At 61.1% G+C, this 56,670-nt stretch carries 55 protein-coding genes and 1 tRNA gene (1 of these 56 only partly in view); 37 read left to right on the forward strand and 19 right to left on the reverse strand.

The window, feature by feature from the left end; all coding sequences use genetic code 11:
- Positions 1-568, forward strand: a 568-nt coding sequence (locus MOV63_RS05145; RefSeq protein WP_247032148.1) for a DbpA RNA binding domain-containing protein, incomplete at its 5' end; no start/stop codon positions are given.
- Positions 569-661: 93 nt separating this feature from the next.
- Here MOV63_RS05145 and MOV63_RS05150 read toward each other — a convergent pair.
- Positions 662-1,393 (reverse strand): dienelactone hydrolase family protein, encoded by a 732-nt coding sequence (locus MOV63_RS05150; RefSeq protein WP_247032150.1) that lies wholly within the window; start codon positions 1,391-1,393, stop codon positions 662-664.
- Positions 1,394-1,594: 201 nt separating this feature from the next.
- Here MOV63_RS05150 and MOV63_RS05155 point away from each other — a divergent pair, with 201 nt between their 5' ends.
- A complete protein-coding gene (locus MOV63_RS05155) occupies positions 1,595-2,440 on the forward strand; it encodes an MBL fold metallo-hydrolase (RefSeq protein WP_247032152.1) in 846 nt (281 codons plus the stop codon).
- Positions 2,441-2,461: 21 nt separating this feature from the next.
- Here the strand turns inward: MOV63_RS05155 and MOV63_RS05160 are convergent, their stop codons facing one another.
- Positions 2,462-2,974, reverse strand: a complete 513-nt coding sequence (locus tag MOV63_RS05160) for a pyridoxamine 5'-phosphate oxidase family protein (RefSeq protein ID WP_247032154.1) — start codon at positions 2,972-2,974, stop codon at positions 2,462-2,464.
- A 191-nt stretch (positions 2,975-3,165) separates the two neighbouring features.
- Here MOV63_RS05160 and MOV63_RS05165 point away from each other — a divergent pair, with 191 nt between their 5' ends.
- Positions 3,166-3,912 (forward strand): YebC/PmpR family DNA-binding transcriptional regulator, encoded by a 747-nt coding sequence (locus MOV63_RS05165; RefSeq protein WP_038544911.1) that lies wholly within the window; start codon positions 3,166-3,168, stop codon positions 3,910-3,912.
- Between the two features lie 68 nt (positions 3,913-3,980).
- On the opposite strand, the gene MOV63_RS05170 is transcribed toward MOV63_RS05165, so the two are convergent.
- The 3 genes from MOV63_RS05170 to MOV63_RS05180 form a co-directional block, all read right to left on the reverse strand.
- Positions 3,981-5,573: an inorganic phosphate transporter gene (locus MOV63_RS05170; protein WP_405029301.1), complete on the reverse strand. Its 1,593-nt coding sequence runs from the start codon at positions 5,571-5,573 to the stop codon at positions 3,981-3,983.
- An 86-nt stretch (positions 5,574-5,659) separates the two neighbouring features.
- Positions 5,660-6,667, reverse strand: a complete 1,008-nt coding sequence (locus MOV63_RS05175; protein WP_247032158.1) for an LLM class flavin-dependent oxidoreductase — start codon at positions 6,665-6,667, stop codon at positions 5,660-5,662.
- A gap of 130 nt (positions 6,668-6,797) precedes the next feature.
- Complete coding sequence (locus MOV63_RS05180; protein ID WP_247032160.1) at positions 6,798-8,210, reverse strand: methyl-accepting chemotaxis protein; 1,413 nt, start codon at positions 8,208-8,210, stop codon at positions 6,798-6,800.
- A 191-nt stretch (positions 8,211-8,401) separates the two neighbouring features.
- On the opposite strand from MOV63_RS05180, the gene ruvC reads away from it, so the two are divergent.
- The 11 genes from ruvC (at position 8,402) to MOV63_RS05235 (ending at position 14,079) form a co-directional block, all read left to right on the forward strand.
- Positions 8,402-8,911 carry a crossover junction endodeoxyribonuclease RuvC gene (ruvC, locus tag MOV63_RS05185; RefSeq protein ID WP_038593890.1) on the forward strand — a complete coding sequence of 170 codons (510 nt, stop codon included), beginning with the start codon at positions 8,402-8,404 and terminating at the stop codon, positions 8,909-8,911.
- Between the two features lie 55 nt (positions 8,912-8,966).
- On the forward strand, positions 8,967-9,227 hold the full coding sequence (locus tag MOV63_RS05190) for an AbrB/MazE/SpoVT family DNA-binding domain-containing protein (protein WP_247032162.1): 261 nt from the start codon (positions 8,967-8,969) through the stop codon (positions 9,225-9,227).
- Positions 9,208-9,624, forward strand: coding sequence for a type II toxin-antitoxin system VapC family toxin (locus tag MOV63_RS05195; RefSeq protein ID WP_247032164.1), 417 nt, complete (start codon positions 9,208-9,210; stop codon positions 9,622-9,624). The genes MOV63_RS05190 and MOV63_RS05195 overlap by 20 nt, the downstream gene beginning before the upstream one ends.
- 12 nt (positions 9,625-9,636) lie before the next feature.
- Positions 9,637-10,254 carry a Holliday junction branch migration protein RuvA gene (gene ruvA / locus MOV63_RS05200; RefSeq protein WP_038544898.1) on the forward strand — a complete coding sequence of 206 codons (618 nt, stop codon included), beginning with the start codon at positions 9,637-9,639 and terminating at the stop codon, positions 10,252-10,254.
- Positions 10,255-10,311: 57 nt separating this feature from the next.
- A complete protein-coding gene (locus MOV63_RS05205; protein WP_247032166.1) occupies positions 10,312-10,647 on the forward strand; it encodes an AbrB/MazE/SpoVT family DNA-binding domain-containing protein in 336 nt (111 codons plus the stop codon).
- The gene (locus tag MOV63_RS05210; RefSeq protein WP_157885162.1) at positions 10,610-10,969 is read left to right on the forward strand and encodes a PIN domain-containing protein; all 360 of its coding nucleotides are present in this window, start codon (positions 10,610-10,612) and stop codon (positions 10,967-10,969) included. Before MOV63_RS05205 ends, MOV63_RS05210 begins: the two co-directional genes overlap by 38 nt.
- Positions 10,966-12,006 carry a Holliday junction branch migration DNA helicase RuvB gene (gene ruvB / locus MOV63_RS05215; RefSeq protein ID WP_247032168.1) on the forward strand — a complete coding sequence of 347 codons (1,041 nt, stop codon included), beginning with the start codon at positions 10,966-10,968 and terminating at the stop codon, positions 12,004-12,006. Before MOV63_RS05210 ends, ruvB begins: the two co-directional genes overlap by 4 nt.
- Positions 12,007-12,903, forward strand: coding sequence for a metallophosphoesterase (locus MOV63_RS05220; protein ID WP_247032170.1), 897 nt, complete (start codon positions 12,007-12,009; stop codon positions 12,901-12,903). It abuts the gene before it with no gap.
- A 4-nt stretch (positions 12,904-12,907) separates the two neighbouring features.
- Complete coding sequence (locus tag MOV63_RS05225) at positions 12,908-13,420, forward strand: NUDIX hydrolase (RefSeq protein WP_247032172.1); 513 nt, start codon at positions 12,908-12,910, stop codon at positions 13,418-13,420.
- 145 nt (positions 13,421-13,565) lie between these two features.
- Entirely contained in the window at positions 13,566-13,721 is a 156-nt protein-coding gene (locus MOV63_RS05230) for a hypothetical protein (protein WP_247032174.1), read from the forward strand.
- On the forward strand, positions 13,714-14,079 hold the full coding sequence (locus MOV63_RS05235) for a hypothetical protein (protein WP_247032176.1): 366 nt from the start codon (positions 13,714-13,716) through the stop codon (positions 14,077-14,079). Before MOV63_RS05230 ends, MOV63_RS05235 begins: the two co-directional genes overlap by 8 nt.
- Here MOV63_RS05235 and MOV63_RS05240 read toward each other — a convergent pair.
- From MOV63_RS05240 to MOV63_RS05250, 3 genes are read right to left on the reverse strand one after another with little or no spacing between them, the layout of a single operon-like run.
- A complete protein-coding gene (locus MOV63_RS05240; RefSeq protein WP_247032178.1) occupies positions 14,063-14,950 on the reverse strand; it encodes an NAD(P)-dependent oxidoreductase in 888 nt (295 codons plus the stop codon). The genes MOV63_RS05235 and MOV63_RS05240 overlap by 17 nt on opposite strands.
- Complete coding sequence (locus MOV63_RS05245) at positions 14,947-15,759, reverse strand: glycosyltransferase (RefSeq protein WP_247032180.1); 813 nt, start codon at positions 15,757-15,759, stop codon at positions 14,947-14,949. The genes MOV63_RS05240 and MOV63_RS05245 overlap by 4 nt, the downstream gene beginning before the upstream one ends.
- Before the next feature lie 13 nt (positions 15,760-15,772).
- A complete protein-coding gene (locus MOV63_RS05250) occupies positions 15,773-16,993 on the reverse strand; it encodes an NAD-dependent epimerase/dehydratase family protein (protein WP_247032182.1) in 1,221 nt (406 codons plus the stop codon).
- 122 nt (positions 16,994-17,115) lie between these two features.
- Between MOV63_RS05250 and ybgC the strand changes: the two genes are divergently transcribed.
- Positions 17,116-17,583 carry a tol-pal system-associated acyl-CoA thioesterase gene (gene ybgC / locus MOV63_RS05255; protein WP_038544874.1) on the forward strand — a complete coding sequence of 156 codons (468 nt, stop codon included), beginning with the start codon at positions 17,116-17,118 and terminating at the stop codon, positions 17,581-17,583.
- Between the two features lie 7 nt (positions 17,584-17,590).
- On the opposite strand, the gene MOV63_RS05260 is transcribed toward ybgC, so the two are convergent.
- Positions 17,591-18,298, reverse strand: coding sequence for a lysozyme inhibitor LprI family protein (locus tag MOV63_RS05260; protein ID WP_247032184.1), 708 nt, complete (start codon positions 18,296-18,298; stop codon positions 17,591-17,593).
- A gap of 323 nt (positions 18,299-18,621) precedes the next feature.
- Between MOV63_RS05260 and tolQ the strand changes: the two genes are divergently transcribed.
- The 9 genes from tolQ to glmM all read left to right on the forward strand — a co-directional run bounded on the left by tolQ (position 18,622) and on the right by glmM (position 29,401).
- Positions 18,622-19,341, forward strand: a complete 720-nt coding sequence (gene tolQ, locus MOV63_RS05265) for a protein TolQ (protein WP_038544871.1) — start codon at positions 18,622-18,624, stop codon at positions 19,339-19,341.
- Between the two features lie 32 nt (positions 19,342-19,373).
- Positions 19,374-19,829, forward strand: coding sequence for a protein TolR (gene tolR / locus MOV63_RS05270; RefSeq protein ID WP_038544868.1), 456 nt, complete (start codon positions 19,374-19,376; stop codon positions 19,827-19,829).
- Positions 19,830-19,839: 10 nt separating this feature from the next.
- Entirely contained in the window at positions 19,840-21,072 is a 1,233-nt protein-coding gene (locus MOV63_RS05275; protein ID WP_247032186.1) for a hypothetical protein, read from the forward strand.
- Between the two features lie 82 nt (positions 21,073-21,154).
- The gene (gene tolB, locus MOV63_RS05280; protein ID WP_038589291.1) at positions 21,155-22,468 is read left to right on the forward strand and encodes a Tol-Pal system beta propeller repeat protein TolB; all 1,314 of its coding nucleotides are present in this window, start codon (positions 21,155-21,157) and stop codon (positions 22,466-22,468) included.
- Between the two features lie 172 nt (positions 22,469-22,640).
- Positions 22,641-23,174: a peptidoglycan-associated lipoprotein Pal gene (gene pal / locus MOV63_RS05285; protein WP_038544859.1), complete on the forward strand. Its 534-nt coding sequence runs from the start codon at positions 22,641-22,643 to the stop codon at positions 23,172-23,174.
- 176 nt (positions 23,175-23,350) lie between these two features.
- Entirely contained in the window at positions 23,351-24,406 is a 1,056-nt protein-coding gene (gene ybgF / locus MOV63_RS05290) for a tol-pal system protein YbgF (protein ID WP_247032195.1), read from the forward strand.
- Between the two features lie 7 nt (positions 24,407-24,413).
- Positions 24,414-25,775 (forward strand): tRNA lysidine(34) synthetase TilS, encoded by a 1,362-nt coding sequence (gene tilS, locus MOV63_RS05295; RefSeq protein WP_247032203.1) that lies wholly within the window; start codon positions 24,414-24,416, stop codon positions 25,773-25,775.
- Between the two features lie 105 nt (positions 25,776-25,880).
- Positions 25,881-27,815: an ATP-dependent zinc metalloprotease FtsH gene (gene ftsH, locus MOV63_RS05300; RefSeq protein WP_038544850.1), complete on the forward strand. Its 1,935-nt coding sequence runs from the start codon at positions 25,881-25,883 to the stop codon at positions 27,813-27,815.
- A 233-nt stretch (positions 27,816-28,048) separates the two neighbouring features.
- Positions 28,049-29,401: a phosphoglucosamine mutase gene (gene glmM, locus MOV63_RS05305; protein ID WP_247032211.1), complete on the forward strand. Its 1,353-nt coding sequence runs from the start codon at positions 28,049-28,051 to the stop codon at positions 29,399-29,401.
- 104 nt (positions 29,402-29,505) lie between these two features.
- On the opposite strand, the gene MOV63_RS05310 is transcribed toward glmM, so the two are convergent.
- Complete coding sequence (locus tag MOV63_RS05310) at positions 29,506-31,473, reverse strand: methyl-accepting chemotaxis protein (RefSeq protein WP_247032213.1); 1,968 nt, start codon at positions 31,471-31,473, stop codon at positions 29,506-29,508.
- A gap of 561 nt (positions 31,474-32,034) precedes the next feature.
- Between MOV63_RS05310 and MOV63_RS05315 the strand changes: the two genes are divergently transcribed.
- The 3 genes from MOV63_RS05315 (at position 32,035) to serA (ending at position 35,923) form a co-directional block, all read left to right on the forward strand.
- A complete protein-coding gene (locus MOV63_RS05315) occupies positions 32,035-32,883 on the forward strand; it encodes an outer membrane protein (RefSeq protein WP_247032215.1) in 849 nt (282 codons plus the stop codon).
- 183 nt (positions 32,884-33,066) lie between these two features.
- Positions 33,067-34,245 carry a phosphoserine transaminase gene (locus MOV63_RS05320; RefSeq protein WP_038544839.1) on the forward strand — a complete coding sequence of 393 codons (1,179 nt, stop codon included), beginning with the start codon at positions 33,067-33,069 and terminating at the stop codon, positions 34,243-34,245.
- Positions 34,246-34,327: 82 nt separating this feature from the next.
- On the forward strand, positions 34,328-35,923 hold the full coding sequence (gene serA / locus MOV63_RS05325; protein ID WP_247032217.1) for a phosphoglycerate dehydrogenase: 1,596 nt from the start codon (positions 34,328-34,330) through the stop codon (positions 35,921-35,923).
- 92 nt (positions 35,924-36,015) lie between these two features.
- Here serA and MOV63_RS05330 read toward each other — a convergent pair whose 3' ends face one another.
- Positions 36,016-36,912 (reverse strand): alanine--tRNA ligase-related protein, encoded by an 897-nt coding sequence (locus MOV63_RS05330; RefSeq protein WP_247032219.1) that lies wholly within the window; start codon positions 36,910-36,912, stop codon positions 36,016-36,018.
- Positions 36,913-37,166: 254 nt separating this feature from the next.
- On the opposite strand from MOV63_RS05330, the gene MOV63_RS05335 reads away from it, so the two are divergent.
- Positions 37,167-38,216 (forward strand): Tim44 domain-containing protein, encoded by a 1,050-nt coding sequence (locus MOV63_RS05335; RefSeq protein WP_247032221.1) that lies wholly within the window; start codon positions 37,167-37,169, stop codon positions 38,214-38,216.
- On the opposite strand, the gene MOV63_RS05340 is transcribed toward MOV63_RS05335, so the two are convergent.
- A complete protein-coding gene (locus MOV63_RS05340) occupies positions 38,213-38,632 on the reverse strand; it encodes a DUF1810 domain-containing protein (protein WP_247032223.1) in 420 nt (139 codons plus the stop codon). The genes MOV63_RS05335 and MOV63_RS05340 overlap by 4 nt on opposite strands.
- 119 nt (positions 38,633-38,751) lie before the next feature.
- On the opposite strand from MOV63_RS05340, the gene MOV63_RS05345 reads away from it, so the two are divergent.
- The 6 genes from MOV63_RS05345 (at position 38,752) to MOV63_RS05370 (ending at position 46,959) form a co-directional block, all read left to right on the forward strand.
- A complete protein-coding gene (locus MOV63_RS05345) occupies positions 38,752-39,873 on the forward strand; it encodes a mechanosensitive ion channel family protein (protein ID WP_247032225.1) in 1,122 nt (373 codons plus the stop codon).
- A 67-nt stretch (positions 39,874-39,940) separates the two neighbouring features.
- Positions 39,941-40,219, forward strand: a complete 279-nt coding sequence (locus MOV63_RS05350) for a hypothetical protein (protein WP_247032227.1) — start codon at positions 39,941-39,943, stop codon at positions 40,217-40,219.
- 144 nt (positions 40,220-40,363) lie between these two features.
- Complete coding sequence (gene mnmA / locus MOV63_RS05355) at positions 40,364-41,560, forward strand: tRNA 2-thiouridine(34) synthase MnmA (RefSeq protein WP_247032229.1); 1,197 nt, start codon at positions 40,364-40,366, stop codon at positions 41,558-41,560.
- A gap of 135 nt (positions 41,561-41,695) precedes the next feature.
- Positions 41,696-41,772, forward strand: a tRNA-Met gene (locus MOV63_RS05360).
- A 511-nt stretch (positions 41,773-42,283) separates the two neighbouring features.
- Positions 42,284-46,324 (forward strand): Pls/PosA family non-ribosomal peptide synthetase, encoded by a 4,041-nt coding sequence (locus MOV63_RS05365; RefSeq protein WP_247032231.1) that lies wholly within the window; start codon positions 42,284-42,286, stop codon positions 46,322-46,324.
- Positions 46,325-46,359: 35 nt separating this feature from the next.
- Entirely contained in the window at positions 46,360-46,959 is a 600-nt protein-coding gene (locus MOV63_RS05370; RefSeq protein WP_247032443.1) for a 4'-phosphopantetheinyl transferase superfamily protein, read from the forward strand.
- A gap of 183 nt (positions 46,960-47,142) precedes the next feature.
- On the opposite strand, the gene MOV63_RS05375 is transcribed toward MOV63_RS05370, so the two are convergent.
- From MOV63_RS05375 to MOV63_RS05405, 7 genes are all read right to left on the reverse strand, one after another.
- A complete protein-coding gene (locus tag MOV63_RS05375) occupies positions 47,143-47,355 on the reverse strand; it encodes a hypothetical protein (RefSeq protein WP_038544821.1) in 213 nt (70 codons plus the stop codon).
- 294 nt (positions 47,356-47,649) lie between these two features.
- Positions 47,650-48,396, reverse strand: a complete 747-nt coding sequence (locus tag MOV63_RS05380) for a ribonuclease activity regulator RraA (protein WP_247032233.1) — start codon at positions 48,394-48,396, stop codon at positions 47,650-47,652.
- A 22-nt stretch (positions 48,397-48,418) separates the two neighbouring features.
- Positions 48,419-49,582, reverse strand: coding sequence for a mandelate racemase/muconate lactonizing enzyme family protein (locus MOV63_RS05385; RefSeq protein ID WP_247032235.1), 1,164 nt, complete (start codon positions 49,580-49,582; stop codon positions 48,419-48,421).
- A 32-nt stretch (positions 49,583-49,614) separates the two neighbouring features.
- Positions 49,615-50,712 (reverse strand): ABC transporter ATP-binding protein, encoded by a 1,098-nt coding sequence (locus tag MOV63_RS05390; protein WP_038549571.1) that lies wholly within the window; start codon positions 50,710-50,712, stop codon positions 49,615-49,617.
- Positions 50,713-50,722: 10 nt separating this feature from the next.
- On the reverse strand, positions 50,723-51,613 hold the full coding sequence (locus MOV63_RS05395) for a carbohydrate ABC transporter permease (RefSeq protein ID WP_038544815.1): 891 nt from the start codon (positions 51,611-51,613) through the stop codon (positions 50,723-50,725).
- Positions 51,610-52,569: a carbohydrate ABC transporter permease gene (locus tag MOV63_RS05400; RefSeq protein WP_247032237.1), complete on the reverse strand. Its 960-nt coding sequence runs from the start codon at positions 52,567-52,569 to the stop codon at positions 51,610-51,612. The genes MOV63_RS05395 and MOV63_RS05400 overlap by 4 nt, the downstream gene beginning before the upstream one ends.
- Positions 52,570-52,642: 73 nt before the next feature.
- Positions 52,643-54,121: a sugar ABC transporter substrate-binding protein gene (locus MOV63_RS05405; RefSeq protein WP_247032239.1), complete on the reverse strand. Its 1,479-nt coding sequence runs from the start codon at positions 54,119-54,121 to the stop codon at positions 52,643-52,645.
- Between the two features lie 207 nt (positions 54,122-54,328).
- Here MOV63_RS05405 and MOV63_RS05410 point away from each other — a divergent pair, with 207 nt between their 5' ends.
- The 3 genes from MOV63_RS05410 to MOV63_RS05420 all read left to right on the forward strand — a co-directional run.
- Positions 54,329-55,039 carry a GntR family transcriptional regulator gene (locus tag MOV63_RS05410; RefSeq protein ID WP_247032247.1) on the forward strand — a complete coding sequence of 237 codons (711 nt, stop codon included), beginning with the start codon at positions 54,329-54,331 and terminating at the stop codon, positions 55,037-55,039.
- 54 nt (positions 55,040-55,093) lie between these two features.
- Positions 55,094-56,260 carry a mandelate racemase/muconate lactonizing enzyme family protein gene (locus MOV63_RS05415; protein ID WP_247032249.1) on the forward strand — a complete coding sequence of 389 codons (1,167 nt, stop codon included), beginning with the start codon at positions 55,094-55,096 and terminating at the stop codon, positions 56,258-56,260.
- Between the two features lie 68 nt (positions 56,261-56,328).
- Positions 56,329-56,670: the 5' end (the start) of a mandelate racemase/muconate lactonizing enzyme family protein gene (locus tag MOV63_RS05420; RefSeq protein WP_247032251.1), read on the forward strand. It continues 1,020 nt past the right edge of the window; 342 of the gene's 1,362 nt are visible here — the first part of the coding sequence; the start codon lies at positions 56,329-56,331; its stop codon lies beyond the right edge, outside the window.

Below are 56,670 nucleotides of genomic sequence, written 5' to 3' on the forward strand. Positions count from 1 at the left end.
GATGACCCCGCGCCCGTCGCGCGACGAGTTCGGCCCGGCCGTGTGGTTCTCCCTGTCGGTCGGCCGCAAGCAGAATGCCGAGCCGCGCTGGCTGATCCCGATGCTCTGCCGCAACGGCAACGTCACCAAGCGGGAAATCGGCGCAATCAAGATGCAGCAGGACGAAACCTTCGTCGAGATCGCTGCCGACCACGCCGACGCCTTCATGCAGGCTGTCGGGAAGGACAAGGCGCTGGAGCGCGGCATCCGCGTTACCCGGCTGACCAGCGCGCCGGACCTCAGCCGTCCCGCGCCGGCCAAGCCTTACGTCAAGAAGTCCTACGACGATCGTCCGAAGGAGCCTCGTGGCGACGACTGGGCGAAGGGCAAGCCGAGGAAGAACACCTCCAACGCAGCCGGTCCGGGCGGCCCCAGGGCCGCCGAACCGCGTGGCGACGCCAAGCCCTTCAACAAGGAAGCCAAGCCGTTCCGCAAGGACGCCCAGCCCTTCAAGAAAGACGACAAGCCTTTCAAGAAGAAGGACAAGCCGAAATTGGCCAACAGCAGCAATTTCGAGCGCCGGAAGTAGGCAAGGCACAGCGCTGCCAACCGGAATTGCGAGATTTCAATGAGATCAGGGGCGGCCCGAAGCCGCCCCTTTGTCGTTTCGGAGGGAGGCGTTTCAGAGGGACTCTTCGAACAGCGTCAGCAGGCGCTTGAAGTGGCGCTCGGAACCGTCCTTGTCGTAGATGCTGTGGTCCGGCACCGTCCAGCCATGCGCCATGCCGACATAGTTCTCGACGATATGGTCGACGCCGCCGGTGCGAAATGCTTCGGCGAGCCGAGCCGACTGCTCCGGCGGAAAGCTGTTGTCGACGCCGGCGACGCCGACATAAACGCGCGCCTTGATCCGGTCCGCCAGCCTGTGCGGGCTGTCTTCGGCGTCGCTTGCGAGATTGCCGCCATGGAAGCTGGCGGCTGCCTTGATGCGTTCCGGATAGTAGGCCGCGGCGGTGATCGCCCGGCCGCCGCCCATGCAATAACCCACGGCGCCGATCGCGCCGGTGGCGCCTTCGGAGGTCAACGCTTCGATGAAGGCTTCTCCGTCCTCGGCGGTGAGCGGCTGTGGCGTGGCGCGCATCAGGCCCATCAGCTGCGTCCTGGTTGCTTCTTCGCTGAAGGCCGTCTTCGCATCGAACGGGCCGTAGGCGCCCGAGCGATAGAATAGGTCCGGAACGAGCACGGTATAACCGGCATCGGCGATGCGCTGGCCCATCTGGTAGAGCGCTTCGCGCGGGCCGAAGGCATCCATGTAGAGGATGACGCCCTTGTCGGTTGCAGCACCGTCTGCAGGCTTGATGACGGCGGCTTTGGCCGCGCCGTCCTTCGTCTTGATCTCAATGTCGTGCTTCATGAAAATACCCTCTTGCTCTTCCGATCGGATGCTGGCGAGTTTATGTCGGGGCGCTGCGGCGGCTTTTCAATAATCAACTCCATGACCTCCACCAATGACAGAATTGTGAGGCCGGCCCTGGCGATTGCGGCTGGACCGGCCTTTCGCATTGCCGCATGTTTTCGCCGGGAATGAGCATGAACGCAGTTCTTTGGGATCAGCATGATGCTACGGGCTCTCGCACTCGGTATTTCCAGCCTGCTTCTGTCAGCCTTCGCCGCGCTGGCACAGGATGGCCTGCCCGTCAGCCAGTGCCAGGCGATCGCCCAGAAGCTGCCCGGTGTCACATTTGCGAGCTTCAACCCATCCGGCTTGCAGTTCGCCCAGGCGAAAAAGAATTTGGCGCTGGCCGACAGGGAAGAGGTGAAGATCACCTTTGTCGGCCATTCCACCTATTTCATCGAAACCCCTGAAGGGGTCGGCATCGCCACCGACTATAGCGGCGCCTATCGCCCCTCGCGGCTGCCGGACGTGGCAACGATGAACAAGGCGCATTCCACGCATTTTACGCTGAGCCCCGATCCCGGGATCAAGCATGTGCTGCACGGCTGGAGCGATGTGCCTGGCGAGAGGGTCCAGCATCGCCTGATGGTCGGGGATGTCTATGTCCGCAACGTGGTGTCGGATATCCGCAACTGGGGCGGTGGCATCGAGGAGAACGGTAATTCGATCTTTATCTTCGAGGTTGCGGGTCTCTGCATCGGTCATCTCGGCCACCTGCATTTCGAGCTGAACGAGGCGCAGTATACGGAGATCGGCCGGCTCGACATCCTGATGGTGCCGGTCGACGGCGGCCTGACGATGGGGGCGGACAGCATGAGCCGGGTCGTGCAGCGGCTGCGCTCGTCGCTCATCCTGCCGATGCACCGCTGGGGGCCACCGCTCGACAACTTCATCGCCATGTTCGACGCCAAGTTCGACATCGCCTATGCCAAGGAACCGACGATCCGGGTATCGATGCGCAGCCTGCCGAAAAAGCCGACGATACTGGTGCCGCAGGGGCTGTGATCGCCCCTGCCTTGTTCCGGTTCAATGGAACTGCGGGAAGGCGAGGTGCTGCTTGACGCCGACATCCGGCATCTTCTCGTCCTTCAGGTTGGCCTTGGCGATCTCCCAGCCGAATTTCAACGTGCTGTCGGTGGAAGCCCAGATTTCCGCGTCGTCGACCCGGAAGGCGAGCAGGGTCAGCAGCGGGTCTTCCTTGCCGCGCTCGTACCAGGCCGAGGTCACGGCGCTCCAGTATTCGTCGATCTTGGCCCGGTCGTTACGGATTTCCAGCGTGCCGGAAAGGCAGGCGTGGTAATCGTGGTTCTTGCCGACGACGCAAAAATGGGCGCGGCTGCCGGCGCGGATGGCGCGTACCAGGTCCGTGTCGGCCTTGGTGAAGAACCAGATCGTGCTCGATTTCGGATCGGCATTCGGTGCCATCGGCTGGAAATGCATATGCGAGCCCTCGATCCCGAGCATGCCGGCATGGATGTTGTTGATCTCCTCCCAGAGTTGGCGTTCGGGCGCTTCGCGGGCTTCGGTAAGGCTTGCCATCGATTGTCTCCTTGTTGTTCGTCTCGGTGAACAAACGGCAAGGCTTTGGCTTTGTTCCTGGCCTTATCGGCGGGGCGGCATCAGGAAAAGCCTCGCCTTACCTTGGAATGCCCTTGAACGGCTCCGGCTTCGAAATTATAAGGCGCCATTCCAGAACGAGTTCCAGAACAAGCTAAAGTGTCAGGGGTGCCATGGCTGGCCATTCACAGTTCAAAAACATCATGCACCGCAAGGGCAAGCAGGATTCGATCCGGTCGAAGATGTTTTCCAAGCTTGCGCGTGAAATCACCGTTGCCGCCAAGACGGGTCTGCCTGATCCGACCATGAACGCGGCGCTTCGCCTGGCGATCCAGAACGCCAAGGCGCAGTCGATGCCCAAGGACAATATCGACCGGGCGATCAAGAAGGCTGCCGGTTCCGACGGAGAGAACTACGATTCCGTCCGTTACGAGGGTTACGGCCCGGGCGGCACCGCCGTTATCGTCGAGGCGCTGACCGACAACCGCAACCGCACGGCCTCCAACGTCCGCTCGACCTTCACCAAGGCTGGCGGTGTACTCGGTGAAACCGGCTCGGTTTCCTTCTCCTTCGACCATGTCGGCGAAATCACCTACAAGGCGAGCGTCGGCGATGCGGACAAGGTGATGGAAGCGGCGATCGAGGCTGGTGCCGACGACGTGACCACCGATGAGGACGGTCACACGATCATCTGCGCTTTCGAAAGCCTCGGCGAAGTGTCCAAGGCGCTCGAAGCGACGCTCGGCGAGGCCCAGACCGTCAAGGTGATCTGGCGGCCGCAGAACACGATCGAGGTGGATGAGGAGAAAGCACAGTCGCTGCTGAAGCTCATCGACAACCTGGAAGACGACGACGACGTGCAGAGCGTCTATTCGAACTTCGAGGTTTCCGAAGAAGTCATGGCCAAGCTTTCGGCCTGAATTTAGAGCCGATCTCGATACAAAAACGGCACCCGATCGGGGTGCCGTTTGCATTTCAGGGCTCACGCTCAGAAGATCTGGCGCAGGGCCACGTAGAGTACGAACGCGATAGCGATCGAGGCCGGCAGCGTCAGCACCCAGGCGAGCAACATGTTGCGCACCGTCGACCACTGCAGTCCCGACCCGTTCGCCGCCATGGTGCCCGCCACGCCCGACGAGAGCACATGGGTGGTGGAGACCGGCAGGCCGAGATGGTCGGCAGCACCAATCGTCACCATCGCGACGACTTCCGCCGAAGCACCCTGGCCATAGGTCAGGTGGGTCTTGCCGATCTTCTCGCCGACCGTCACGACGATGCGTTTCCAGCCGACCATGGTGCCGAGGCCAAGCGCCAGCGCGACGGCGACCTTGACCCAGAGCGGGATGAACTTCGTGGCGTTGTCGACGGCCTGATGGTAGGCCTTGACGGCGTCGAGGTCGGTGCCCTGCATCGGCAGCAGCTTGTTCTTGTCGATCAGCTTCAGCGCCTCGCCGATCAGGTAGACGTCGTTGCGGATGTTGCCGACCAGCGAGGTCGGTACCGCCTCGAGGGTCGGGAATTTCGAGATCTGCTCGCTTGAGGCGTGGATGAACCGCTGCAGCGCCAGCGTCGTCGTGTCGTTCCAGGTCTTGTTCTTGACTGCATTGGCGACTTCCGCCCGGGCGTCGGCGACCGTGACCCCCGGCTTGACGTATTTCTGCAGCGCCGTCTCGACATTCGTGGAAGCCTGCTCGTAGGCATGCAGATATTGCGCATCGGGGGTACGGTTGAGCGCAAAGGCTGTCGGCACAAGGCCGATCAGGATAAGCATGATCAGGCCCATGCCCTTTTGGCCGTCGTTGGAGCCGTGCGCGAAGCTGACCCCGGTGCAGGTGAAGATCAGCAGGCTGCGGATCCACAAGGGTGGCGGCTTGTTGCCCTTCGGTTCCTCGTAAAGCGCCTTGTTGCGGACGAGCACCTTCATGACCAGAAGCAGGATCGCCGCAAGCCCGAAGCCGATCAGGGGAGAGATCAGCAGCGACAGGCCGATATTGCTCGCCTGCGACCAGTCGACGCCGCTGGTGGCGGTGCCCTGCGGCGCCAGGAACTGGTTCGCCAGGCCGACGCCGATGATCGAGCCGATCAGCGTATGCGAGCTGGAGGAGGGCAGGCCGAGATACCAGGTTCCGAGGTTCCAGATGATGGCGGCGATGAGGAGCGCGAAGACCATGGCGAGGCCGGAGCCGGAACCGACCTGCAGGATCAGTTCCACCGGCAGCAGCGCCAGGATGCCGAAGGCGACCGCGCCACTTGAGAGCAGCACGCCGAGGAAGTTGAAGAAACCCGACCTGACGACCGCCAGTTCCGCCGGCATGGAGCGGGTGTAGATGACGGTTGCCACGGCATTGGCGGTATCGTGGAAGCCGTTGACGAACTCGAAGCCGAGCGCGATCAAAAGCGCAAGGCCGAGCAGCGCCCAAGGAACCGAGCTGGCTACCGAAAGATCGTTCGCCAACGCGTACCCGACATAACCCAGGCCGCCGATCAGTACGAGGCCGAACAGGGGAATGAACCATTTTCCGAGTGAACTCGGGTTTTCCAGAGGGTGGTAGGACGCAGAAACACTGGGTTTGGAAGCGATGGCGTCTGTCACGTTTCGGTACTCCGCATTTTCCAGGATTAACAAAAGCTAACTCTGGTCGGTGAACCTCTTGTGACGCCCGCTTCCTAGGCGGGGATGGGCTGCTTCTCCATCATCGGCAACGTCGCAAACAATTCGACCGAGCGCAGCCGCGCATCGACATCGTGGATCGGCATCGAGATGATCAACTCGTCGGCGCCGGTTTCTTCCAGGAAATCCCTGAGCTTTGCCTCGACCGTCGCAACGGAACCTACCGCTGCGTAACGCAGCGTGTGCTCGACGTTCATCTTCTCCATCGGCGTCCAGAAACCTTCCATGCTGTCGACGGGCTTCGGGAACCGGGTGCGGACGTTCTTGCGCAGATTGACGAACTGCTGCTGCGACGAGGTGAAGTGGCGCTCAGCTTCGGCATCGGTTTCCGCCGCGACGCCCATGACGCCGACCATCATGTAGGGCTTGTCGAGTTGGAGAGACGGCTTAAAACGGTCGCGATATATCGAGATCGCTTCCATCAGCATGTCGGGCGCAAAATGCGAGGCAAACGCATAGGGCAGGCCGAGGGCGGCGGCGAGATGGGCGCTGTAGACGCTCGAGCCGAGCAGCCAGATCGGCACGTCCGCATCCATGCCCGGGACGGCGAGCAGGCTCTGGTCCTTTTCCGGCGTGCCGAGCAGGCGCTGCAGTTCCAGAATGTCGTGCGGAAAACTTTCGGCGCCGGCATCGAGATTGCGGCGAAGGGCGCTCGCGGTGCGCATATCGGTTCCGGGCGCCCGGCCAAGGCCGAGATCGACGCGGCCGGGCAACAGCGCTTCCAGCGTGCCGAACTGTTCGGCGATGACGAGAGGGGAATGGTTGGGCAGCATGATGCCGCCGGAGCCGACGCGGATGGTCTTGGTCGCCGCACCAACATGGCCGATGACAATCGCGGTTGCGGCGCTGGCAATACCCGGCATGCCGTGATGTTCGGCGAGCCAGACGCGTTTGTAACCCTGCTCCTCGGCCTTGATTGCCAGGCGGCGGGACTGGTCGAGCGCATCGCTCACGGAATAACCTTCACCGACGGGTGAAAGATCGAGAATGGAAAAGGGGATCATCGGCACGTCCTGGAGGCGGTATAACTGACAGAGTGTTCCACTTATCTAGGCAGTCGCGTCCAGAAATACGACCCCGAGGTTGACAGAAAAGCGCCGGTCGAAAGGGGCGTGACGGACGACCCCTCCGACATCAGGATTTGACCAGCCGCAGGTGCGAACCGGGTTTTGCGGGTTTGAGGCTTTCCGGTACAGTCACCCCTCCCGCGTTGAGGATGGTGACGGGCGTGAAACGTCCCGCATGGTGGTCGATCGTACCGATCTCGTGGTTCATGCGGCCGAGCTTCGCCGTCAACGCATCGAGCGCCCCTATCTGGTCTCGGCTCGCCTTGGCAAGCGTCGTCATCGTGGTCCTGACGGCTGCGATCGCTTCGATCTCCTTGCCGGAGCTTGCTGCAAGCGCCGCCACGTGGCGATCAACGGCGTCCGCATAGATCGTCATCGCATCCAGCTCTCCACCGGCCTTCTCGACGGACTTGCCGCCGAGTTCGGCCGCTTCCGCCGACTTGCGTGACAGGCCGGAGATGTCCTTGGCGGCCTCTGCGGCGCGCTCTGCAAGTCCGCGGATTTCCTCGGCCACGGTCTTGAAATCGACCTCGGCCTCCCCCGAATGAGCCGCTTCGACGCCGGCATTGAGAGCGAGCATATTGGCCTGGAAGGCGATCTCCCGGATGTTGGCTGCGGCGGGCTCGATCTTGAGCGATGCCTTGCGGATTGCTTCCATCGCCACCGTTGCCGCTTGCATCATCTCCTTCGGCGGGCGCAGGTCGAGCCGGGCATTGTGGGCGATGTCGGCCGCGTGCTGTGCCTGCAGCTTTCTCGCCTTGAGCGTTTCGGCAAGCGAACCGACATCCGCGGCGGTCTTGGCGATGGCTGCCGTCAGGCGGCCACCGGCTTCAGCGGTTGCCGCCATGTCGGCCCGGGTCTCGGCGCAGTCCGTGTAAAGGTCGTGGGCGCCGCTGCCGATCATTCCGAGCACGTCTTCCAGGATTGTCAGGGCGTGGTTGAAATCGGCGCGCAGGCCCTCGTATCTTTCGGGGAACGGCATATCGATCCGGACCGTAAGATCGCCGACCGCTAGGCGCCGCAGGCCGCCGTCGAGCGCTTCCACCACGGTCTTCAGATCGTGTGCCTCGTCTCCGGCGGCCTCGAGGTCGCGCATGCGGGTTTCAGCCGCAGCCGTCTCCTGCCGCTCGCGCTCTTCTTCGTCTTCGACAAGGCGGGTGAGATGGTCGCGGCAGAGCCGCTCCAGCGCCCGTGAGATGGATCCGATTTCATCTGTGCGGGCCAGATGCTCGCGCGGCACCGCCGTCTTGCCGGCGGCGATCTCCGAGACGGTTCCCGCGATTGTCCGCAACGGATTGATGAGCGCGCCGGCAAGCGAGATGGTGACGAGGGTCAGCGTTATCAGCGACGCGGCGATGCCCAGCATTTCGAAAGGCGTCAGTCCGTCGGCGACATAAAAGAGGAGCCCGGCGAGAATCCCATTCTGCGTCAGCACAAGCCCGATCACCTTGACGGAAAGGGAATGATATTTGCCTATCATGGCTGCCTCCTCACATTGCGTTCAAGCCGCGATTTGCAACGCGCGAGGCGCCGGGGCGTTGCCGACCGGCGACCCGAAAGGGAGCAAACCTTCCCGATATGGTTACCCGTAGGTTAACGGCGCAGCGTTCGCGTTTTCGGTTTGTTCACATTCTCATGGCACTGGTAGGGGCATCAGGATAGGGTATGGGCATGACAGGCACGATTCGCATCATCGGCATCGACCCGGGGCTTCGACGCACCGGCTGGGGTATTATCGAGACGCTCGGCAACAGCCTGAAATTCGTCGCCTCGGGCACCGTGACCTCCGACGGCGACCTGGACCTCGCCTCCCGTCTCTGCCAGTTGCACGACGGGCTGGCGGAAGTGGTGCATGCCTACCAGCCGGACGAGGCGGCCGTGGAGCAGACCTTCGTCAACAAGGATGCGGTCGCAACGCTGAAGCTCGGCCAGGCCAGGGGCGTGGTCATGCTAGTGCCGGCACGGGCCGGGCTGCCGGTCGCCGAATATGCGCCGAACGCGGTCAAGAAATCGGTCATCGGCGTCGGCCACGGCGAAAAGCAGCAGATCCACATGATGTTGAAGATCCTGATGCCGAAGGCCGAGTTCAAGGGCAATGACGCCGCGGATGCGCTGGCAATCGCCATCTGCCACGCCCACAACCGCGGCGGCCAGCGCATGCGCGCCGCACTCGCCGGCTAGTTTGTTCTTGACTTGTTCTGGTTTGGCCGATAAGTAATACCTGAGAGGTATTACCATGCGCGTCACCGAAAAAGGCCAGGTTACGATCCCCAAGGAAATCCGCGACCGATTGAAGATCGGACCGGGATCGGAGGTGGATTTTGTCGTGTCTGATGACGGCGTGAGGCTTGTCAGGCTCGACGACAGCAGGCAGGACTACAAGAGCTTCGAAGAATGGGCGGACAGCGTCAAAGGCACCTGGGATCTCGGCGGCATGACGACCGATGAGTACATCGACTGGCTTCGGGGACCGCGCGATGACCTCGACCGTCGTTGATACGAATGTGCTGATCGATATGCTTGGGCCTGCCACTCCGGCGCGGAACTGGTCGCTCGGTGCATTGAAACGATGCGCGGAAGAGGGCGAACTTATCCTCAACCCGGTCATCTGGTCAGAACTGTCGGCATCGCCGCTGAGTGAGCTCGAGATCACCCTGGCATTCGGCTGGCTCGGTATGAAGCGCGAGACCTTGTCTTATGATGCGGCATTTCAGGCGGGTAAGGCGCATTTTTCTTACCGCAGGTCCGGCGGACTTCGTGAGCGAACGCTGCCGGATTTCCTGATCGGCGCCCATGCCGCGGTCCGCTCCCATCGTCTCCTGACCCGTGACCCAGCCCGTTATCGCGCTTATTTTCCCTCGCTCGACATCATCTCCCCCGAAACCCATCCCTGACGGACATCTTTCATGATCGGCAAGCTCAAAGGCACTATCGACGAGATCGGCGACGACTATGTGCTCGTCGACGTTCATGGCGTCTGTTACGAGGTCTTCTGCTCGTCGCGGGTGCTGTCGAAGATGGGTTCGGTCGGCGAAGCGGTGGTGTTGTTCATCGAGACCTATGTCCGTGAGGATCAGTTCAAGCTTTTCGGCTTCCTGAGCGCGCTGGAGCGGGAATGGTTCAACCTGCTGCAGAGCGTGCAAGGCGTCGGCGCCAAGGTGGCGCTCGCGGTGCTCTCGACCCTGACGCCGTCTGAGCTCGCCAACGCCATTGCCCTTCAGGACAAGACGACGGTTTCGCGTGCGCCCGGCGTCGGGCCGAAGGTCGCGGTGCGCATCGTCACCGAACTCAAGAACAAGGCGCCCGCCTTTGCCGGCGAGGCTTCGGGCAATATCGGCCTCAAGCAGGAGCTTGGCGAGGGCGTGGCCGCAGCGCCGGTCGCCGATGCGGTCTCGGCGCTCACCAATCTCGGTTATTCGCGCGACCAGGCCGCGAATGCGGTTGCGGCGGCGCTCAAGAACGGCGGCGAGGGGGGCGATAGCGCCAGACTTATACGACTGGGGCTGAAGGAACTGGCCCGGTGATTCCTTGCTTTTTTCAAAATCCTTACTAAGATAGAAATGTAAGGAATGGAGGTGCAAATGGGCTACGGTGCAAAACTGACCTCCAAAGGTCAGACGACAATTCCAATCGAAATCAGGAAATATCTCAATCTTAGTCCCGGTGATCAAATGGACTTCATCATTGAAAATGGTGAAGTCAAATTAAGGGCCAAGACGCGGAGCGTCATGGAGTTTGCGGGTATTCTCGGTCATGCTCCCAATGGCGTCCACTTGACTGTCGAAGAAATGAGCGACGCCGCGGCGCAAGCGGCGGCAGATGATGATCGGAGGATCATGCGTGATTGGCATCGATACGAACGTACTCCTCCGGTTTCTGATGACGGACGACCCGAAACAGTACGAAAGCGCAGTTGAGTTCTTTCGTTCAAGATCGGCAGAAAATCCGGCTTATATCTCGCTCTTCGTTTTCACCGAAGCATGTTGGGTCATGCGGAAAAGTTACGGCTATAAGAACCAAGAGATTGCGTCCGTGTTTCGAGGACTATTGGAAAGCCGAGAGCTCGTCTTTGAGGATTCGGATTTCATAGAGACCATGTTTTTGGCCGATGGCTTCGGCAAGTTCGACGTCGCAGACTATTTGATCGCTGAGCTCGCAAAAAGAATTGGCTGTTCAAAAACGGTGACTTTCGACAAAACTGCTGCACGATATGTACCCGGAATGGAACTTCTCGCATGAGTGAACCCGCCCGCCTGATAACGCCGGAAAAGCGGGGCGAAGACCTGGATATGACGCTGCGCCCGCAGTCGCTGGACGAGTTCACCGGCCAGGCGGAGGCGCGCGCCAACCTGAAGGTGTTTATCGAGGCGGCGAAGAACCGCGGCGAGGCGCTGGACCACGTGCTGTTTGTCGGTCCGCCAGGCCTTGGCAAGACGACGCTGGCGCAGATCATGGCCAAGGAACTCGGCGTCAATTTCCGCTCGACATCCGGCCCGGTCATCGCCAAGGCTGGCGATCTTGCGGCCTTGCTCACCAATCTCGAAGAGCGGGACGTGCTCTTTATCGACGAAATTCACCGGCTTAACCCGGCAGTCGAGGAAATCCTCTATCCGGCGATGGAGGACTTTCAGCTCGACCTGATCATCGGTGAAGGTCCGTCGGCGCGATCGGTGAAGATCGACCTTTCCAAGTTCACACTGGTTGCCGCCACCACCCGAGCCGGTCTGCTCACCACGCCGCTGCGCGACCGGTTCGGCATTCCCATCCGGTTGTCCTTCTATACGGTTGATGAACTGGAATTGATCGTCCGGCGCGGTGCGCGGCTGATGAGCCTTTCGATGACCGATGCAGGCGCCCGCGAGATCGCCCGGCGCGCCCGTGGCACGCCACGCATCGCCGGGCGGCTCTTGCGCCGGGTGCGCGATTTCGCCGAAGTGGCGAGGGCCGAGGCGGTGACGAAGGAGATCGCCGACGAGGCCCTGACCCGTCTTCTGGTCGATAACATGGGCCTCGATCAGCTCGACAAACGCTACCTCAACATGATCGCCGTCAATTTCGGTGGTGGGCCGGTCGGCATCGAGACCATCGCCGCCGGCCTGTCGGAACCGCGCGATGCGATCGAAGACATCATCGAACCCTACATGATCCAGCAGGGTTTCATCCAGCGCACACCGCGGGGCCGCGTTTTGACCGCAAATGCGTGGAAACATCTCGGACTTCAGCCGCCCAAGGATCTCGAGGCGGCGCAGTTCCGCATGTTCACCGAGGATGATTGATTGATTTCCCGCCGCGGGTTCCTGACGTCTCTTACGGGCGGTGTTGCGGCGTTTCTGGCGCTGGCCGGCTATGCGGTGGCCGAGCCGCTGGTACGGCTGAGGGTCGCCCGAAATGTGCTGACGCCGCCCGGCTGGACGCCGGGACTGAAGCTCCGGATCGTTGCGCTTGCGGATTTCCATGCCTGCAAGCCCTGGATGCCCGTCGAGAGGATCGCCTCGATCTGCGAAGCCGCCAATGCGCTTGAACCGGACGTCATTCTGCTGCTCGGCGATTATGTTTCCGGCATGCGCTTCATCACCGATCATGTGCCGCCGGATGCCTGGGCCGGCGCGCTTTCGAGCCTGAAGGCGCCGCTTGGGACCCATGCCATCCTCGGCAATCACGACTGGTGGCAGGACAGCGAGGTTCAGGCGAGCGGCGAGGGCGTCCCGTTCGGGCGCAGGGCGCTGGAGGCGGCGGGCATTCCCGTCTACAGCAATCGGGCGGCTAGATTCGAGAAGGACGGCAGGCCTTTCTGGCTGGCCGGCATCGAAGACCAGATCGCCCTTCTTTCGGACGAGAAAACCCGCCATTGGACGCGCGGCAAGGATGACCTTCCGGCCACGCTGGCACAGATAACAGATGATGCCCCGGTCATCCTGATGGCGCATGAGCCGGACATCTTTCCAACCGTGCCGGATCGCATATCGCTCACCCTCTCCGGTCACATGCATGGCGGGCAGGTGCGGCTGTTCGGCTGGGCCCCGATCGTTCCTTCCCGCTATGGCAGTCGTTATCTCTACGGGCATGTGCAGGAAAGCGGCCGCAATATCATCATATCGGGCGGGCTCGGCTGTTCCGGCCTGCCCGTCCGCTTCGGCGCGCCGCCCGAAATCAACGTGATCGATCTGGGATAATCACATGGCAGGCCGAACTCGCATCCGCATCAAGACGAAGAGCAAGCGCATCTTTCAGATGCGGATCGCCGGGCTCGGGTTCCGGGACGGTCATGTGCTGGTGCACCGCGCCGTGGACGAGGCATTCTGGACGTTTCCGGGTGGGCGGGCCGAGATCGGCGAGACCTCGGAAGAGACGCTGAGACGCGAGATGGTCGAGGAGATCGGCGTCGAGGTAACGGTCGGGCGGTTGCTCTGGTCGGTCGAGAATTTCTTCCACTATGAAGACCGCGACTGGCACGAGCTCGGTTATTATTACCTGATGGATATCCCGGAGACGTTTCCGTTTCATCCGACGGACATCGTCCATCGGATCAAGGACGAACACGATCTGGAATTCAAATGGGTACCGGCGACAACCGAGGCTCTCCGGGCACTCGACATCCCGCCGTATTTCATCGCCGAGGAGATCGAGAGCCTGCCGGTCACCCCGCGCCATCTCGTCTGGCGCGACGGCGATCTGGATCTGAAATCCTAGTTCGGCCTTTTGGGCATTCCAGCGGGTTTGAAAGGCCGCGGCCGTGGATCTCGGCTGTCGTGCCAACTGACGCCTGAGCCGCCCTGGCGTGCCGGCTGGAACATCTGCGCATTGCTTTCCGTTTCTCCTGCGAAAGGAGAACGTCATGCGGAAGATCGAGATCGGAAATGAGGTCGAATGGGCCTGGGGGCGAGCGGAGGCCAAGGGCAAGACGATCAAGCGTAAGGCGGGGGCCGATGAGCCCGCGTTCCCAATCCGCGTTCTTCAGAGTCAGTCCGAACTGAGGAAGACCCATGGATAGCGAAATCCCGGATCACATCCCGCCCACCGAAGTGGCGCAGGCTGCTGAAAAAGGCTTGAAGCTACGCTCCCAGTACCGCCGCGGCGGCACGATGGTGGGCGTGGCCAGAGCCCGCGATCTCAAGAATCGCAAATCGATTTCGGAAAAGACGGTGCGGCGGATGGTGAGCTATTTCTCCCGCCACAAGGCGGACAAGCGTGCCGAGAACTTCGGCGACGACGAAAATCCTTCCACCGGTTACATAGCCTGGCTGCTCTGGGGCGGCGATGCGGGCCAGAAATGGGCCGAGGAACACAAGAAGGCGATCGAAAAGGCAAAGAACGAAGCAAAGATGCGGCGCTTCACGCAGTCGCATTGAGAGCAGCGGCAAGACCTGCGATCGTCTGTCGCAGGAGCGGTGCGCCGCCCGGCTGCCAGCCGAGTGCCCTCAGTTTGTCCGTCGACATGACGTTGACGATGCCGCGATCTGCCGGGGGCGGCAGGTTGTGATGAGATACCGGCAGATGGCTGAGGATTTCAGGCGTATCGGTCAGAACATCCGATGCGTTAAAGGCGTGGCCGGCGACCTTACCGGTTTCTGTTTCCAGCATGAGGCGAACGGCGGCGGCGACATCGCTGCCGTGGATCTCCGTTCCCGCACGCGACGGAACTGGCCGGCCTGCCAGGTAATCCGCAAAGAGCGCGTCCCATTTGTTGGGGCGCAGATTGCCGTAGACGCCGGTGAGCCGGAGAGACGAGGTGGCAAAACCGGGGGCCGAAAGTTCTGCCAGTGCTCCCTCGGTCCAGAGTTTGATCTCGCCATAGAGGCTGCCGGGCTTCAAAGCGAGATCTTCGTCAAGCACCGTTCCTGCCGGTTGTCCGTCATAGACGGCCCTGCTCGAGAGGAAGACAGCCCGGCGGGTGCCGGCCTTCCTGGCGGTCTCGAACAGCTTGACCGTGCCATCGAGGTTCAGCCGCTGGAAGCGATCGGGATCATCGCCTTCGCCGCCGCGGTATTTTCCGGGCAGATGGTCGAAGGCGGCATGGACGAAGAAATAGGCCTCGTCGAAAGCTTCGATCTGGTCGAGGGCGGGATCGAGCGAAAGGGGCACGAACTCGACGGGTTTGGAAAAGAAGCCAGGTGCCGGCGGATTGCGCCCTCCGACAATGACCGGATAGCCGGCATCGATGAGGCCTTCGACGATGTAGCGGCCGACCAGGCCCGTTCCGCCCGATATCAGCACCTTCATGGCGTTTCTCCCGGTTTCGGCAGCGAGGAGAGGGCGGGGATCTCGCGATCCTCGTAAAACGCCTGCCAGAGGTCGATCAGCGGCCGAAGCCGGTCGGCTTTCGGATGATCCTTCTCCCACGGCTTCTCATACTGGTAATGCAGCACGCCGATGCTCTCCCAGTTCCAGAGGTCGGGCATGTTGAACCAGACGTATTGCAGCATGTTCATGAAGACCGGCAGGCCGTGCCAGTCGGGAAAGAAGGTCTCCAGAAACGTCTGATCGGTGCGCCGCCAGAAGGCGTCCGGCTGGTCGAGCGCCGCAAGCATCCTGTCGAACGTCTCCGCCGACGGTTTGGCGACGAAGACGCCGGAGTTCAGGCGGTGGAAATCGGATAGGTTTTCGTAAACGTTTGGGGCGGCGGAAAATTCCGGATAGGAGAACAGCTTGTCGAGAGGCTTCAGCACCAGCGCGTCGGCATCGATAAAGACGCAGGTTTCGTATTCGGTGAGCTGCCAGAGCCGAAGCTTGCAGAAATTATCGAGCGGCGTGTGGAAATCCGGCTTGCGGCCCTTGGTGAAGGGGGCGGCGCCATGCAGGTTTTTTCGCGCATGCCGTTCGTTGAAGGCTTCGGAGAGGGGCAGATGTTCGACCTCGACCAGCCGGCAGCCGAGGGCTTCGAGCGGGGTGAGGGCGGGGCGCTCGACGCCGCCGGTGTGGAGGACGACGATATCGGCCTCAGTGCCGGTGCGGCGGATGGAGCGAGCCAGCGCGGTTGCGCCCATGGCGTAGTCGGCATTGGTGACCAGGGTGACAAAGGCGTTGGTCATGAGGGCGTCCCGCTCACGACACCGACTTCAACCTCACACCCTCCGGATCATGTTCCACCTTCGCAGCAATGTCTCTCGTCCAGGCGGAAACGGCGGGAACCCGTGATCTATCAACGCGGTAGGCGTATTTCTTCGCGACGTCGACGATCTCGCCCAGCAGTCCTTCGCCGAGCGTGGTCGGTTCGAGACCGAGGCCGAGGAATTTTTCGTTCTTCACCACCAGTTCGTTTTCCGGCGCTTCCTTGCGCGGGTTCGGCAGCCAGGCGATCCTCGAACCGGTCATTTTCGAGATCATCTCGGCAAGATCGCGCACCCGATGGGTCTCGGTCATCTGGTTGAAGATCTCGACGCGACTGCTCCGTGCCGGCGGATTGGTCAGTGCGATCTCGATGCAGCGGACCGAATCCTGGATGTGGATGAAGGCGCGGGTCTGGCCGCCGGTGCCGTGGACGGTGAGCGGGTAACCGATCGCCGCCTGGATGAGAAAACGATTCAAGACCGTCCCGTAATCCCCGTCATAGTCGAATCTATTGATCAATTGCGTGTGCCGGCGGGTCTGTTCGGTGTGGGTGCCCCAGACGATGCCCTGGTGCAGGTCGGTAATCCGCAATCCGTCGTTCTTCGCGTAGAACTGGAAGAGTTGCTGATCGAGGCATTTGGTCATGTGGTAGATCGAGCCGGGATTGCTCGGATAAAGGATCTCCTGGGAAACGGTGCGGCCGTCGGCCGTTTCGATGCCGACCGGCAGGTAACCTTCCGGAATGGCGGCGCCGACCGTCGAATAGCCGTAGACGCCCATCGTGCCGAGATGCACGAGATGCGCGTCGAGATCGAGTTCGACCAGCGCATTCAAAAGGTTATGGGTGGCGTTTACATTGTTGCTGACGGTGTAGTTCTTGTGCCGGTCGCTCTTCATCGAATAGGGCGCGGCCCGCTGTTCGGCGAAGTGGATGATGGCGTCCGGGCGGTTTTTTGAAAGCCAGCCCTTCAGGAGTTCGTAGTCCTTGGCGAGGTCGATCAGATGGAAATGAATGCGGCGTCCGGTCTCGGCATGCCAGATTCGGGCGCGTTCCTGGATGCTGTCCATCGGCGTCAGCGACTGGACGCCAAGCTCCGTATCGATCCAGCGGCGGGAGAGGTTGTCGAGGATGTGGATCTCGTGGCCGGCGTCGGACAGGTGAAGCGATGTCGGCCAGCCGACGAAGCCGTCGCCGCCCAGGACTGCAATCTTCATGAGTTACTCTCCGCTGGTTTTCGACTTATTTCCTGATAGGGAGGATATGTGACAGCACGTCAAAACTGGGGCGGCTTTGCGCGCTTATCCAGTGGAGTAGCGGAAATTTCCAAGGCAAGGCCATGAAGGAATACAATTTTTTGTTATCGGGCGAGTTGATGGAAGGTGGCCATCGGCTGGCCCAGCGCGTTTATTATGAAGACACGGATTTTTCCGGCCTCGTTTATCACGCCCGTTATCTGCACTTCCTGGAGCGCGGCCGCACCGACTATCTGCGCTGCCTCGGCTGTGAACAGAGCGCGCTGCTTTCTGCCGACGAAGAGGGGCTGGTCTTCGTCGTCCACCGGATGGAGATCGACTTCAAGCAGCCGGCCCGCATGGACGACATCCTGATCATCCAGACGGTGACGGAAAAGGCGGGCGGCGCCAAGATGGTGCTCAACCAGGAGATCCGCCGCGGCGAAACGCTGCTGATCGCCGCGAAGGTGGTGATCGCGGTCATCAACAGGCACGGGCGCCCGCGCCGGCTGCCGGAGAGCGTGGCTGAAAAGTTTCTCGGGCGCCCGGCCGAGCAGGTCAGTCCGGTTTAGACGGGTTCTACGGGCCGCCGCAGGCATGCTGCGAATCGGCCATTGCCCAACTCTGTCCGGTGCGTGCGTTGGTGACGAAATATTCCCGGCCCCGGTCGTCGCCCGCCGGGCAGCGTTTGGGAGTGGAAATCAGGCACATGGTCACCTTGTCGCCGGGCTTGGAGGCGATCAGCGCCTCCTCGCGGGCATAGGAAACCTGGTAGCCTTTGTTGGCATATTCGATGCCGGTTCCGGAGTTGTAATCCTCGTCCTTGACGGGATCCTGGCCGACCCGCGGATGGACGGCAGTCACGTTGGTGACGGCGCATTGGCCGATCTTCTGCGGCAGGGTCGGCGAGGGTTTGGCCCGTCCTGCCGCGATTATATTGGCGGTAACGTCCGCGGGAATGCTGTTGTCGCCGCCGAGTTTCCCAAGGATCGCTATATAGGTGCTGAGAACGCAGGATCGGTCGGAGCCGCAGGCTGAGCGGTCGCTGGTGAAGTCACGCAGCGTCTTGCGGGTCTCCGCCTTGTTGTCCTTTTCGGCCTTTTCCTGGACCCTGGGAAGCACCGTGTCCAATGCCGAAAGGAGCGGGTCGTTACAGACTATCCGTTCATCGGGCGAGGGGACACCCTTGCAATCGAACGAGCCGGCGTGCGCCGACGTGGCGATCAACATCGTCAAGGCTATCGTCACCGCACGCCACATGGTCACTCCCCAAAAATCCGCTTCCACAGGTGTGCTACTCCCTGAATGAGAAAAAACTAAGTTGCAAGTCACCGGTTTTCCTTGTTCCAACTTGAAGTGATCTGCGAACTGGCAATTGCAAGGCCGCTCTAAACCATTCGTTAACGATAATGGTGTCTTACTGAGCATTGAGGAATTTGTGCAACGCACGCCTTCCTTTGACCAAAATTGAAAGCGAGAAGCCAAGCTTGGAGCTCAGGGTATCTTGGGGTTAGGGCTAAGCGCATCCAGCGATCAAAGACATACTCGCCTGAGCGCGCTTTTGAACCGCCCGGTCCCTAAAGCCGGGCGTTTGGATTCGGGGATAGTAGATGGAACACGTAGGTTTGGCGGCGGCGGCGAGCGAAGTGAGCCTCTGGTCGCTGTTCATGCAGGCCGGTCTGGTCGTCAAGCTGGTGATGATCGGCCTTATCGGCGCATCGGTCTGGACCTGGGCGATCGTGATCGACAAATATATCAGCTTCGGTAAAGCCAAGCGCCAGTTCGACCAGTTCGAACAGGTTTTTTGGTCCGGCCAGTCGCTGGAAGAGCTTTACCGCACGCTGTCGGAGCGGACGAATACCGGTCTTGCCGCGATTTTCGTCGCCGCCATGCGCGAATGGAAGAAGAGCTTCGAGCGTGGTGCGCGGTCGCCGATCGGCCTGCAGATGCGTATCGACCGGGCGATGGACGTCACCATGTCGCGCGAGGCGGAAACCTATGAGGCGCGCCTCGGCTCGCTCGCGACGATCGGCTCGGCCGGCCCGTTCATCGGCCTCTTCGGCACGGTCATCGGCATCATGACGTCGTTCCAGGCGATCGCCGGTTCGAAGTCCACCAATCTCGCGGTCGTCGCGCCAGGCATCGCCGAAGCGCTGCTCGCCACCGCGATCGGCCTTGTTGCCGCTATTCCGGCGGTCATCGCCTACAACAAGTTCACCGCCGATGCCGGCAAGCTCTCGGGCCGCATGGAAGGTTTCGCGGACGAATTCTCCGCCATCCTGTCGCGCCAGATCGACGAGAAGCTGCAGCCGCGCCAGGCGGCGCAGTAAAAGCCTTTCGGGCTCTCAAGGAGTAACGTCTCATGGGCATGTCGGCCGGAGGAGCAAGGGCATCGGGTGGCGGTCGTCGCAGGCGCGGCGGACGTCGCGGCGGTGCGATCAGCGAAATCAACGTGACGCCGCTCGTCGACGTCATGCTCGTTCTGCTCATCATCTTCATGGTGGCGGCACCGATGATGACCGTCGGCGTGCCGATCGACCTGCCGGAAACGCAGGCGAAGGCGATGAACGCCGATACCCAGCCGATCACCGTCTCGGTCAATCCGAAAGGCGAAATCTTCCTCCAGGAAACTCCGATCGGCCTCGACGAGATCGTGCCGAAGCTGCAGGCGATCGCAACGACCGGCTATAACGAGCGCATCTACGTGCGCGGCGATACGACCGCTGCCTACGGCGTCGTCATGAAGGTCATGGCCCGCATCTCTTCTGCCGGGTACAAGAATATCGGCCTCGTGACCCTGCAGGAACAGGAGAAGTGATCGCGGCGCCATGAAGGTCAGTCTCGGCACATCGCTGGTCCTCCACTCGCTGGTCCTCGGCTTGGCGCTCGTTTCGCTGAGCGCGCCCGCGTCTTTCGACGTGGCCGACGTGGAAGCGCTTCCCGTCGACATCGTCCCGGTCGAATCGATCACCCAGACCCAGCAGGGTGACAAGAAGGCGCCCCCCAGCCAGAAGCCTTCTCCGAAGGAAACCAAGAACCAGAAGATTGTCGACAACGCCCAGAACGCTGGCGAGAACAATGTCGACCTGAAGACGCCGCCGACGCCGACCACCAAGCCGCAGCCGACCGAAACCACGGCGGCTCCGAAGCCGGTGGAACGGCCGACGCCGACCCCGACGCCTGAACAGAACCAGGTCAAGGATATCGTCAAGGAAGAGACGGCGCCGAAGCCGACCGAGATGGCTGCCCTGCCGCAGCCCAAGCCGGAGATCACGCCGCCGAAGCCGGAACCTACCCCGCCGAAGCCTGAGCCGACGCCACCAAAGCCGGAGGCTGCCAAGCCGACGCCCGCGCCTTTGCAGAGCGAGAACACGTCCGAGACAGGCGAGTTGCCGCAATCGGTTCCGGCGCCGGCTTCGAGGCCGCAGCCGCCGAAGCCCGAACCGCCGAAGGAGCAGGCCAAGCCCGTCGAGAAGCCGGCTGAAAAGCCGGCCGAGACGAAGCCGGTTACGGCCAAGGCAGCTGAGACGGCGAAGACTGACAACAAGGCGACCGCATCCGTCAAGCCTTCCGACAAGAAGGAAGGCAAGCAGCAGGAAACCGCCAAGTCGTCGTCTTCGATGGCGAGCGATTTCAACGCCGATCAGATCGCAGCCCTGCTCAACAAGCAGGAGGCATCCGGTGGCGGCGCCAAGCGTTCGACGCAGGTGGCCTCCCGTGGTGATACCAAGACCATCGGCACCGGCCTCAGCTCCAGCGAGATCGACAACGTCAAGGGACAGATCCAGGGCAACTGGGCGCTGGTCGGTGGCCTGACCGGCGTCTCGGAAGTCCGTGTGAAGATCCGGGTGCAGCTCGATCAGTCCGGCAATATCGTCGGCGAGCCGGAAGTGACCGCCACCGGTGGTCCGGAAGGAACCCGGCGTGCGGTCGAGGGCAGCACGCGCCGCGCCTTGATGAAATCCGCTCCGCTCAAGAATTTGCCCGCCGCAAAGTATGAGGGCGAAAAAGGTTGGAATGTTTTGGTGCTGAACTTCGATCCGTCGGAGTTTGCATTGTGAGCCGGCAGGTATGGAACCGACAGAAGCAGATGAAACGGAACCTGCCCCGAAACTCTCGTATTAAGCTGAAAGGCTTGTTTCAATGATCAAGAGTTCTTTTTTTCGCGCCGTGATGGTGGCCGCGGGGATGTTGACGGCATTGATGGCCGCGACCCCGGCCAACGCTGTCGTCGAGATCAACATCAACAAGGGCAATATTCAGCCGCTGCCGATCGCGGTGACGGATTTCCTGTCGAACAACGAACTCGGCGCCCAGATTTCCCAGGTGATCGCCGCGGACCTGCAGCGCTCCGGGCTTTTCGCGCCGATCAACAAAAGCGCCTTCATCGAAAAGATCGCCGATCCCAATAAGGCACCGCGCTTCGAGGACTGGAAGGTCATCAATGCCCAGGCGCTGGTGACGGGTCGTATCACCCGCGAAGGCGACGGCCGCCTGCGCGCCGAGTTCCGCCTGTGGGATACGTTTGCCGGCAGCCAGATGACCGGTCAGCAGTTCTTCACCCAGCCGGAAAACTGGCGCCGCGTCGCGCATATCATTGCCGATGCGATCTACAAGCAGATCACCGGCGAAAACGGCTATTTTGACACCCGCGTCGTGTTCGTCTCCGAAAGTGGGCCAAAGACCGCCCGCCAGCGCCAGCTGGCGATCATGGATCAGGACGGCTTCAACGTCCGCATGCTGACCAACACCAAGGATATCGTGCTGACGCCGCGCTTCTCGCCGAGCCGGCAGGAAGTCACCTACATGTCGTTCGAGGGCAACCAGCCGCGGGTCTACCTGCTGCAGCTGGAGACCGGGCAGCGCGAAGTGGTCGGCAATTTCCCGGGCATGACGTTCTCGCCGCGGTTCTCTCCGGATGGCCAGAAGGTGATCATGAGCCTGCAGCAGGAAGGCAATTCCAACATCTATACGATGGACCTGCGCTCGCGCACCACGACGCGGCTCACCTCCACGGCGGCGATCGACACCTCGCCTTCCTATGCACCGGATGGTGGGCGCATCGCCTTCGAAAGCGACCGCGGCGGACGTCCGCAGATCTACGTGATGAATGCCGACGGTTCCGGCCAGACCCGCATCTCCTTCGGCGACGGTTCCTATTCGACGCCGGTCTGGTCGCCGCGCGGCGATCTGATCGCCTTCACCAAGCAGTCGGGCGGCAAGTTCTCGATCGGCGTGATGAAGCCGGACGGATCCGGCGAGCGCATCCTGACGAGCGGCTTCCACAACGAAGGTCCGACCTGGGCGCCGAACGGCCGCGTGCTGATGTTCTTCCGCCAGAATGCCGGCGCCGGCGGTCCGCAGCTCTATTCCATCGACCTGACCGGCTATAACGAGCTGCAGGTCAAGACGCCTTCCTACGGTTCGGATCCGGCCTGGTCGCCGCTGCTCGAATAGGGCGCCTTGATGAAAGAGGCGGGATTCCGCCTCTTTCCCGCCCCAATCTGCTGAAAATGAACGAAAAGGGACACCGGGAATATTTTGTTAACCATAAGAATTTGAGCATGGTTAACCGAACCCGGTTAGAATCTGGAAACTCTGAAAGTTACTGATCAAGGAGAGACCGGCCATGAGCCGCACCGATACTTCGGCGATGAGCCGCATGCAGATCCTCGCCCGCAATCCTGCCGTTATCGCCCTGACTGTGGCGCTTGCGCTTGCCGGCTGCGCCAACAAGAAGAACCTGCCGAACAATGCCGGTGAGCTCGGCCTCAACGGCGCCGGCGCTGCAACGCCCGGTTCGACCCAGGACTTCACCGTCAATGTCGGCGACCGCATCTTCTTCGACACGGATAGCACTTCGATCCGCGCCGACGCACAGCAGACACTCGACCGTCAGGCCCAGTGGCTGGGCCGCTATCCGAAATACGCGATCACCGTCGAAGGCCATGCCGACGAACGCGGCACGCGCGAATACAACCTCGCGCTCGGTGCACGCCGTGCGGCCGCCACCAAGGAATATCTCGCATCGCGTGGCGTTCCGGCGAATCGCATGAAGACCATCTCCTACGGCAAGGAACGCCCGGTTGCCGTCTGCGACGACATCTCCTGCTGGTCGCAGAACCGTCGCGCCGTCACCGTTCTCGGCGGCGCCGGTATGTAATCCGAGCAACAGCTCGAAAATAAAAGGCGGTCTTCGGGCCGCCTTTTTGTTTTTTCCATAGTTTAGCCCTGTTTTCCGGGATTTTTGACCGGGAGCTCGGTTGCTTTTTGCCGGCAGTTGGAAAAAATCTCCTCTCGCGCCAATCCGGCGCAGACTAAAGAGCAGGACGGACAAAGATGAAGAAACTTGTCTTGGCAGCGATGCTGGGGCTGATGGCGACGAGCGCCCCGGCTGGGGCTTTCGCATTGCCGAAACTCTTCCAGGGCGGCAATCAGCCTGCTGCAGAACAGCCGCGGGAAACCACTCCGCCCCCGGTCATTCTGGCGCAGAGCAATGATGCCGTCCGTATCCAGCAGCTCCAGGAAGAAGTCCGGCAGTTGAACGGCCGGATCGAGGAAATGAGTTTTCAGCTGCTGCAGATGCAGGAGCAGTTGCGCAAGACGCAGGAAGACAACGAATTCCGCTTCCAGGACCTGGAAAAGAAGAAGCGCACCGAAGTGGACGACGCGGCCGGGAAACCGGCTGTGGCGTCCAACCGCGCTCCCGCTGCCCAGCCCCCGTTGCCGCAAGCGACTGCTCCCGCCCAATCCTCCGATGATGTCGCACGGATCATCGAATCGCCGTCCGGTCAGGGCGTCGGCGGGGCGACCGCGCCCGGCCGCGCTCCGCCACCGACGACGCTCGGGTCGATGGATATGGACCAGAACGGCAATCCGCGTGGCGCAAGCCGCAACGACCGGGCCAACAATGCTGCCGGGCTTCCGGGCGTCGATACCGGCCCGCAGATTTCCGGCAAGACGCCGCCGGCATCGACGGGCAGGCCCGATCCGCAGCAGACCGCCTCGCTCGGCAGCGAGAACGATGCCTATCAGACCGCCTATAATCACGTTCTCGCAGGCGACTATCCGCTCGCCGAGAAAGAATTCAACGGTTATCTGGCCGCTTATCCGAAGGGCGCCAAAGTGGCAGACGCGAGCTTCTGGCTCGGCGAGTCTCAGTATTCACAGGGGAAATACAACGACGCCGCCAAGACCTTCCTCAACGCCCACCAGACCTACGGCAAGTCGCCGAAGGCGCCGGAAATGCTGCTGAAGCTCGGCATGTCGCTTGCCGCGCTCGACAACACCGACACCGCCTGCGCAACCCTCAAGGAAGTCACCCGGCGTTATCCGAGCGCGCCCAAGGCCGTGCTCGCCAAGGTGGGCAGCGAACAGAAGCGCCTCGCCTGCTGATCCTCCCGTGACCACGGGCCCGAAAATCCTGTCGCCGGAACAGGCGGCCGAGCGGCTGATCGCCGATATCGCCAAACCCGCGCGCCTTCTCGTCGCCATTTCCGGCGGCAGCGATTCCAGCGGGCTGTTGGTCGCCCTCTCGAAATTCAATTCTCCCGGCTCCGGCCTGTCGCTCTTCGCGGCGACGATCGATCATGCGCTGAGACCTGGCTCCGCAGGCGAGGCGCGCACCGTCGCTGCCCTTTGCAGCCGGCTCGGCATTCCCCATTTCATCCGCCGCTGGGAGGGAGAAAAGCCTGCGACCGGCATTTCCGACGCGGCCCGTGAGGCTCGCTACCGGCTACTGGTCGAGATTGCCGACCAGATCGATGCGACCGCCATTCTCACCGGTCATACGCTCGACGACCAGGCGGAAACCATCGCGATGCGCGCGGCCCGCAACGGGGGCGAGGAAAATTCGGGCCTTGCCGGCATGGCGCAGGCCGTGCTCCTCGATCGCCGTCGCTGGCTGCTCCGGCCGTTCCTCAACAGCCGGCGGGCCGATATCCGTGACTTCCTGACCAGGGAAGGGCAGGGCTGGATCGACGATCCGAGCAATCTCGATCCGCATTACGAGCGGGTGCGGGTCCGCGGGCGGCTGACGCAGGAAAGCCCGTTCGATGCTGCCGCCCAGGATGTGGCCGCGGCGCGGCGCACGACGCTTTCCGACGAGGCGGCGCGTCTTGTCCGCGAGCATGTGACGATCCGCCAGGGTGTTCTGGCGCATCTCGATACTGCGGGGCTTCAAGGAGAGCCGGCCGTGCGGCGTCATGCACTGTCATTGCTCGCCGCGGTGCTCGGGGGGAGGGCGCACGCACTCGGCAGCGACAGCATGGACCGGATCATGGCCTTTCTCGACGGTGGCCAGCCTGGCCGGATCACCGCCGGCCGGGTGATCTTCGACCAGCGCCGCGACGGGCTTTATATCGTCCGTGAAAACCGCGGCATACTGCCGCTGCACGTTGCCCCCGGCGATACGGCAATCTGGGACGGTCGCTACCGCATCACGAATGCCGGCCCGGTCGAGATCATCGTTGACCCAACCGCGCCGGATCGCGACGAAGCATTGGCGCTGTTTCCCGGCGTGCCGCCCGCGATCGCCATGCGCGCCGTGGCGGCGATGCCCTTCATCGAAACAAATGCCCTTCTTTTGACGGAGGATCAGCAGAACAAAGACGTGGCCGAACGAAGTATCGTCCAACCTCTGCTTGCGCCTTTCGACCGCTTTTTGCCGCAGTTCGAGCTTAATCTCGGTATCGAGTTTGCGGTTTTGCTCGGATGCGACGGTTTTCCCCGGCTGCCAGTTAAGGATTCCTCGCGGAAAAGGTAGACGGCGGCTCCTGTTCGCCTTGGCAAGGACTTGCCGCAACCCTATGTTATGCGGCAAGCAAGGCGGCCGCCTCACGAAGCAGGCCGTCGCAGTCCGGGGAGTTCAATGAACCCAAACTTTCGTAATATCGCCCTCTGGGTTATCATAGCCCTCCTGCTGGTCGCATTGTTCAGCATGTTCCAGACGGCGCCGTCGCAGACCAGCTCGCGTGAGGTCCCATATTCGCAGTTCCTGCGGGATGTGGATTCGGGGCGGGTGCGGGATGTCGTCGTCACGGGCAATCGGGTGCTCGGCACCTACACCGAGAACGGATCAGGATTTCAGACCTATTCGCCCGTCATCGACGATTCGCTGATGGATCGGCTGCAGGCGAAAAACGTCACCATCGTCGCACGCCCGGAAACGGACGGATCCTCCGGTTTCCTCAGCTATCTCGGCACGCTGCTGCCGATGCTGCTCATTCTTGGCGTCTGGCTGTTCTTCATGCGGCAGATGCAGGGCGGTTCGCGCGGCGCGATGGGCTTCGGCAAGTCCAAGGCCAAGCTTTTGACCGAGGCGCATGGCCGCGTGACGTTTGAAGACGTTGCCGGTGTCGACGAAGCCAAGCAGGATCTCGAAGAAATCGTCGAATTCCTCCGCGACCCGCAGAAATTCCAGCGTCTCGGCGGTCGTATCCCGCGCGGCGTGCTGCTTGTCGGCCCTCCGGGCACCGGTAAGACGCTGCTCGCCCGTGCCATCGCCGGCGAAGCCAACGTTCCCTTCTTCACCATTTCCGGTTCTGACTTCGTCGAAATGTTCGTCGGCGTAGGCGCAAGCCGCGTGCGCGACATGTTCGAGCAGGCGAAGAAGAACGCACCCTGCATCATCTTCATCGACGAAATCGACGCGGTCGGCCGTCATCGTGGCGCCGGTCTTGGCGGTGGTAACGACGAACGCGAACAGACCCTCAACCAGCTGCTCGTCGAGATGGACGGTTTCGAAGCCAATGAAGGCATCATCCTGATCGCCGCGACCAACCGTCCGGACGTTCTCGACCCGGCGCTGCTGCGTCCCGGCCGTTTCGACCGCCAGGTCGTCGTGCCGAACCCGGATATCGTCGGCCGCGAGCGCATCCTCAAGGTTCACGCCCGCAACGTGCCGCTGGCACCGAATGTCGACCTCAAGGTTCTTGCCCGTGGAACGCCCGGCTTCTCCGGCGCGGACCTCATGAACCTCGTCAACGAAGCAGCCCTGATGGCCGCGCGCCGCAACAAGCGCATGGTCACCATGAGCGAGTTCGAAGACGCCAAGGACAAGATCATGATGGGCGCCGAGCGCCGCTCGTCGGCCATGACCGAAGCGGAAAAGAAGCTGACCGCATATCACGAAGCCGGCCACGCCATCACCGCGCTGCATGTCGCCGTCGCCGATCCGCTGCACAAGGCAACGATCATCCCGCGCGGCCGTGCGCTAGGCATGGTCATGCAGCTGCCGGAAGGCGACCGTTACTCGATGAGCTACAAGTGGATGGTGTCGCGCCTCTGCATCATGATGGGCGGTCGTATCGCGGAAGAGCTCACCTTCGGCAAGGAGAACATCACTTCCGGCGCGTCCTCGGATATCGAGCAGGCCACCAAGCTTGCGCGCGCCATGGTCACCCAGTGGGGCTTCTCCGACGAACTCGGCCAGGTCGCCTATGGCGAGAACCAGCAGGAAGTCTTCCTCGGTCACTCGGTCTCGCAGTCGAAGAACGTTTCGGAAGCAACCGCCCAGAAGATCGACAACGAAGTGCGCCGCCTGATCGACGAGGCCTATACCCAGGCGCGTGAAATTCTCACGACCAAGCACGACGAGTTCGTGGCGATCGCCGAAGGCCTGCTCGAATACGAGACGCTGTCGGGCGAGGAGATCAAGGCGCTGATCAAGGGCCAGAAGCCATCGCGCGATCTCGGCGACGATGCGCCTCCGACCCGTGGTTCGGCCGTGCCGAGCGCCGGCTCAAAGAAGGACGAGCCCAAGGGCGGCGAACCGGAAAGCGGTCTGGAGCCGCAGCCGCACTGAGCCTTTGCTACTGACATCAAAAGCCGCCGTGGAGCGATCCATGGCGGCTTTTGCTTGGAAGGGTTTATTTATTAGTAACGGGATATAATCGATTTTGACGCTAATTTATGTGCTTGTGCCGTTAAACTATGGCATGAGCCAAGCTTCAGGCCGGTTTTGCCGTCTAACATATTGCAGGGTTCGATTCCCTGCTTAAGACCGCGACGCTCAGGCGCGATGACGAAGGAGCTTACATGACACGCCGCTATTTTGGCACCGATGGCATTCGCGGACAGTCCAACATCCACCCGATGACGCCGGATCTTGCGATGCGCGTCGGCATCGCCGTCGGCACGATTTTTCGCAACGGCAATCATCGCCACCGGGTGGTGATCGGCAAGGATACGCGCCTCTCGGGCTACATGCTGGAGAACGCCATGGTGGCGGGTTTTACCGCCGCCGGCCTCGACGTCTTCCTGCTCGGGCCGATCCCGACGCCGGCTGTTGCCATGCTCACCCGGTCGCTGCGCGCCGATGTTGGCGTGATGATCTCCGCCTCGCACAATCCTTATGAGGACAACGGCATCAAGCTGTTCGGTCCGGACGGCTACAAGCTCTCCGACGAACTGGAGATGCGCATCGAGGATCTGCTCGACAGCGACCTGCATTCGCAGCTCGCCAAGTCCGGCGACATTGGCCGGGCAAAGCGCGTCGAGGGCGACATCTACCGCTATATCGAACACGTCAAGCGCACGCTGCCGCGCGACGTTACCCTGCATGGCCTGCGGGTCGCGATCGACTGCGCCAATGGCGCGGCCTACAAGGTTGCTCCGCTGGCGCTCTGGGAACTCGGCGCGGAGGTTGTGACCATCGGCAACGAGCCCAATGGCACGAATATCAATCTCGACTGCGGCTCGACCAGCCCGGAAGCACTGCAGAAGAAGGTGCATGAAGTGCGCGCCGACATCGGCATCGCGCTCGATGGCGATGCCGACCGCGTCATCATCGTCGACGAGCGCGGCGAGATCGTCGACGGCGACCAGCTGATGGCTGTCATTGCCGAGAGCTGGGCCGAGGACCAGAAGCTGAAAGGCGGCGGCATCGTCGCGACGGTGATGTCCAATCTCGGGCTTGAACGTTTCCTCAACGGCAAGGGCCTCGACCTGGCGCGCACCAAGGTTGGTGACCGTTATGTCGTCGAGCATATGCGCAACAACGATTTCAATGTCGGCGGCGAACAGTCCGGCCATATCGTACTCTCCGATTTCGGCACGACCGGTGACGGCCTCGTCGCCGGCCTGCAGGTCCTGGCACGGGCAAAGCGCCTTGGCCGGCCGGTCAGCGAGATCTGCCGCCGTTTCGATCCCGTGCCGCAGCTTCTGAAGAACGTCCGTTTCCAGGGCGGCAAGCCGCTGGAGGATCAGATCGTCCGCCAGGCGATCGCCGATGCGGAAGCCGAGCTCGCCGCCAAGGGCCGCCTGGTCATCCGCCCGTCCGGCACCGAACCGTTGATCCGGGTGATGGCGGAAGGCGACGACCGGGGGCAGATCGAGCGCATCGTCGACGGGTTGGTCGGCGCCATCGCCAACGTCCGCACCGCGGCCTGACAGACATAGTCTCAATGAAAAAGGCCACCCACGGCTTTCGCGGGTGGCCTTTATTTTTTTACGGGGGAGCTCCGGATCGCCGGAAATCGCCGTCCTTGCTGCCTTCAGAAATCTTCCCAATCCTGCTTTGCAGCGGCGGCATTGCCCTGGAATGACTGCGCGACTTTCGCGACCATCCTGCGGGCCGGAGATGTGGTCGGGCGGCTGCTGCCGGATGCGAGTGCGGGCGAGCCCCGATGTGAAGAGGTTCCAGTTACAGTGCCGCCGCCGATATGGAACTGCGACAGGAGCTGGAACAGGCCCTCTGCATCCCGGGCAAGGCTGTGCGCCGCTGCGGTTGTTTCCTCGACCATGGCCGCATTCTGTTGCGTTCCCTGATCCATCGTGTTGACCGACGTGTTGATTTCCTTGAGGCCGGTCGACTGTTCCTTCGAGGCTTCCACGATAGCCTCGACATTGCCGTTGACCTGCTGGACCTGAACGACGATCTGTTCCAGGGCCTTGCCGGTTTCTCCCACCAGCGCCACGCCGTTCTTCACGTGGTCGTTGGAGGTGTGGATCAGTTCCTTGATCTCTTTTGCCGCCTTGGCGGAACGCTGGGCGAGTTCCCGCACTTCCTGCGCCACCACCGCGAAACCCTTGCCGGCCTCGCCGGCACGGGCGGCCTCGACGCCGGCGTTCAGTGCAAGCAGATTGGTCTGGAAAGCGATCTCGTCGATGACGCCGATGATGTTGCCGATCTCGACGGCAGACGAATCGATCTTGCCCATCGCGTCGACGGCATCGCGGACGACCCGGCCGGAACGCTCGGCATTTTCCTTGGTCATGCGCACGAGGTTGCCAGCTTCCTGGGCGCGGTGGCTGGAGTCGGAAACCGTCGTGGTGATCTCTTCCAGGGCCGCAGCGGTTTCTTCGACAGAGGCCGCCTGCTGTTCGGTGCGCTTGGCGAGGTCGTCGGAGGCTGAGCGGATTTCCTGGGCACCGGCGGCGATCGCACTCGCATTTGCGGCGACCTTCTGCATCGCTTCGCGAAGTTTCGCCACCGCGGCGTTGAAGTCGGCCCTCAACTGATCGAGCGAGGGGATGAACGGTGTGTTGATCTCCCGCGTCAGATCGCCGTTTGCCAGAGCCTGCAAGGCGTCGGCGAGTTGGCGGACTGCCTGGCTCGTCTGTTCGGCGATCGCGTTGCGCTCGGTCGCTTCCTGTTCCAGCCTCTGACGTTCGCCGACGGTCCGTTTCGCCTCGGCATCGGCTGCGCGTTCCGCGTTGACGGAGATGGCATCCCTCAGGGCGGCCACGGCGCGGGCGAGCATGCCGATCTCGTCGCCGCGTGCCTCGATCGTCCGGTCGCCTTCGAGGCTGCCCGCCGCCATGGCCTTCAGCGATTGCTGCAGCTTGGAGAGTGGTCCGATGATCGAGCGGGCAGTCAAGAAGGCGACAATGATCGAAAGCAGCGCGGCTATGCCGAGGGCGGCCAGCGCAAGGTTTCTAAAGCCGCTCGCAGCGTTGCGGACATCGCCGCCGATCGATTTGTTGAGCGCCTCCTGATAGTCGATGAACTTGTTGATCGCTCCGAGCCAGGAGACGAAGAGGGGACGGGCCTGCTCCAGCAGGATCTTGCGCGCCGCCTCACCATCACCTTTCTGCTGCAGCGAAATGATCTGGGCGACCAGCGGATTGGTCTTCGACTGAATGTCGGCGATTTCAGCCAATATTACCTTTTCCTGACCCGTTGCACCGGAGGGGGCGCCGACCATGTCCGCCATGCGTTTTTCGTTTTCCGCATAGGAGGCCGCGAGCTTGCCGATGAGCGCTTCGGCTTCCTTGCGTTCGGCATCGGACGTGACGAGCGTCACATCGCGGATCGCGATCGCGCGGTCGTGCACGCTGCCGCGATAGTTGATGGCAAAGCGCTGCTTGACGCTGTTGACGTCATTGACGGTTGCGAGGTTGTTGTCGATCGTCGCAACCTGGCTGGTGGAGTAGAAAGTCAGGCCGATCATCAGGAGAAGCAAAAAGCCGAACCCGACAGCCAGTCGGAATGCTATGCCGAATGTTTTGACATTGCTCATGGACAGTTCTTTCTTTTGCGGCGCCTCGCGTCGCAGCTATACGTGGTCGATCTTCTCCGGAAGAGCATCAGGATATTTCATCGCGGCAATTTTGATTGAAATTGCTTGTTCGGTGAACAAGGAGTCCCCGATTGAAACGCATCGGCAAACGCCCTCCACTCATTCGGCCCCTGCAGATCCCCCGGTATTTCCCAGATCCGAATATGCTAAAAGTATGCATCTATAGTTTATAAAGAATTAATTGTTTATCTAAGCTTAAATTACCTTTTGCTAACGCCGATTCTACTAAAGTAAGTGAAGTCAATAGTTTGGCGGCTAGCGTGGATTTGGCCTGCCGTGCTCGGTCAGCCTACAAAAGAGGAATCCGTTCGGCGCGAGCGCCTTGTCCAACTCTTTCAACATAAGTTCAATTGTAGAATTGCCGGCGGTTTTAGGAAAACGCGCGGTAAACGAGCATGGTTAAGCGAGACTTAACCTTTGTCGATCATCATCCCTAGCGGATCAACCCGTTGGCTGCCCGCTTTGCATGCCATACGCGATACGAGCTTTGGAGATGAACCCATGAGAAAGTTGCTGGCCAGCGTGTTTGCGCTGACACTGACGGCGAGCGCCGCCACTTCTGCCGATCTTTATCAGCCGCAGCCGGAGCCCTATCAGGATGCGCCCGAAGTGACCGTTCAGGAGGCGACCGGCTGGTACCTTCGCGGTGACGTCGGTTATTCCTTCAAAAAGTCGCGCGGCACCGACTTCTACCAGGGTACCGGTACACCTGGTGTGGCGATCGCGGAATTCGACCGTTCCGATCTGCGTGATGCTTTCACGCTCGGGGGCGGTGTCGGTTACCAGATCAACAGCTACCTGCGCACCGACGTGACGATGGACTACATGTTCAACAGCAAGTTCCGTGGCTCTACGCATGGTGGTGGCGCCGGCGGCGGTGCTTGCGCCGTTGCGTGTACATCGACCGACCTCGCTGCCTTGCACGCCTACTCGCTGATGGCCAACGCCTATGTCGATCTCGGCACCTATGGCTACTTCACGCCTTACGTCGGTGCCGGTATCGGCGGCACCTACGTCAAGTGGTCGAACCTGCGCAACACGTCCTGCGCCGACGACGGCAGCGGTTGCGACGCGACAGTGACGCATGGCGGCGAAAAGAGCTGGCGTTTCACCTACGCGCTGATGGCCGGCGCATCGATCGACATCACCTGCAACGTCAAGGCCGATGTCGGCTACCGCTTCCGTCAGGTTGCCGGCGGTGACATGTTCGGTTTCGCATCGGGTGGCGGCCCGGGCAAGGACAAGGGTTTCTATTCGCATGAAGCCCGCGTCGGCGCCCGCTACATCTTCGGCGGCTGCGACACGCCGCCGGCTTACGAGCCCCCGCCGCAGCCGATCGTCTACAAGTAAGGGTTATCCATCTCCAAGCGAAAGCCGCCTCCGGGCGGCTTTCTGCGTTTGCGGCGGCAAGGCTGCGGCAGAAATTTGTCCGTGGGCGACATTACCCGCTTGACTGTGAAGGCGCTCAGGCATAACCACAGCGGCGGGACACCTCTCCCCAACGAGAGGCCATCTATCTGGAAGGATAGCCATATGGCAAACGCCGCAAAGCCGGACCTGCGTCCGAACAATACCCACTTTTCTTCTGGCCCTTGCTCGAAGCGCCCCGGTTGGTCGCTCGAAGCGCTTTCCGATGCTCCGCTCGGTCGTTCGCACCGTGCCAAGGTCGGCAAGGCAAAGCTCAAGCAGGCCATCGACCTCACCCGTGAAATTCTGGGCGTGCCGGCGGATTACCGCATCGGCATCGTGCCGGCCTCCGATACCGGCGCCGTCGAAATGGCGCTCTGGTCGCTGCTCGGCGAGCGCGGCGTCGACATGCTGTCCTGGGAAAGCTTTGGCGCCGGCTGGGTCACCGACGTCGTCAAGCAGCTGAAGCTCAAGGACGCGCGCAAGATCGAAGCCGGCTACGGCCTGCTTCCGGACCTTTCCACGGTCGATTTCGACCGCGACGTGGTCTTCACCTGGAACGGCACAACCTCCGGCGTTCGGGTCCCGAACGCCGACTTCATCCCGGCAGACCGCAAGGGCCTGACCATCTGCGACGCCACCTCGGCGGCATTCGCCCAGGACATGGACTTTGCCAAGCTCGACGTCGTCACCTTCTCCTGGCAGAAGGTTCTGGGCGGTGAGGGCGGCCATGGCATGCTGATCCTCAGCCCTCGCGCTGTCGAGCGCCTGCAGACCTACGTGCCTGCCTGGCCGCTGCCGAAGATCTTCCGCCTCACCTCTGGCGGCAAGCTGATCGAAGGCATCTTCGTCGGCGAGACAATCAACACGCCGTCGATGCTCTGCGTCGAGGACTATATCGATGCGCTCAACTGGGCAAAATCGGTCGGCAGCCTCAAGGGTCTGATCGCGCGCGCCGATGCCAACGCCAAGGTCATCCACGATTTCGTGGCCGCCAATGCCTGGATCGACAACCTCGCCGTCGACCCGGCAACGCGCTCCAACACCTCGGTCTGCCTCAAGATCGCCGACGCGGATGTCGCCGCTCTCGATACCGACGCGCAGGAAGCCTTTGCCAAGGGCATGGTGTCGATCCTCGAAAAGGAAGGCGTCGCGCTCGACATCGGTGCCTATCGGGATGCGCCCTCCGGCCTTCGCATCTGGGCCGGCGCCACGATCGAAGAAGCTGACATGAAGGCTCTGATGCCCTGGCTCACCTACGCCTTCGAAACGCAGAAGGCTGCGCTTTCCAAGGCCGCCGCTTAAAGCAAGTCGCGTATCCGGCTCCGCTGATGAAGCGGAGCCCATTTCCTCATTCACGACAGAAACTTTTTCAGGAGGCCCACTGATGGCACCTCGCGTTCTCGTATCCGACGAACTGTCGGAAACCGCCGTCCAGATCTTTCGCGATCGCGGCGTCGAAGTCGATTTCCAGCCGAAGCTCGGCAAGGACAAGGAAAAGCTTGCCGAGATCATCGGCAACTATGACGGCCTTGCGATCCGGTCCGCCACCAAGGCGACCGAAAAGCTGATCGCCGCCGCGACCAATCTCAAGGTCATCGGCCGCGCCGGCATCGGCGTCGACAATGTCGATATCCCTGCCGCCTCGCGGCGCGGCATCATCGTCATGAACACGCCGTTCGGCAACTCGATCACCACGGCCGAACACGCCATCGCCCTGATGTTCGCCGTCGCCCGCCAGCTTCCGGCAGCCGATGCCTCGACCCAGGCCGGCAAGTGGGAAAAGTCGCGCTTCATGGGCGTCGAGATCACCGGCAAGACGCTCGGCGTCATCGGCGCCGGCAATATCGGCGGCATTGTCTGCAAGAAGGCGATCGGCATCGGCATGCATGTTCTTGCCTATGACCCCTTCCTGTCGGCCGAGCGCGCCGAGGAAATGGGCGTCACCAAGGTCGAGCTCGACGAACTTCTGGCCCACGCCGATTTCATCACCCTGCATGTGCCGATGACCGACAAGACCCGCGGCATCCTCGGCAAGGAAGCGCTTGCCAAGACCAAGCCGGGCGTTCGCATCATCAACTGCGCCCGTGGCGGCCTCGTCGATGAGGCAGCGCTTGCCGAAGCCATCAAGTCCGGCCATGTCGCCGGTGCTGGCTTCGACGTGTTCGAAGTCGAGCCCGCCACCGAAAGCCCGCTGTTCGGCCTCGAAAACGTCGTCTGCACCCCGCATCTCGGTGCATCGACCACGGAAGCGCAGGAAAACGTCGCGCTGCAGGTCGCCGAGCAGATGTCGGACTACCTGATCAAGGGTGCGGTCTCGAACGCCATCAACATGCCGTCGATCACGGCGGAGGAAGCGCCGCGGCTGAAGCCGTTCATCCGTCTGGCGGACGTGCTCGGCGCATTCGTCGGCCAGGTCACCGAGGATGCGATCAAGGAAATCGAGATCCTCTATGACGGCTCGACGGCCGGCATGAACACCAAGGCGCTGACGAGCGCGCTGCTCGCCGGTCTCATCCGTTCGCAGGTCTCCGACGTCAACATGGTTTCGGCGCCGATCATGATCAAGGAAAAGGGCATCATCCTTTCCGAAGCCAAGCGCGACAAGTCGGGCGTCTTCGACGGCTATATCAAGCTTACCGTCACCACCGACACGATGACCCGTTCGGTTGCCGGCACCGTCTTCTCCGACGGCAAGCCGCGCTTCATCCAGATCAAGGGCATCAACCTCGATGCGGATGTCGGCGCCAACATGGTCTACATCGCCAATACCGACGTTCCCGGCATGATCGGCTTCATCGGCACGACGCTCGGCAATGCCGGCGTCAACATCGCCAACTTCCATCTCGGCCGCGACAAGGAAGGCGGCGATGCGATCGCTCTCCTTTATGTCGATGGTCCGGTTCCGGCCGACGTGCTGGCGAAACTGACCGCCAATCCGGCAGTCCGCCAGGCCAAGCCGCTGGCGTTCAACGTCGACTGAGGTCACGAAAGCTGTTCACGACTGTCATGGTCGTGAGGGTTTTCCGAGCAATACGAAGGCCTCCGGCAAACACCGCCGGAGGCCTTCGTCATTTATCCGTCCGGCATATCCTGCATGTCGGAGAGCTCGATGCCATGGGTGTCGAACCACCACTCTGGGCTCATGCCGGGATGCCTTTCCCGCAGGTGGAGATATCTGGCCCGAAGCCGGTCCTGGCGCTCGCCCTCCTCGATGAAGAAGGGATGGTCGAGCGTGCCGCCCATCCGATGAAGGCGGCGGAGCAGTTTGCGCAGGACGTAACCCTGTTGCCTGTTTCCCGGATGGTAGCCGCTTTCGATGATCTTCATGATCGCGCCACTCAGCGTTTCGAGCGCATCCTGTGGCGGCGTACCATTGATGAGCATGTCGAGACGCTCGGCGCCGAAGCCGACATCGATGCAAGTTCCGAGCGGATTGACGATGTTTCCGATCTCCACCCCGTCCTTGTAGAACTCGGTACTGTATCCCGTGATGCTGCCATCGCTCCAGGTACATTCCGGATCGGGGACGATCGGAAGGCGTCCGCGGTAAAGCGGCGTCCAGTCGGCCAGGCGATCGGGATGGATGGTGACGTGATCCGGCACAAGACCGAGTTTTTGCAGGAACTCGAGCCAGAAATCGATGGCACCGCCAACACTCATCTCCCGGAAGGAGAAGAGGCCGAGCATGGTGAAGTGGAGGAAGTGGGCTCCGTCTCCGATTTCATCCAGGTCGCCGAGGCGCAGGCATGCCTGGCTGTTTGCGACGGTTCCCTCATGGGAAGGATCGGAGAAGAGGAGTTTGTACCGCTGCATGCCAGCGCTGCAGAAGAGCGTGGTGGCGTCATGCGGCCTTACGGATTCAAAGGTTTCGAAATCGATGCCCTTTGAAAGGCAGAAGTCTTGATAGTGCCGGATCAGGCGTCCCGCGGTGTCATAGGCAACCTCCTTTGCATTTGTGTGCCTTGCCAAAAGGTAATGGCATTCCGCATGCCGCGCAATGCGGGATGCGAGGACAATCTCTCGGGGCAAGAAGGCCCGCGCCGGGATGTCGCAGGGCAATATGAAAATTACACCCTTGGGCTGTATTTTTGGAGCTTGGCTCCCGTTTCAAACTTGGTTATCTACTTCGACGGGAAAAACGGATGGCTGATCTAAAATCCGGAACCATCCGTCGCTATATAGACCGGGAACACCGCGATAGAGCGGTTTATGAGGAGAAAACGATGTTATCGAAGCTTCGGCGTTTCAAGAACCTGTTCGCGATCCTGGCGATCGGGATGGCGGTTTCCTTGACCGCCGTGGATTTGGCTGAGGCGCGCCGCGCCAGCGGCGGCGGTTTTGGCAGCCGCGGCACGCGCACATTCTCGGCTCCGGCGACCACCAATACCGCGCCCACGGCGCCGACCGGCATCAACCGGTCGATGACGCCCAACACGCAGCAGAACGCCACGACGCCACAGAACGGCTTTGGTCAGCAGGCAGCGCAGCAGCCTCGTCGCGGCCTCTTCGGCGGCATGTTCGGCGGCCTGCTCGGCGGTCTCGCCCTTGGCGGCCTGATCGGCATGTTCATGGGTACCGGTTTCGGCGGCATGGCCGGCATGCTTGGCATGTTGCTGCAGATCGCGCTGATCGGCGGTCTCGCCATGCTGGCTTTCCGTTGGTTCGCCCGCCGTCAGCAGACGGCCGGCGGCCCGGCAGGGGGCATGAACACCGGTTTTGGCCAGCAGCGCAACGCCTATGATGCGCCGAGCCAGAACACCTCGTCCTTCCAGATCCCGAAGATCGGGTCGCTGGGTGGCAGCGGGCAGGGCGGTTTTGGCGGCGGCCAAAATGCCGCTCCGCGTCAGGCCGGGCCGGAAACCGACGAGATCGGCATCACCAACCGCGACCTCGACCAGTTCGAGAAGCTGTTGACCAACGTCCAGTCTGCCTATGGCGAAGAGGACTATGCCAAGCTGCGCACCCTCACCACGCCGGAGGCGATGTCCTATCTGGCGGAAGAACTCGGCGAGAACGCTACCAAAGGCGTCAAGAACGAGGTGAAGGACGTGAAACTGCTGCAGGGCGACCTCGCCGAAGCCTGGCGCGAAAACGGCCAGGACTATGCGACCGTTGCGATGCGCTATTCGAGCGTCGACTACATGAAGGACCGCAAGACCGGCGCAGTCGCCGAAGGCGATCCGAACGCGGTGACCGAAACCGTCGAAGTCTGGACATTCGTGCGCAAGCCCGCCAACGACTGGCAGCTCTCGGCGATCCAGGCAGCCGCTTAACTTCGAAGCAGCGCGATGGTCTTTTCGTCGCGCTCGCCATCAAAGAACTGCGAAAGGGCTTTGCCGAAAGGCGAGCCCTTTTTGCTGACGGCCTCGAACAGCGTCATCGAACTCTTGAATTTGATGTCGTCCGGCGAGCCGAGGATCACGTGCGCCGAAAGATCCGGATGGGACAGCATCGCTTCGGTACATTCGGTGAGCCGGGGTCCCAGCAGGGGATGTTCGAGATAGGCCGTCGCCTCGGCTCTCGAGCCGATCGCGAAGCGTTGGGACATGATCGAGAAGCCGAGCCCCTCGACCTGCGGGAAGATGTACCACATCCAGTGGGAGCGCTTTTTGCCATCGCGCAGCTCGCCGATGACGCGCTCATAGACCGGCGCTTGCGCGTCGACAAAGCGCATGAGGTCGAATTGCATTGTCTCTCCGTCCTGATCGCCCTGTTGCCACAAATCACCCCAGGCCAAGAAGACTCTCAAATCATGAAATTTTTGCGGCCGCTCTTTCCGATGCTGCATCGCACCCTAGCTGAGGAGGTATGGAACGCTTCATTCAGGAATTCCGGAATGATACGGCCTGGCTGCCGGACTGGCTTGTCAGCTGCGGTGTCATGGCCGTTGCATTTCTGATCGGGCTTGCGATCCAGCGTTTTGGATTTCGCTTTCTGACGCGGCTGGTCGAGAACAAGGACCTGTTCTGGCGGTCGCTGGTATCGCGTACACGGCGGCCGATGCGGCTGGCGATCCTCACCTGGACGCTGTCGCTCGGCGCGACCATTGCCCCGCTGAGTGCCGGGCAGGCGGAGGTGATACGTCACCTGCTGCTGCTCGGCTTCATCATCGTCGTCGGCTGGATGGTGAAGATCGCCCTGCATGTATGGATGATCGTCTATCTGCGCCGCTTCAAGCTCGATGCGGAAGACAATCTGCTTGCCCGCACCCATGTCACCCAGTCGCGGATCGCCGAGCGGATTGCGAGCTTCATGATCGTGGCGATCACCATCGCCGCAATGCTGATGACCTTCCCGGCCGTGCAGCAATACGGCGTCAGCCTGCTCGCATCGGCCGGGGTCGCCGGCGTCGTGCTGGGCCTTGCGCTGCAGCCGGTGCTGAAGAACATCTTTGCCGGCATCCAGCTCGCCATCACCCAGCCGATCCGCATCGACGACGCGCTGATCGTCGAGGGCGAATGGGGCAATGTCGAGGAGATCACCTCCACCTATGTGGTGGTAAAACTGTGGGATTGGCGGCGGATGATCCTGCCGCTCAGCTATTTCATGGAAAAGCCGTTCCAGAACTGGACGCGCGACAGTACGGCGCTGATCGGCACGGTGATGATCTATCTCGACTATTCGGTTCCGGTGAGTGCGGTGCGCCGCAAGGTCGAGGAAATTGCCGCAGCGTCAAAACTCTGGGACAAGCGGGTGGTTGCCGTGCAGGTGACGGATTTCCGGGAAAATGTCATGGAGATCCGCATTCTCGTCTCGGCCTCCAATGCTCCGAGAACCTTCGATCTCAGATGCGAGGTCCGCGAGAAGATCATCGACTTCATCCAGCGCGAATATCCCGCCAGCCTGCCGCGGGTGCGGGCGGAAGGTGCCGCCAGTAGCGTCAGGACGGCTGCCGGGAAGGCGGTACGGCATGGCGTGCTGCAGTCTTGAATTGCGGCCTTGACCGTTTGTTCATGCTGGCGGCCTAGAATAGTCCGCCTAAGCGCGGAGACGGGCGATGGTACTGAACTGGGCAGTCTTCCTTTCCGGCATCGGGTACCTGACCTATGCGGTGGCCTCGGCAATGGCCGGGCAGGAAATTTTCCTGTTCGGCGATGGTGGCCTGTTCCTGCGTTATGCGGAGCACAGCACTCTTGTCAGGCTCTATTTCGGCCTCATCGCCCTCTGCACGCTGTTTGCCGGCATCTTCGTGGTCGGCAGCCTGGTGCCGGAAACGGAGTTCGGGCGGATGACCAGGAGCCTCTGGGTCTGGCTTGAAAAACTGCCGGGCCGATAAGCCGATTCGCGCTCCTCCTTGCGCAGGCCACAAATCCTTTCTATATCCGGCAACAGCTGCCTTCGACGGCCGATCCCGCCGCAGGCCCTTAACACGCCGCTTCTATCATCTGGACGGGTGGCTTCGAGATACCGAGAGAGTTCCGTGAACACGCTGGATTTTGACAAGAGGCCGGAAGACACACGTGTTGTCGTTGCCATGTCGGGGGGAGTGGATTCCTCCGTCGTCGCAGGTCTGCTCAAACGCCAGGGTTACGACGTGCTCGGCATCACGCTGCAGCTCTATGATCATGGCGCGGCCGTGCATCGCGCCGGCTCATGCTGCGCCGGCCAGGATATCGACGATGCGCGGCGTGTTTCTGAAACGCTCGGCATTCCCCACTACGTCCTCGACTACGAAAAGCGGTTTCGCGAGACGGTGATCAATCCGTTCGCCGAAGCCTATGCGATGGGCGAAACGCCGATCCCCTGCGTTGCCTGCAACCAGACGGTCAAGTTCGCCGATCTCTTGGCGACGGCCAAGGAACTGGGTGCCGATGCGCTGGCGACCGGCCATTATATCCGTTCCTCCGCCAATCCGTCGCCGGGCAATCCGAACCGCCGCGCGCTGTTCCGACCGATCGACAGCGATCGCGACCAGAGCTGGTTCCTGTTCGCAACGACCCAGGAGCAGATCGACTACCTGCGCTTCCCGCTCGGCGGCATGTCAAAGGCGCAGGTGCGCGAGTTGGCCGAGGAAATGGGCCTTGTCGTTGCCAAGAAGGCCGACAGCCAGGACATCTGTTTCGTGCCACAGGGCAAATATGCCGATATCATCAGCAAGGTGAAGCCGAACGCGGCACTCGCCGGCGATATCGTGCACATGGACGGGCGCGTGCTCGGCCGCCACGAAGGCATCGTGCATTATACGATCGGCCAGCGCCGCGGCATCGGCATCGCCACCGGCGATCCGCTCTACGTCGTTTATCTCGATGCCCGCTCGCGCCGGGTGATCGTCGGGCCGAAGGAAGCGCTGGATACCCATCGCGTCTATCTGCGCGACGTCAACTGGATCGGCGACGGTGCGCTTGGCGAGGACACCAAGGGCGGATTTGCCTGTTTCGCCAAGGTGCGCTCGACCCGTCCGCCGACGCCGGCGATCCTGCATTCCAACGAACACGGCGTCTATGTGGATTTGGCGATCGGCGAGGCCGGTGTCGCGCCAGGCCAGGCGTGTGTGCTCTATTCGGCCGAAGGTGCGGATGCGCGCGTCTATGGCGGCGGTTTCATCGAGCGTTCGGAACGCGCAGCCGAGGCCGAAATCGCCCTGAAGGCTCTGCTTTCGACACCCGTCGCTGCCTGAAACGTGCACTAACCGGGGCTCACGAAATTGCCGTCGGTTTTTGCCCAGCCCCTGCTTGACACTTTGGTGACGGGGGACTTATAAGCCGCACGACCAAAGCGGAACCGGCCACGCCGGAACTTCCGCAGTCCCTGTGGCGGGGTAGCTCAGTTGGTGAGAGCGCAGGATTCATAACCCTGAGGTCGGCAGTTCAATTCTGCCTCCCGCTACCATTCAGTCCAGCGAAACCAGTCTCAGCGGCGCATTCTCGGAATGGCGTCGACATTTCCGCGGGTTGGCGGATATCTCAGGCCTGCGGCGTCTGGGGTTCCGCGATTTCCTCGTCTCAGTCTCTGCTTGCGACCAGCCATGTCTTCGGCGCGGGAGAAGTGCCGAAACTCAGGGAGATCTTCCGGTCCCGGCTCGTGCAACACAGCGAACGTCTCAACCGGCGGACGCTGGCGGGCAAGGCCCCGATCTTCACTTGCGCAACATCTGTCTGCTGGGCGGCAGTCTCAGTCCAGGGAGCGCTCTTGACGCAGTTCGTTTCATAGCAGTGGGACCTGCTTTGACGCGCCCAACAAAGCTGCTTTTCTTTTCACGAAATCTCGCGTAAGGCGCGCGAAGCTAACAATGACGACGGCCGCAAACTGTACGCCGGCGCCACAGGCGATCCCTGCATCGGCAAGGAAGCGAGATCGCCAACGTCACGTCGCTGGATACAGTACAAGCAGGATATTAGACATGAACGACGCGGGGATCCATGTGCGCGGTCTCAATTCGGGCCATTCGGAGGTGACGGAGCGCGGTGCGGTGCCGCAGATCCTATGTGGCCCTGATCCACGGAACGTTTCCCTGCCGGGCGAACGGCTCTCCAGCCTGTTCGAGCGCTGTGCCGAGCGCTACGGCGCGATGCCAGCCGTTATAGACGGCGGGCGCATGTGGACCTACATTGAAATTGACGCTGAGGCGAACCGCCTTGCGCGCTTACTCGCCCTGCGCGGCGTCAAGCCCGGAGACCGGGTAGCCCTGCTGCTCGAGCGGTCGGCCGAGACGTATATGGCGATCCTCGCTGTCATGAAGTTAGGGGCCGCCTTCGTACCGCTTGCAGCTGCCTTCCCCGAAGAGCGCATGTCTTTGATTATCGAGGACGCTGGTGTTCGTTTCGTCGTCACAATGGCCGAGCACGTGGCGCGCGCGGCGGCGCTTTCCGTTCCACATATCGTGATTGCGGCCAACTGTCCGGAGACCGCCCGTCAATCGGACAGCCCGCTCAATATCGTCGGATCCGACGACGATATCTGCTATATCCTCTATACATCCGGGACGACCGGCCGACCCAAGGGCGTGGCGGTACGTCACCAAAGCATCTGCAATTTCGTTGACGTTGCCGCCGCAGCATATGGCTATCGACCGGGCGACCGTGTCTATCAGGGCATGACGATCGCCTTCGACTTCTCCACCGAAGAGATCTGGGTGCCATTTGTCGCCGGTGCCACGATCGTCCCCGCGCCCGGCCGCATGACGCTGGTAGGCGAGGAACTCGGCGACTTCCTTCGCGCTAACGCCATTACCTGCATGGCCTGCTCGCCGACGCTGCTGTCGTCCTTGGAAAGCGATGTGCCGAGCTTGCACACCATACTCGTGGGCGGCGAAGCCTGTCCGCAGAATCTCGTGACCCGCTGGTCGAAACCGGGCCGCCGCATCCTTAATACATACGGCCCGACTGAAGCGACGGTGACCGCGACCATGGGCTACCTGACGCCCGAGCGCCGCGTGACCATCGGGTCGCCGCTGCCCTCTTATTCTATCGTGATCCTTGATGCCGAAGCGCCGCGATTGGCGGCGGCCGGGGAATTTGGAGAAATCGGCATTGCCGGCATCGGCCTTGCAGTCGGCTACCTCAATCGGCCGGATCTGACGGCACAGAAATTCATTCCTGACTTTCTCGATCTGCCTAATAATCCCTCAAAACGCATCTACCGTACCGGCGATCTCGGCTGCATAAATACAGACGGCGAAATCGAATATCACGGCCGAATCGATACACAGGTGAAGATTCGCGGCTATCGCATCGAGCTGGGTGAAATCGAGACGGCCTTGCTCGACCAGCCCGATATAGCGCAGGCCGCCGTCACCACTTGGGAGGTCGAGCCCGGCCGCCTGGAGCTGGTCGGTTATTATGCGCTAAAATCCGGTACCGGAACTCTTTCTCGCGCCCATCTTGCTAAAGAACTGCGCCGGCGCCTACCGGAGTACATGGTACCCTCATTCCTTGAGGAGCTTGCGGCATTGCCAATGACAGTCTCCGATAAGGTGGATACGGGGAGGCTGCCAAAGCCGATGGGCCTCCGGGTCAGCACAGGGCGCAAGGAAGTCCTCCCCTCCACCGATGACGAGAGCTATCTGGTGGTGGCGCTGGGCGAAGTGCTGATGATGGACGACATCTCCGTTGAGGATCATTTTTTTGATGATCTCGGCGCGAACTCATTGCTGATGGCGCGCTTCTGTGCCCGTCTGCGTGCACGCCAGGAGTGGTCAGGCACTTCGATGCGGGACATCTATCTCAATCCGACGGTCGCCGCTCTGGCGCGACACCTGCGCGGCCCTGAGGACAAGGCGATACCCGTGGAGGAGCCTGTCATCAATCATCGCGCCTCGAACCTCGCCTACTGGACCAGCGGCGCCGCGCAGCTCGCCTTTTATTGCCTCTTCGGCTATTTCGATCTTTGGATGCTGAACTATGGGCTCAACTGGGTCTATGACATGCTCGACGACCCGGTTCAGCTCTACCTGCGTTGCGCGATGTTGTCGGCAGCAGTTTTTTTCGGTATGTCAGGCTTTGCCGTTGCGATGAAGTGGCTGCTCATCGGCCGCTGGAAAGCAGAGAGCTTTCCGATTTGGGGTCTTCGCTACTACCGCTTCTGGGTGGTCAAAACGCTCATACGTTCGGCGCCGGTCGTCCTCTTTCGCGGCAGCCCGCTTTACAACCTCTATCTTCGCTTGCTCGGTGCCCGTCTCGGTCGCAACGCTACCATCGAGTCCCGCACGATCCCGGTCTGCACCGACCTGATCTCCATCGGGGACAACGCCATACTGCGCAAGGAATCCATGATTCTCGGCTATCGCGCTCAGGCCGGCTATATTCATACGGGATCGATTTCCATCGGCTGCGACGCCTTCGTCGGCGTAGGTTCGGTGATTGATATTGATACATCCGTTGGGGAGCGAGCACAGCTCGGCCATGCGTCCTCGCTGCAGCGAGGAGAGCACATTCCAGACGATGCCCACTGGCACGGATCCCCGGCGATACCGACCACGGCGGATTACTGCAAAGCCCCGACCCTTAGCCTTTCGAAGACGCGACGCTTTAGTTACGAGGCTGTACAGCTCATCACACTTTTCGCTGTCGTCACCCCGTTCCCCCTGTGGTTCCACAGCTACTGGCAAAATGTCAGCGACGACTATCAGGAGTCTATCGGTATCGTCGCCGTCGGCACGACCGTGACGCTCTTTGCTCTCACCAGCGCGCTGCTTTTCGTCGCGCTCGTGCTGCCGCGCCTGTTCAGCTTATTGCTGAAGCCCGGGCGCACCTACCGACTCTATGGCTTTCATTTCTGGTTGCAGTCTATCGTCGAGGCTTCCACCAATGCTCGCTTTCTCAACCTGATATTCGGCGACAGCTCCGCCATCGTCCACTACATGCGGGCACTTGGCTGGAAACTTAACAAGGTGGTGCAAACCGGCTCGAACTTCGGCAGCAATCAGCAGCAGGACAATCCGCTGTTCTGCGAGATCGGTTCCGGAACGATGGTTTCGGACGGGCTCTACATGATCAACGTCCACAAGTCGGCTTCTGCCTTCAGGCTGGAGCACACCAAGGTCGGCGAGCGCAATTACTTCGGGAACAACATCTTCTATCCGCCGGATAGCCGGACCGGGGATAACGTGCTGCTTGGCACAAAAGTAATGGTACCAATCGATGGACCGTTACGCGAAAACGTGGGCCTGCTCGGTTCGCCGCCTTTCGAGATCCCCCGAATTGTCAAGCGCGATAAAGAACTCATTCAAGGTGTCAGCGACGCCGAACGCCGCGGCTGTCTCCCGCACAAGAACAGGCACAATCTCACGACCGCCCTGATGTTTATCGCCACGCAATGGACAGTGTTGTTCATTACATTGGCGATTTGGGACCGGGCGCTGAACTATTACACCGAGTGGGCGCAGATGGCTCTGTTCGTCGCGGTCGTACTGACGGCAGCGTTTGCCATTCCGTTCCATATCTTCTTGGAGTGGGCGAGCCTGCGCTTCCGAAAGCTTCAGCCGCAGATGAATACCATCTACGATGTTGCCTTCTGGCGTCACGAGCGTCACTGGAAGCTATCGGATTCGCCGGTTGTGCAGCTCTTCGCCGGCACGCCGTTCCGTCCAATGATACTGCGAGCGTTAGGGGTCAAGATTGGCAGGCGCGTCTACGATGGCGGCGCGAACCTGACAGAAAGATCGCTGGTGGAGATCGGCGACGACGCGACGCTCAACGAAGGCTGCGTCATCCAGGCGCACTCGCTGGAGGAAGGCGCGTTCAAGTCGGATTTCATCCGCATCGGCAACGGCTGCACCCTCGGCCCCGCGGCCTTCATTCATTACGGCGTAACGATGGGAGATGGAGCACTCGCCGACGTTGATTGCTTTGTGATGAAAGGCGAAATCCTTCAGCCGAACTCGATCTGGCGCGGCAACCCCGCAAAGCCTGGCGGTTTTCTCAAGTCAGTTGCGGGCAAATGAACGGCGGAGCGGCAGAAGCTGCGCTATTGACGGAGATGAAGCGGCTTGCCCCGCCGACTGTCCGGCTCGGTTGTCGCATGATCGGCCCAAATGACGAAGCCTTGCTCCTGCCTGACGAAGTGGCCGCCATTACCTCCAGGCAACCTGCGGTCCGGCGAGCGAGCGGTACCGCCCGCTCGCTTGTCCGATGTCTACTGGCGCTTGAAGATGCGGAAGAGGCCCCCATAGGGCGTTCCCCCGCCGGAGCACCGCTCTGGCCCCGGGGCTTCGTCGGCTCTCTCGCGCATGATGCGGAAATGGCGGTCGCAGCCATTGCCAGAAGCGTTCACGTGCCCTCGCTCGGCATTGATGTCGAGCCGGCCGAACCGCTGCCGGACGACATCGCCGCCCTTGTACTGACTTCCGGGGATGTCCTCTCGGGGGTCGACGCGCGTTTTGCGACGCGCGTTCTCTACAGCGCGAAGGAGGCGGCCTACAAAGCCGCGTACCCGCTTGATGGGGAAATTCTGGGTTACGAGCATATAAATGTCGATCTTGCTCGCCGCGAGGCCGTGACCGCAGGCGGCCGCAGGATGCGGCTGTCCTTTTGCACGTTGCCTCGTGTTGTCGTCCTTGCCGCTGCGGTAAACGGTTAGCGGCAGGCGACGCCGGGGTCCCTGAACTTCTATCTCACCGAACTCGCTCGTTTAGGCGGTTAACCAAGGATATCGGTTGGCACGAAAGGGCCGCCGCCTTGTGGGGCTATAAGGTTCCGCTGGGAGTTGCGACCGGAACTGTGCAATGACAGGTTCCGGCCGCCGGCCCGCCCTGGGTAATGGTCAGTTCAAGGAACGAGACGCGGCGAGCAAGCCCGCGGCCTCGGCAAGTTTCTCCGGATCTTTAAGCCCGCGGCAGTAGAGATCGTACACGATGGGCGCGACCGCTTCCGCACTACGTTCCGAGCTTTCGGCCGCGACAATGACTGCGTGTCTGAGGAGAGAAATGTCTCCCATCGTCATTGCGCGAGCTGGGAAAGGATTGTGATATGTCATATCCACCTCCTTTGAAGGGGCAACTATAGGTGATGGGAGATGCCCTTTCCACAGATATTGCCAAACCCACGGGATCTGTACGGAAGCGGACGAAGATGGTGTTTCACTGATCCCGAACCTTGATACCGGCCTCGGCGGCCGCTCCGGTAAAAGCCTGTCGAGCTTAGGGGAGATCATCCAGTTCCGCGTTCGATCTTTGCGCCAACACGAGATTACTTTCCGAATGGCCGATGCGCATGGCCGGGCCTGGTGACACCCCGGAAAATTCGCCGCCCGCCTGGGGTAATCCATTGGCTAAGTTGGTCCCAAGCGGTTTGTTTTGCGCCACTCTTCGTACTCTCCGCGGGCATCGTCATGCAGCGGATAGTAGCGCTGCAACGATCCGCCCTCCATCAGCTTCTCGCGCGAGAATTCTTCCCATTCGTGATGTTTTTGTGCCTCTTCGATTACCTTTGAGGCCATTGAGACTGGAAGCACCACCACGCCGTCATCGTCGGCGACGATGATGTCGCCGGGAATGACCGTGACACCGCCGCAGGCAATCGGAACGTTGACGGCATTGGGGTAAATGCTCGTCTGCACATGGTAGTTGGGCGTCCAGCCGCGCAGCCAAAGGGGGAGATCCAGTTTCTCGACATTGGGCCGATCGCGCATGCACCCGTCGATCACGATGCCAGCACCGCCTCTGCCTTTGAAATAGGTCGACATCATATCGCCGAAGACCCCGGAACTCATATCGCCGCGCGCATCGACCACGACCACATCGCCCTCCTGGGCGTGATAGAGCACGTGCCGGTGCAACTGCGTCTCCGGATCGGCATATTCTCCCTCGGTGAAGAGATCCGGCCGCTGCGGCATGAATTGAAGCGTCAGGGCTGGCCCGACGATCGACTTCCCGCGATTCTGCGGCACGGGACCAACCATGTGCGGATTGCGGAAGCCCATGTGGCCAAGCGTGCCGGCAACCGTCGCGGCGCCGATTTCCTTCAGTGCGTCGATCAGCTCCTTGGACGGTCGCGTAATGTCGGGTGTATGGGTCATTTTAGGTTCCGATGGATGAAAACTACCAGTTCGTGACAGAACCGTCGCGGCGCTTCAGGTGAGGCGCTTCCCAGAAACGAAAGCTCTCCGCCTTGACCGCCTCTTCGTTGACCTCGACGCCGAGCCCCGGCAGATCGCTGACCGGATAGTCTGGGCCGACGAGCCGCGGTTGCACGGGGAAGAAGTCGGAATTATCGAAGCCCAGCTTTGCTTCGGGCGCCCTGGTCTCGAGCCAAGCGAAATTCGGTACCGAGGCGGCGAGATGGATGGTCGCGGCCGTGCAGACCGGGCCGAGGGGATTGTGCGGCATCAGGTCCACATAGTGCGCCTCGCTCCAACCAGCGACCTTCATTGCTTCGGTGAGCCCGCCCACATTGCAAACATCGAGCCGGTTGAACTGATGGATGCCGCGCTCGATGTAGGGCAGGAACTGCCACTTGCTGGCAAATTCCTCGCCGATGGCGAACGGGATGTCGGTCATCGTTCGCAGGGATTCGTAGGCCTCCGGTGTCTCGTCCCGTATTGGTTCCTCGAGGAAATCAAGCACGCCACGGCCGAGTTTGTTGCAGAAGCTCGCCGCCTCTGCCACCGACAGCCGATGATGATAGTCGATGCCGAGGACGACGTCATCGCCAAGCGCTTCTCGCGCCTTGTTTAGCATATTCGCGGTAGCGCCGATCGACTCGCGGGGCTCAAAAATGTCCTTGTTGTTTTGCCCGATAGGGAAAAAACGGATCGCCTGCCACCCCTGCGCGCGTAGTTCGCGGGCTCGTTCGATGGCAATATCGCCCTCGGCCTCGTCACCGGTCGAAGCGAAGGTAGGAATGCGGTCGCGCTGCTTGCCGCCCAGCAGTTCGTAGACCGGCACCCCCAGTGCCTTGCCCTTGATGTCGTGAAGGGCAATGTCGATGGCGGAAATCGCCGCCTGCAGAACGCGCCCGCCTTCGAAATATTGGCTGCGATAAACTTCTTGCCAGATCCGACCAATCTGCATCGGGTCGCGACCGATGAGAAACTCGCGATAGTGCTCGATCGCACCGGCCACGGCCTTCTCGCGACCGCTCAAGCCGCTCTCGCCCCATCCGAAGATGCCGTTGTCGGTCTCGACCTTGACGAGCATCTGGTTGCGTATTCCGATCCATACCGGATAGGGCTTGATAGCGGTGATTTTAAGCTTCGTAGTCATCTACACCCTGTTTCACACGTATCTGGCCTGTCTCAGCTGGCCATGAGGGCCATTTCTGTTTCGCCGTCGAACAGATGCATCCGCTCCTGGTCGAACTCGAGCCAGATCGGTTCGTCGGGCGCGACGGCAATGGTCGGCGGCACGCTGACATTGACGATGGCGCCAGACAGGAACGCCTGTACGAAAGTGACGTCTCCGGTCGGCTCCACCGTGTAGGCCTTGGCAGGAACGCTTCCCGGCACCGCACTCTTGTGCAGCTTGATCGTCGAGTGACGTGCGCCGAGCACGACTTTCTTGGTGGTTGCCGTCGCGACCTTCCGGGCGTTGTGTGGCGAGAGCTCGAGGCGCCAGCCCTCCGCGCTTGTCAACACAGTGTCGCCGCTCGCCGTTGATGCCTCCAGCGGAACAAGGCTCATCGCCGGGCTGCCGACAAAGCTGGCGACGAACATGTTCACCGGATGTGCAAACACCTGCGCCGGTGAAGCGTATTGCTGAAGGTAACCGCCGTTCATCACCGCCATTCTGTCCGCCATGGTCACGGCTTCGAGCTGGTCGTGCGTCACATAGATGATCGTTGCCTTGAGGTCCTGGTGGAAACGCTTGATCTCCGACCGCATCTGCACGCGCAGCTTTGCGTCGAGGTTGGAGAGTGGTTCATCCATCAGGAATACCGCCGGATCGCGGACGAGGGCACGGCCGAGCGCCACGCGCTGCTGTTGCCCGCCCGAAAGTTCGCGTGGCTTGCGCTCGAGCAGCTGGGTCATGTCGAGCACGCGCGCTGCTTCCCTGACTTTCTTGTCGATCTCGTCCCTTGGCAGTTTGCGCATCTGCAGCGGGAACGCCAGGTTTTTGTAGACCGATTTCTGCGGATAGAGCGCGTAGTTCTGGAACACCATTGCGATGTCCCGGTCCTTGGGGTCGAGGTCGTTGACCACCCTGTCGCCGATGACGATGTCGCCAGATGTGATGGGGATGAGCCCCGCCACAAGATTGAGGGTGGTTGTCTTGCCGCAGCCTGAAGGGCCGACGAGCGCAACGAATTCGCCGTCGTTGACCGTCAGCGAAACATTGTTGACAGCTTTGAAGCTGCCATAGGTCTTGACGAGATCATTGAGGACCACGTGGGCCACCGGCAACTCCCTAGTGCTTGACTGCGCCTTCCGTGAGGGCGCGTACGAAATATCGTTGGAGGAGGAGGAACAGGACCACGACGGGCACGCTCATCATGAAGCTGGCCGCCATCAGGCCCGGAAAGTCCGTGGTATTTTCCGAGAAGAAGCGCTGGATGCCGACCGGCAGGGTCAACTGCTCGTTCTTGGAGAGGAAGGTGTAGGCGTAGATGTACTCATTCCACGCACCGATGAAGGAGTAGATCGCCGTGGCGATGATGCCCGGCGTCGAGAGCGGCATCACGATCAGGACAAAGGCCTGGAACCGCGTTGCCCCGTCGATGCGTGCGGCCTGCTCGAGCTGCACAGGGATATTGTCGTAGAAGCCCTTGAGGAGCCAGATTGCCAGCGGCAGGCCGAATGTGAGGTAGGTTAGAATGAGCGACCCATGCGTATTCACCAGGCCGATCGCGCGCATCAGGATGAAGAGCGGCACGAGAAAGATCACAGCCGGGAACATGTTGCGCAGCAGGACGGCGAAGAACAGAAAGTTCCGGCCGGGGAAGGTGAAGCGCGAAAACGCGTAGGCCGCAGGAACTGCCACGATCACCGAAAGGATAGTCGTGGTCGTGGAGACGAAAAGGCTGTTCCAGAAGAAACGGAGGAAGTCCTGGCCTACGCTATTTTGCGGGTCGAGGAGCTTCTCGTAGCTGGCAAGGGTCGGTTGGTCAGGCCACCATTGCGGCGGGAATTGCATGGCTGCGAAGCCGGACTTGATCGAGGTGATCAGCATCCAGATCATCGGCAGCGCAGTGTAAAGCAGCATGAACGCGAGGAAGATGCGTCCGCCCCACCGCCATCCGTCGATGCGCACACGGCGACGGGCCTGGCTTCGGGGAGCAGTCTCAGCAATCGTGCTCATGCGCTCCCATCTTTCCGCTCGTTGCCGCTTAGCGCACGGACGTAGAAGTAGCCGAGCGACATCAGGATCAGGAACAGCAGCACTGAATAGGCCGATGCCACTCCCCAGCGCTGGCGGCCGAAGGCGAGCTCATAAATGTGGGTGATCCAGATATGCGATGCGTTCGACGGCCCGCCGCCGGTCATGATCCAGGGGATAATGAAGGAATTGAAGTTGGCCACTGCCAGGAGAAGGATCGTCACGGTCGAGACGTTTCTCAGGTGCGGGAAGGTGACGTGCCAGAACCGCTGCCATGCATTGGCTCCGTCGACTTTTGCCGCGCGCAGCAACTGATCGGGTACTGTTTGCAGGCCAGCCATCATCATGATCATGGCAAACGGAAACTCCCGCCAGATATTGACGACGATCAGGGAGGGCAGCACCGTGTTGACGCTGTCGATGAAATTCGGCGGTCGGTCGGCCAATCCTAGGCCGACCAGTACCGCGCCGATAATCCCAAAGTCCGAATGGTAGATCCATTTCCAGATATAGGACGCGGCGACCGCGCTGATGACCCAGGGAATGATCAGGATGGCTCGCAAGATGCCACGGCCGACAAAGTCACGATGGAGCGCCAGTGCGCTGGCAAACCCGAGGACAAATGAGATCAAAGTGGATCCCGCTGTCCAGATAAGCGTGTTCCGGGTGACCGTCCAGAACACCGGACTTGTGAGGATCGCGGTGTAGTTGTTAAGGCCGACGAAAATCTTGTCCCGGAGCTGTAGGCCAGGCGGTGTATTGAAGAACGAAAGCTCGATCGTGTAGTAGATCGGATAGGCTATGACGATGAGCATCACGGCGATTGCAGGGAGCACATAGGCGTAGTCGGCGCGATGTTCCCAAATCTTTCGCAGCAGACCGGACCCTTCGGGTCGCAGTCTACGGCTGGTCTCGGCCTTGCCAGTCAAGATCGTCACGGTGCCATGCCCCCATTTTTCGGAACAAACCGGCCGCAGCCTCAGCGCGGCCGGTCAGATCGTCAGGCATGGACTAAAGTCCGCCGGCCGTCAGGTTTTTTACCTTCTTGGCTGCGTCTTCCGCTGCTTGGTCAACCGTCATGGTGCCGGTCAGCGCATTCTGCAGCATGTCAGGGACGATGATGTTCATGATTTCCGGCGACTGCGGCAGCGCCGGGAACGGGATGCCGTAAGGCAGCATGGAAGTCGTGACATCAAGGAACTTGATGCTGTCCAAGCGCTCCTTCATCCATTTGGTCTTGAAGCCGTTGAGATTTCCCGGGTTTGAGCCGGCATAGGCCATCTTCAGCGACCATTCGGGGCTCGCCCACATGCAACCGATAGCCTTTGCAGCCGGCTCGTCTACCTTGCCGCCTTCGACATATTCGGGCTTGAGGATGTGAATGTTCGAGCCGCCAAACACGACGGCACGCTTGCCGTTCGGGCCAGTCGGTATCAGACCGTAGCGCATGTTGTCGATGACGGTCTGCGCCTTGTCCTTGTCGGTACCCGTCGTCTTCTTCTGCAAGTCGAGCATGACGTTATAGTCGGACGGGTGCGAGACCATCATGGCGAGCTGGCCAGCGAGGAAGAGTGGCTGATTATCCGCCTGCTGATTGGTAAGCGCCGAAACCGGAACCGACTTGTCGCGAACATACATGTCATAGGAGGCTTGCAGCGCCGCCTTGCTCTGCGCGCTGTTCAGCTCGACCTGCTTGTAAGTCGGGTTCGCGTTGGCCTCGTCAAAAACGCCGCCGCCATAAGCCCACAGCTGCGGCATGAAACGGTACGGTGTATTGCCGGCATTCTTGCGCGCCACCAGGCCGTAACCGGCAATGCCGAGCTTGTCGTGGATCTGCTTGGAATATTTGACGACATCGTCCCATGTTGCCGGAGCCTTGTCCGGATCGAGGCCCGCGCGCTTGAAGATGTCGGCGTTCCAGATGAACGCCATCGTCTCATTATTGGTCGGGATACCGTAGGTCACGCCCTCCCAGGTCACGGCCTTCATTGCACCGGGCCAGAAATCATCGGTCGCATACCCGATATCCTCGGGTTTGAGCGGCCGCAGATAGCCCTTCGAGGCGAATTCGGTGCCGCCCAGGATTTGTAGGCGGACCGCCATGGGCGCCGCATTGCCAAGGAGCGCGGTCCGGAACTTGTCCAGCAGGTCGTTATAGGTAAGGGCTTGATCCTCGAGCTGGATGTTCGGATAGGTTTTGCGGAAGGTCGCAAAGAAGTCCTTGTAATACTGGCGCAGGAGGTCGGGGTCGCCCTCGAACACACCCTGATACCAGAATGTCAGTCGCCCCTTGTAGTCGAGCGGGGTGACTTTGGCGCAGTCGGCCGCCGTGTCAAAATCCTGTGTACCGGCAATGGAGCGCACATATTGCGGCGACCACTTGCTCAAGTCGACCGGCGCACCCAGCGCAGACGCAGACATCAACGATACCAGCAAAGCAGTGGACACAGTGCCGCGCACGACAGCACCGCCGAGTGAAGTACTCGTCATAGGTATCCTCCCAGATTTCTCCCATGCCGCTCTGTGTGAAGCGAGCGGTCTTTGCTCCCCGGCCGTGGGACTTTCCACCCAATGTATCCCTTCGACCATATCATACGTTTTCAGATCACAGATTACCTGTCAACTAAAGAAATCGTACATTGTTTATGGAAGCCTTGCGTGATATCCGAGCAATCTGTGTATTGATTGGGGATAGCTTTGGCCGTTACGAGTGATTTTAAAGCGCAGCCACCCGAAGGGATCGACGCCATCGGGGCCTCCAGCGAAGGCGCGTCGCTTTATCAACTGATCAGGGACGACATTATCGAAGGGCGGCTCGCTGCCAACGAGCGGCTTGTGGTCACCGATCTCGCCCGGCGCCACGGTACCTCAACCAACCCCGTGCGCGAGGCTCTACAACTGCTGCGCGGGGAGGGCTTCGTAACCTTCGTTCCCAACCGTGGAGCGCGCGTCCGGCCGATAGATCAGGATTTTGTTCGGGACATCTACGAGATAGGAGTCCTGATCGAGCCGGCACTGACGCGATGGTTCGTGAATATGGCCACAGTCGAGGATATTGCTGAACTCGAACGCATCCAAGGCCTGATTGAAGAGAACGACTTCGCCGATACGTTCAGGCACAGCGAGTTGGACACCGCCTTTCATACCGTAATGTACCAGAAGCACTACAACCACCATGCCGCCGAGCTTTGGTGGAAGCATCGCGAAGTGCTTCGAGCCGTGAGCCGGCGTTTCAACTTCACGCTTGCCCGGCGTGCCGCGATCCTTAGCGAACATCGCGAGCTCATCGCACATGTAAAAGCGGGAAATGCGAACGAGGCGGCCGAACTCATCGCACGCCATGTCGAAGGCTCCGGGCGGCACATCCTCGAACACATGCGTGCGCGTAGCGCCGCTTGGGCAGGATAGAATTCATAGCCTTGAACAACGTCATGACGACCACTTCAGATAAAGGCAGTTGAGATGAAAATCACCAGCGTTCGGCCGTGGCTAATCAGATCCGATGCGTCTTATTGGGGAGAGTATCTGTTCGTCGAAGTGACGACCGACGAGGGGGTGAGCGGCTGGGGAGAGATCACCACCACGACAAAGCTCGCCAATCGCGCTTTGTGCACGATCCTGCGGCAGATCGGTGACGCTTTGACAGGCGAGGACCCGGCACGTATCGAGTATCTGTGGCACAAGATATTCCGCAGCTTCACCTACATGGGCAGTCGTGGCGCCGCAGTCGAATGCGTAAGTGCCATCGACATAGCCCTTTGGGACATCCGAGGCAAAGTTCTGGGTCAGCCGATTTACGAGTTGTTGGGCGGGCCGGTACGCGATGAAATCGCGCTCTACACCCATCCCAACCAGGCCAAGTTTACCAGCAAAGAGGCTGTGGTTCGGGAAATTCGGGACATCGTCGAGTCCGGCCACACTGCGCTCAAGTTCGATCCTTTCCCCCACCAGGGCCGCACCGCCGATGGACAGTCTCGCGAACAACGGGACGGCTACCTCGATGGCAGCATGACCCGCAAGGATGAGCGCGAAGCCGCCGAACTCACTGCTCTGATCCGCGAAACGGCCGGCTCTGATGTGGACATCCTCATCGATGCGCATGGCCGGTTCGACGTTCCCACCGCCATTCGCCTTTGTCGGAGCCTCGAGGAAGCCGGTCAGATCGACTGGTTCGAGGAGCCCTGTCCACCGGAGAGCCTCAGCGCTCTCAAACAGGTCCGTGAGAAGGTCAGCGCCGCCATCTCGTGGGGCGAGCGCGGCCACACGAAGTGGGATTTCGTGCCGGTGCTCGAAAACAAGCTCGCCGACTACATCATGCCGGACGTCACCTGGACCGGCGGCATTACCGAACTCAAGAAGATTTCCGCCCTATGCGAAGCCTACTACATCCCGGTCTCGCCGCATGACGCCGCAGGGCCGATCAACGTGGTTGCGGGAGCGCAGGTGATGATGACCGTTCCCAATTTCTACAAACTTGAAACGTCAGAGTGGAACCTGGGCAAATACGATCACCTCATCGACAGACCACTCGATGTTTCGAACGGCAGCCTCAAGCTTACGCCTAAGCCTGGTCTGGGCGTCGAAATGAACCGCGACTACCTTCAAAATCACGAGATAGAGCTGCACTAGCTAACAACGCTCTACGCCGCCTCAGCGTGCGCGACGACGAGCGCCGCCGACCAGAACGAGGATAAATCATGCCAGAAGCAAATGGAGCCGACGAGGCGCTCAATCGGGTGAACACGCGTTCCAAGCCGTCTGACCTTCGCATCACCGACATGCGGGTAGCCGAAATTGTCGGCGCGCCGTTCACCTCGGTGCTGCTGAAGATTTACACTAATCAGGGCATTGTCGGGCTTGGCGAGGTGCGCGACGGTGCCAGCGCCACCTACGCGCTGATGCTGAAGAGCCGGTTGCTTGGCGAGAACCCTTGCGACATCGATCGCCTGTTTCGACGGATCAAGCAGTTCGGCGGGCACGGCCGGCAAGGCGGCGGCGTGTCGGCGGTCGAAATCGCCTTGTGGGATCTTGCCGGCAAG

It is taken from the genome of Neorhizobium sp. SHOUNA12A, from assembly GCF_023006505.1.
GTDB lineage: Bacteria > Pseudomonadota > Alphaproteobacteria > Rhizobiales > Rhizobiaceae > Neorhizobium.

Bases quoted from the DNA above. Each gene is read 5' to 3' on its own strand.
- MOV63_RS05150 (WP_247032150.1), bottom strand. From the start codon at position 1,393: ATGAAGCACGACATTGAGATCAAGACGAAGGACGGCGCGGCCAAAGCC.
- MOV63_RS05155 (WP_247032152.1), top strand. From the start codon at position 1,595: ATGATGCTACGGGCTCTCGCACTCGGTATTTCCAGCCTGCTTCTGTCA.
- MOV63_RS05160 (WP_247032154.1), bottom strand. From the start codon at position 2,974: ATGGCAAGCCTTACCGAAGCCCGCGAAGCGCCCGAACGCCAACTCTGG.
- MOV63_RS05165 (WP_038544911.1), top strand. From the start codon at position 3,166: ATGGCTGGCCATTCACAGTTCAAAAACATCATGCACCGCAAGGGCAAG.
- MOV63_RS05175 (WP_247032158.1), bottom strand. From the start codon at position 6,667: ATGATCCCCTTTTCCATTCTCGATCTTTCACCCGTCGGTGAAGGTTAT.
- MOV63_RS05180 (WP_247032160.1), bottom strand. From the start codon at position 8,210: ATGATAGGCAAATATCATTCCCTTTCCGTCAAGGTGATCGGGCTTGTG.
- ruvC (WP_038593890.1), top strand. From the start codon at position 8,402: ATGACAGGCACGATTCGCATCATCGGCATCGACCCGGGGCTTCGACGC.
- MOV63_RS05190 (WP_247032162.1), top strand. From the start codon at position 8,967: ATGCGCGTCACCGAAAAAGGCCAGGTTACGATCCCCAAGGAAATCCGC.
- MOV63_RS05195 (WP_247032164.1), top strand. From the start codon at position 9,208: ATGACCTCGACCGTCGTTGATACGAATGTGCTGATCGATATGCTTGGG.
- ruvA (WP_038544898.1), top strand. From the start codon at position 9,637: ATGATCGGCAAGCTCAAAGGCACTATCGACGAGATCGGCGACGACTAT.
- MOV63_RS05205 (WP_247032166.1), top strand. From the start codon at position 10,312: ATGGGCTACGGTGCAAAACTGACCTCCAAAGGTCAGACGACAATTCCA.
- MOV63_RS05210 (WP_157885162.1), top strand. From the start codon at position 10,610: ATGACGGACGACCCGAAACAGTACGAAAGCGCAGTTGAGTTCTTTCGT.
- ruvB (WP_247032168.1), top strand. From the start codon at position 10,966: ATGAGTGAACCCGCCCGCCTGATAACGCCGGAAAAGCGGGGCGAAGAC.
- MOV63_RS05225 (WP_247032172.1), top strand. From the start codon at position 12,908: ATGGCAGGCCGAACTCGCATCCGCATCAAGACGAAGAGCAAGCGCATC.
- MOV63_RS05230 (WP_247032174.1), top strand. From the start codon at position 13,566: ATGCGGAAGATCGAGATCGGAAATGAGGTCGAATGGGCCTGGGGGCGA.
- MOV63_RS05235 (WP_247032176.1), top strand. From the start codon at position 13,714: ATGGATAGCGAAATCCCGGATCACATCCCGCCCACCGAAGTGGCGCAG.
- MOV63_RS05240 (WP_247032178.1), bottom strand. From the start codon at position 14,950: ATGAAGGTGCTGATATCGGGCGGAACGGGCCTGGTCGGCCGCTACATC.
- MOV63_RS05245 (WP_247032180.1), bottom strand. From the start codon at position 15,759: ATGACCAACGCCTTTGTCACCCTGGTCACCAATGCCGACTACGCCATG.
- MOV63_RS05250 (WP_247032182.1), bottom strand. From the start codon at position 16,993: ATGAAGATTGCAGTCCTGGGCGGCGACGGCTTCGTCGGCTGGCCGACA.
- ybgC (WP_038544874.1), top strand. From the start codon at position 17,116: ATGAAGGAATACAATTTTTTGTTATCGGGCGAGTTGATGGAAGGTGGC.
- tolQ (WP_038544871.1), top strand. From the start codon at position 18,622: ATGGAACACGTAGGTTTGGCGGCGGCGGCGAGCGAAGTGAGCCTCTGG.
- tolR (WP_038544868.1), top strand. From the start codon at position 19,374: ATGGGCATGTCGGCCGGAGGAGCAAGGGCATCGGGTGGCGGTCGTCGC.
- MOV63_RS05275 (WP_247032186.1), top strand. From the start codon at position 19,840: ATGAAGGTCAGTCTCGGCACATCGCTGGTCCTCCACTCGCTGGTCCTC.
- tolB (WP_038589291.1), top strand. From the start codon at position 21,155: ATGATCAAGAGTTCTTTTTTTCGCGCCGTGATGGTGGCCGCGGGGATG.
- pal (WP_038544859.1), top strand. From the start codon at position 22,641: ATGAGCCGCACCGATACTTCGGCGATGAGCCGCATGCAGATCCTCGCC.
- ybgF (WP_247032195.1), top strand. From the start codon at position 23,351: ATGAAGAAACTTGTCTTGGCAGCGATGCTGGGGCTGATGGCGACGAGC.
- ftsH (WP_038544850.1), top strand. From the start codon at position 25,881: ATGAACCCAAACTTTCGTAATATCGCCCTCTGGGTTATCATAGCCCTC.
- glmM (WP_247032211.1), top strand. From the start codon at position 28,049: ATGACACGCCGCTATTTTGGCACCGATGGCATTCGCGGACAGTCCAAC.
- MOV63_RS05310 (WP_247032213.1), bottom strand. From the start codon at position 31,473: ATGAGCAATGTCAAAACATTCGGCATAGCATTCCGACTGGCTGTCGGG.
- MOV63_RS05315 (WP_247032215.1), top strand. From the start codon at position 32,035: ATGAGAAAGTTGCTGGCCAGCGTGTTTGCGCTGACACTGACGGCGAGC.
- MOV63_RS05320 (WP_038544839.1), top strand. From the start codon at position 33,067: ATGGCAAACGCCGCAAAGCCGGACCTGCGTCCGAACAATACCCACTTT.
- serA (WP_247032217.1), top strand. From the start codon at position 34,328: ATGGCACCTCGCGTTCTCGTATCCGACGAACTGTCGGAAACCGCCGTC.
- MOV63_RS05335 (WP_247032221.1), top strand. From the start codon at position 37,167: ATGTTATCGAAGCTTCGGCGTTTCAAGAACCTGTTCGCGATCCTGGCG.
- MOV63_RS05340 (WP_247032223.1), bottom strand. From the start codon at position 38,632: ATGCAATTCGACCTCATGCGCTTTGTCGACGCGCAAGCGCCGGTCTAT.
- MOV63_RS05345 (WP_247032225.1), top strand. From the start codon at position 38,752: ATGGAACGCTTCATTCAGGAATTCCGGAATGATACGGCCTGGCTGCCG.
- MOV63_RS05350 (WP_247032227.1), top strand. From the start codon at position 39,941: ATGGTACTGAACTGGGCAGTCTTCCTTTCCGGCATCGGGTACCTGACC.
- MOV63_RS05365 (WP_247032231.1), top strand. From the start codon at position 42,284: ATGAACGACGCGGGGATCCATGTGCGCGGTCTCAATTCGGGCCATTCG.
- MOV63_RS05370 (WP_247032443.1), top strand. From the start codon at position 46,360: ATGAAGCGGCTTGCCCCGCCGACTGTCCGGCTCGGTTGTCGCATGATC.
- MOV63_RS05375 (WP_038544821.1), bottom strand. From the start codon at position 47,355: ATGACATATCACAATCCTTTCCCAGCTCGCGCAATGACGATGGGAGAC.
- MOV63_RS05380 (WP_247032233.1), bottom strand. From the start codon at position 48,396: ATGACCCATACACCCGACATTACGCGACCGTCCAAGGAGCTGATCGAC.
- MOV63_RS05385 (WP_247032235.1), bottom strand. From the start codon at position 49,582: ATGACTACGAAGCTTAAAATCACCGCTATCAAGCCCTATCCGGTATGG.
- MOV63_RS05395 (WP_038544815.1), bottom strand. From the start codon at position 51,613: ATGAGCACGATTGCTGAGACTGCTCCCCGAAGCCAGGCCCGTCGCCGT.
- MOV63_RS05405 (WP_247032239.1), bottom strand. From the start codon at position 54,121: ATGACGAGTACTTCACTCGGCGGTGCTGTCGTGCGCGGCACTGTGTCC.
- MOV63_RS05415 (WP_247032249.1), top strand. From the start codon at position 55,094: ATGAAAATCACCAGCGTTCGGCCGTGGCTAATCAGATCCGATGCGTCT.